This window comes from Streptomyces changchenzhani, from assembly GCF_039766235.1.
Taxonomy (GTDB): domain Bacteria; phylum Actinomycetota; class Actinomycetes; order Streptomycetales; family Streptomycetaceae; genus Streptomyces.
Map to the genome: position 1 here is coordinate 1 of NZ_JBDHNH010000017.1, position 56314 is coordinate 56314.

The following is a 56314-nucleotide window of genomic DNA, read 5'->3' on the forward strand; positions in this document are numbered from 1 at the left end:
CCCCCCCCTTCCTTCCCCTTTCCTTCCCTTCCTTTCCCTTCCCCTTGTGCAGCAACGAGTAACCGATTACGCGCTCGGAATGCATGCCTCGATCGCTGGCCCCAATCAGGGTAATTTCCTTTTTGGTCTCGGGGTCGATATATCGCCCGGCGGCATAGTTGCGCTTTGTTTCATAGTCATTGTTCGCATAGCGGGCCAACTGGGTCGCCTGCCCAAGCTCATCTTTATTTGGGTCTACCTTTTCTGACTTTACCCTACCCTTGTCTTCATCAGAAACCCGGTAGTCCGCACTCTCGCCACGTGTTGTTGGGCGCCAAGCTTTCCCGTTCGATTCAAGGAGTCCAAGGATGCCGGAGTTGTCGTTCTTCTCAACCGGCTTGAGGTTGCCCTCAGGAGTAAGCTCCTGAACGGTGCCGTCCTTGCTGAGAAGATACATAGGGACATCGTCGCCGTCCTTGACCTTGCACCGGTCCAGGTCCCGCTCGACGTCCTCGTCGATCTTCTTGTGGTCCTTCTTGCTCTGGTCGATCTTGCCGCCGTGTTTTTCGAGGATGTCGACCGTCTCGTCGGCCTTCTTGTCGACGGCGTCCTCGGCCTTGTCCATGACACTGGCGAGCTTGTGGAAGCGGCTGTCCTTCTTGACCGAGCTGCGGCGCTTGCCGCCGCCGCCCTTGTGGTCGCCCTTTTTCTTGTCGAAGTTGTCGCGGGTCTCTTTGTAGCCGCCCGTCGCCCGGTCGAACTCGTCGAACTCGATGACGAGGTCCTGTGCCATGCCCGCGCCGCCCGAGGCGTAGTCGGCGGGGTTGTCGTCGGCGCCGAGGTGATCGGTGAAGACCTCTTCGATCTTGCCGAGTATCTTGGCTTCGATCTTGTCCGTCACTATGGACGTGATCTCGTCGACCGCGTAGTCGATGGCTTCGTGCAGCGCGATCCGGCAGGCAACGATGGCTGCGGCAGTCAGGAGCCCGCTGACGCCGGCGGTGAAGAACATGCCGACGACGCCGGCGGTGGCCGCGCCAGCTGCCGTCCCGAGGTCGGCAATGCACGCGATCTTGCAGCCTTCGACCAGAACGGCACAGTCGTCGAGGGCGTCGCCCAGATCGTCCAGCGCCTTCGCGAAGGTGGCCAGGTCTTTGCTGGTGAGCTTGCCCCAGCGGCGGTCGATGGCGGTGACGGTCTCGCCTTTGCTGCGCCCGCCCACGAGGTGCGAGCAGGCGTTGTTGCCTTCCTTCACGACGTCGCGGAGGCCGTCGGCGAGGTGGCGGTAGTCCTTGGCGCAGTCCCGTACCTCGTCCTCGTCGATGTTGGGCCACTGGACGCCGACGAGATCAAGTACCTCCACGAGTTCATCGGGCAGGTTCTTCCCCATGCGACGCGTCCCCCTCGGTGATCAAGTCCTGTCACCCTTACGGTCATATGAGGGGCCGTCAACCCGACTTTCGTTCGGTACCGATCGATACCGGGCGAACATGAGCGACGGGGTGGCGTGTTATCGAGGACGCAGGCAGAACACCGCCTCGTCCGTGCCGATCACGAGGTGACCGTCAGGAGTTGCGGCCAGGCCGCTGACCGGCGGTCCGGGGCGGAAGGGCCGCATTTCACCGGCGTCCAGACGGTGGTACTCGACCAGACCATCCGCCCAGCCGACCGCCAGCACCAGGCCCACCGGCGTATGCGCGCAGCTCAACGCGACAACGGGGCAGGAGCGTTCGGCGACAGGAGCAGTCAGCGGTTCCTGTTCCGGTGCCCACATCCGGACCCGGCCGTCGGCGCCGCCGCTGTACAGGAGCGGCACGCTCGGTCCGCTCTCGCCCAGGGGCAGGTCGACTGCGGCCAGGGCCGTTACGGGCCCCTCGTGGAGGAGGGCCGTGCGCGGGGCTGCGTCGGGGGCCCCGATGGTTACGGTGTGTACGGTGCCGGTGGCATCGGCCACGGCCGCGAGGTTCTCGGTGGCCGCCATCGCTGTGCCCGATGTCTGTGCCAGGAGCGCGGTGAGCGCATCGGCGGCCTGTTCGACCGGCGTGGGCCCGTCGTCCAGGAGTGCCGTGAGGCCGGACACCGGGCGCGCGGCCGACAGCTTCTGTGTATGCAGGCTCCCTTGGCTGTCGAGGGCCCAGACCGTGCCGTCCGGCAGGGCGCTGAGCGCCGTGGTCTGGGGAATGCGCTGGGTAAGACGTCCGGTGGGGACAGCGTCGGGCAAGGCCACGGTCCGCAGCACACCCTGATGATCGGACAACAGGATCTGCCCCTCCAACGGCCCGTTCCCCACCGCCACTGCGAAGACCGGGCCGGGCCACGGAGGGCTGATGTCCCCGTACACCCGGCCCCAGACCAGCTCCCACGATGCGCCGGCCCCCGCCAGTTGAGCCAGTGTCGGCTTCAGCCGGGGGTCCGCACCGTCACCCAGCGCTGTGAGCAGGACAAGTGCCCGGTTGGCGGGAAGCTGGTCGCGAAGGAGCGACTGCCCTGCGCGCAGCCATGCCGCGCGCAGGCCGCCGTACGGCGAATCGTCCAGCTCGTAGCCAGTAGCGATCCGCACCGGGTCCGCCGCACACACCGCAGCCGGGTCCGCCAGATCCGGCAAAGGGATGGGAAGTTCCGCGGAAGGGGCACGGTCCTGCGTGGCGGGCGGAGGTTCGTACCGAGCGGTCTCCGTCCACTGCGCCTCGTCGAGATCCATCACCGCCGGAGCGGCTGCGCCCAGCGAGCGGAGTACGGGGTGTCCGCTGCGCACCTCGACGACCAGCCGGACATGCTCCACACCCGCGAGCGCGATCACCAACTCGGCAAGTCCCGGGGCGTCTTCCGCCGCGTGCAGGTCCGGGAGCACGATGAATGTGCGGCGACGGTCACGCTCAAGCGCGGTGACCAGGTGCGAAAGTTTCCGGACCGGCACACCAAGCTGGTCCGCCAGCGCCCACACGGCGCTGAGCACCCGATGCCCGGTCAGCGGTGCAACCGCGTGCACCGTTCGATGCGCCACGGTGCCCGGACGCGAGCCGTGGTGCACCAACCAGGCCAGCAGCGACGATTTGCCGCAACCCGCACCGCCCGATACCACGCACAGCCTCGGCGCAGCAGGATCCGCCAGCCACGCCAAGAGGGCCGCAGCAGCCGGCTCTCTGCCCCGCGCGGGCCGCGCCCAAGGGGTGTCGGTCACTGATGGCCCGCCTGCTGAGCCGTGTGGATGATCAGCTCCTTCATCCCCGACTCCCGAGAGTCCGCATCGAGGCCGTAGTCAAAGCTGTGCGTGAACTCTGCCGACGGAAAGGTGTGTTGCATCCAGGACGCGCAATAGTGCCCCGGCATCATGCACGGTTCCAGCTCGCAGTAGACCCTGCGCACCTGCTCCGGCGTTACCCCCTCGCCCGCCAGCCGCTGCCACACCAATTCCTCCGGATGCGCCCGCCCGGGCCCGGTCGCATCGGTGACCGTCTGCTTCCGGCCCGCATCGTCGACGTACTCGAACGCCGCGGAGAAAGGGAAGTTGAGAGTGTGGCGCACGTCGTCCAGGACCCGCGGCCACCAGCTTTCCCGCTCCGCGAACGCTCCGGCGTCGATCTGCCGCAGCTCCGCGTTCAACTCCCGGAAAGCTGCGGCAGCCACCGACAGTGCCGGTGAAGCTGCGATCACCAGCAGGCGTCTGTCCAGTGCTGTCAGCGCGGCATTGAAGGCCGTGATACTCGTGCTGACGAACATGTCGTCCTCATCGGACCCCAAGAACACGGCTTGCAGGGCTCCGTCGGGGCGCACACACAAGTGAGCCAACCCGTCTGTGCCGACCCGTAGCCAACGCTCCAGTTCGTTCGGCGGACGTGAGAGGTCCTGATGCGACGCGAACACACCCAGGGCGAGGGCGTCGCCCGGCCCTGCCGCCTGAAAGTAGGGCGTCACGTGCAGGGGCACGCCCACCGCCGCGAGAGTCTCTCTCGCGGCGGTGGGCACGAGCGGTCCGTGTCCTCCGGTGATGTCGAACCGGCGCATGCCATCCAGGCCGAAGTGGGCGACAGACGGCTCCGGAACAGGGACTGACACGGGGGCACCTCACACAGCTCACACAACAGATGGCGGATCGGTACGACCATAGACCGGTCCCCTACCAAGTTCCCACCGTGCGGGTGGGTCCGCTGCAGGTGGGAGACGTGCAAGCCGCCGGACCCAGGCGGGCCCCGTTGTCGGCAGGGTCGGTCCGCCGCTGCGGGGACGGGTGCGCCACCATGGGGGTATGCGGACCCGACCTGTACTCGTATATGACGGTGACTGTGCCTTCTGCACCACCTGTGTGCGGTTCATCGAGCGGCGGATCAAGCCCGGCTGCGAAACCACCCCGTGGCAGTTCGCCGACCTCGGCTCCCTGGGCGTTGCTCAAGAGCGCGCCGAGTACGAAGTGCTGTGGGTCACCCCGGCCGGAGTGACGTACGGCGGCGCGCAGGCCGTCGCCAAGCTGCTGCTCAACGCGGGCGGCGCGTGGGCCGTCGCGGGAGCGCTGCTCACGCTGGCGCCCTTGCGCTGGGTCGCCCCGGGCGCGTACCGGCTCATCGCCGCCAACCGCGAGCGCATGCCGGGCGGGACCCCCGCCTGCGCGCTGCCGCCGGCAGCGACGCGAGGGGGCGGCCGGCCCTGAAGGATCCCGCCCCCCTCACCCGCCCGTAGGCGACCGGCCCGTCAGTGACGCCAGGCTGCTGCGTACGTGGTCCATGTGCGCCTGCATTTCCTCGCGGGACTCGTCGTGCTCCCGCAGGATCCGCTCGGTCTCCCGCACGACCCGCTCCTCAAGCACCCGCGCCTGCGCGATCAGCTCCGCGCCCCGCGCCTCCGCGTCCTCCTGGCCGTGCCTGGACGCCTCCTCCGTATCGGCCAGCAGGCGTTTCGCGTCGGCCAAGGACGCCTCGGCGTGCGCGGTCAGCTCCGCGTGACGGGCCTCCAGGCGGGTTTCCCGGGCGGCGACCTCGTGCCCGGACGCCTCCCAGCGCTCCGCGTGGTCCTTCTCCTGGGCGGCGACCACCGCGGCTGCGCGCTCCCGCGTGTTCGCCAGCGTCGCGACGGCCTCTTCGCGCCACTGCGTCGCGTCCCGGCGCGCACCGGTCCGCGCCTCGTCGGCCGCTTCCTGCGCCGCGAGCAGCACCTGCTGGGCGCGGGCCTCCGCGTCCGCCCGTACCGCCTCCGCGTACTCACGCGCCGCCGCACGGGCCGCCTGCGCCGCGCTCTCCGCGGCCTCGTGCTCGGCCTGCGCCTCGTCGCGCACCGAGGCCCGCAGCTCCGTGTCCTCCTCCTGGACCACCGCCAGGAGGTACTGGGCCCGCTCGCTCAGCGTCTCGTACGTCTGCGGGGCCAGTCCCTGCGCCCGTTCGCTCAGCGCGGCTGCCCCGGCCTCCATCTCCTTGGCGAGGACGGTGAGGCGCGCGACGCGCTCCCACGCGTCGTCCCGGTCCTTGGACAGCTCGGCGGCACGGTGTTCCACCTGCTCCGGCAGGTAACCGCGCCCTCGCACAACGACGAAGCCGTGAGGTGACGGCGAAACCGGTGAACTCATCCTTGTAGCCCCTCTCCGACACACAGCGCGGTACGGCGCACGCTCATCCTGGTGGATCAGAGGGAGCAGAGGGAAATGCGCAAAAACCGGCGTCCACCCACCCGACCGGTCCAAGGGTGCGTCAGCCAGCGCCGGAGGCCGGAATCGGCCGGTCCGCGCGCAGCGCACCGAACAGCCTTTCGGCCGCCGCGTCGTCCCACAACACCACATCGCCCACCCCGGGCAGCTCCGGCTCACCCGCCACCGGCACCGTCATCGTCGCCCCGTCGTCGCCCCATCGCCGTCCGCGAGCAACGCGATCCGCTTGGGCCGGCTCATTCGACGACGCCTCATACGAGTCATACGAGTCATACGAGCATGATTGAGGCGCCCGACCCGTACCGCAGGTCGAGCGCCCCCATCACATCGTCACGCTGTCACGCCGTCGCGCCCGGTCAGAGCAGGCCGTCCCACATCTGCTCAAGCAGCACCGACCACCAGCTCTCCGGCGACGCGAGCGCCGCCGGGTCCAGAGCCACCAACTGCGCCTGGAAGTCCACCGTCCAGCGGCCCGCCTGCTCCGGGTTGAGACCGAAGCGCAGCCGCCACATCCGGCCGAGCAGCGCCAGCGAACGGGCGAACTCCGGCAGCCCCGTGTTCACGAACTGCGGCGGCACCGGCTGACCACCGGGACCCGCCTCCACCGGCACGGCCACAATGTGCGCCGTGCCGTACTGGACGCAGATCGCCCGGCCGAAGTCACTGCCCATGACCAGATACGAACCCGCGTCGGACGCCGGCTGCACACCGCGCTGCGTCGCGAGCTCCGCCAGCGTCGGCACCGGCTGACCCGGCGCCGCCTGCGCCCAGAAGAATGGCCCGAAATCGATGGGCAACCCTGCCCAGACGAGCGTGCGCGCCACGATCTCCGGCACACCCTGACGCGACACCGCGCCCTGGTCGAAACGGAACACGCCCTGCGGACCGAAAGCACCGGCCAGCTCGTGCGCGACCCCCTCGGGCGGGATCGGCGGCGCCTGCATCACCTGGCTCGGGTGCGGCAGCGGCGCCCGCAGCGGCGCCGGACGCGCCGGGCCGTCCGCGACCTGGTGCAACTCGCCCTGGTGCGTGAGCAGATGCTGTATGCCCTGCTGACGGCTCGAATGATCCTTGCCGTACGGCGCCACACTCGTGATCCGTACCTGCGGCCAGGTCTCCCGGATCATCCGGGCGCAGTAACCGCCGGGCAGCTCGCACGACTCCAGCTCGGTGTGCAGTTCGAGCACCTGCTGCGGCGGCACGTTCATCGCGCGCAGCTCATGCAGGATCTGCCACTCCGGGTGCGGTGTCCCGGGCGCGGAGCGGCGGATCAGCTGCTGCTCGGAGCCGTCCTGACCCCGGTAGCGCAACACGGCCTGGTAGCCGGGGCCGACCGTCGGCAGCCCGGTGGGCTGCTGCGGATAGCCGTACGCCGGAGGCCGCTGGGCGCCCTGATGCTGCGGCATGTGCCCCTGCGGCAGCGGCGGCTGCGGCGTGTGCGGCTGCGGCGCACCACCGCCGGGCCTGCCGGGCGGGCCGGGCGGCTGCGGGCCACCCGGAGGCGGACCCACCTGACCGGGCCCGGCGAACATGGTGGCCGCCTGATGCGTACCCGCCCCGGGAGCGCCAGGGGGGCCGGGGGGATGCGGACCTCCGGCACCCGGAGGACCCGGAGGACCGGGCGGGTGCGGGCCACCGGCACCCGCGGGGCCGGAGGGCTGCGGGAAGCCGGGCATGCCACCGCCCTGACTCGGGTCGGCGAACATCGTCGCGGCGTGATGCACACCGCCACCGGGCGGAGGCGACGGCGGACCGGGCGGCTGCGGGGCACTCGGCATCCCGCCACCCTGACTCGCGTCCGCGAACATCGTCGCCGCGTGATGCACACCGCCGCCGGCGGGAGGCGACGGCGGCCCTGGCGGGCCCGAGGTCTGCGGCCCGTCCGGGCCCAGCTGCGAAACGAGCTGAGTCGGTACGTACCCACCGGCCGGCGCACCCGGCGCACCGGGACCCGAAGGAGCCGGGGCCCCACCGGGCCGCGCACCCGGCGTACCGGGGGCGCCGGGCGGCGGCGGAGTCGTCGAACCGCCCCCCCGCCCACCACGCGGCGGCATGGAGGCCTTGCTGGTCGCGGCGTCGGAGATGTCCCCCGAGCCCTGACCGGGCCGAGCGGGCCCGGCGGGACCCGCCGGAGGCATCGGCGACACGGAAGGCTGCGGACCCGGCGCGGCGGCGTTGCCCGGCAGCGCGGCGCCGTTCCCGGGCAGCGCCGGGGTGACCGTCGTCGAGGGAAGCCGGCTGCCGCCCGACATCAGCGAAGTCTTGGCCTCGGGCGGCACACCCGGCGGCCGGACGTCGTCCTCGTCGGATCCCGAGAGCATGGGCGCGTACACCGTGGAAGGCAACGGCACCGAAGCGTCGTCGGAGCCGGCATCCGAGTTGGTGTCGATCCCGGCCCACGGGGTCGCCCCGACGGGCACACCCGGCATGGACGCGGGCACCCCTTCGGGGCTGGTGGGCTCATAATCGCCCCCGGAACCACCGGAACCACCGGCGCTCGGCCAGGACGTACCGCCGGAACTCCGCTCGGACTGCGAGGCGTTACCGCCCTGCGCGCCCCAACTCCCGGCGACCTGGGGGCCACTGGGAGCAGAGCTGGGGGCAGAGCTGGGAGCAGAAGCACCGCTTCCACCGGCTACGCCACCGGCACCGGGCCAGTCGTCGTCCGCCGGTCGCGAACCCACCCTGCCCTTCGGCCCGTTGAGACCAACGCCGCCGGCCGCACCGGCCCCGGACGCCGCGCCCGGCCAGTCGTCACCCGCGGAGGGCGACCCCACGGGCCCGGCCACACCGGGACCGACACCGACCGACGCACCCGCGCCCACCGAGTCCGACCAGTCCCCGCCGGACCGCTGCGAACCAGCGTCCACCTGAGGCCCGTTGCCACCCGCACCCACCGGGACATCCACCGGCACATCCACCGACAAACCCGCGGCGCCCGACGAACCCGCCGCGCCCGCCGCAGGCGCCCCGCTCCGACGATCCGGAATCCCCAGCTTGTCCGCCACGTCCTGCAGCCACTCCGGCGGAGTCAGCAGGAACGACGTCTGCTCCAGATCGATCCGCTGCGGCGCCGCAGCCTCATCCGCGTCCATGATCTCGGCAGGCGCTCCGTACTCTTCCTCGTACCGGCGGATCACCTCACCCACCGGCAACCCCGGCCACAGCGTGGCCTCACCACTGTCCCGCGCGATGACCAGCCGTTGCCTGCCACCGTCCGACGTCGGACCATCCGCACGGTCCTCCGCCCACACCACAAAGCCGAGCTCGAACTCCCGCACCCGCACCTCACGGTGCTGATACGCGGGCACGTCCCCGTTGACCCACTCGTCCGCACGCTCCTGCGCCTGCGCGAAGGTCACCATCGCGCTCACCCCTCCACCGGGACAGCACGCGCGAAGCCGCCGTCCACCATCAGGTTCGCCACGGTCTCCAACTCCGGCGGATTGCCCGCCAGTCGCTGCAGAAAGGCGTCGAAGTCATCACCGCAGGGCAGCAGAAGCCGCTCCACACGCTCGTGCACCGTCCAGCCGTCGCGGTCCCTCGCATCGTCGTACGCGACGAACCACACCGACCCGACCGCATCGCCCCTGACCTTCACCGCCAGCAGACCGCCCTGAACAAAACCGACGCCCAGATAGTCCTTGGTCATGTGGTCACGCAAACACTTGTTGATGTACACCAGGTCATTGACCGCGGCCTCGTCCCGCACCGTGAAGAACGGCTGGTCCACCAGCAGCCCGAGCTCGGCGTCGAGCGCCGCACCCACCGGCGCGCAGCCGCCCGCCGCCTTCAGGAACGACCGGTAGGCACCCGGCAGCCGGTAGCCGAGGTCCTCCTCCACACCCAGGATCTGCTGCTCGCTCACCGAAACGGAACCCTTCGGCAGCCCGAAATGAGCCGGCCTGGTCTCCTGCAACGGGCGCGTGCCGCGCTTCTCCTGATCAACGGCCGTCGTCGCCAGGCCACCGTGATGACGCAACAGCGCCTTCACCTCGACCGGCACCAACTCCATGCGCCGCGCACCCGGCACGTGGTGCCAGGTCCAGCCGTGCGGAGTCGCCACCGCCGGAATCGTGTCCCACAGCTCATGCCCCTCGGCCGCCAGCGCCGCATTGGCCGACACATAATCAGTGAGCCGCAGTTCGTCGACACCGAAGCCCTCCGGGGGCTCGGCGATCTCCGCGGCGGCACGCGCGTAATGCGAAAAATCCGGGTGGCCGTTCTCATCCATACGCACACCCCGGGGGTGGCGGGACGCCCGGACCGGGTCCGGGAAATGCACGACCTGCCCGGCGTACGGCGCATTCGGTGGCGCGGCTTGCTGCCCGAGCCGACCTGTCGTCATGGCGAATGCCCCCTGCTGCTTCTGGCTGATTCACCACAGCCTATGCGGTGCCGCAACAAGCGGCCCTGCCCCTCGCCTTCCGTATACACACCGTCACGCCCGAGTGATCGGACAGCGCCGAATCGGCCCATTTCGACCACACCAATTACATCCGATGCCGACACGGCACCGCCCCCGCTTCCACACCACGGGACACATTTGGCAGGCTGTCCCCGCAACTCGGGGGCGTGACACAGCGGCTACCGCCGCGGGCACGGGGAGGGAATGCACCACCATGCACACAGCTCAGACAGGCACACCGGTCGCACCGAACGCGTCCACACCACACGCATCGGGAGACCCACGGCTCAGCTGGAGCAGCATCGAAACAGCCCGCCCACCCCGGCTCCGCCACCGCCGCGACGGCATCCTGCCCACCGTCGCGGCCGCCCTTTCCGTGCGCGGCGCCGACACCCTCACCTGCACCGCGGGCAAGGGCGAAGAGCCGCCCGCACTGCACCCACTCGTCCAGGACTTCCTCGACACTCTCACCAGCGGCCAGCGCGAACGCTTCACCGGGCGCTGCCCCGAAGCGATCCTCGTCTCCCGGCACATCACCGCCGCCGAGGCCGCACGCTCCAAACGCGCCGCACGCAAACCCCTCACCCACGGTGAGGCCCGCCGCTCCCTCAAGCACGCCAAACTCACCGCCCGCCGCATCAGCGAGGACGGCGACCCCCAGCACGGCAGCTACGCACCGCCCTGCCGCTCCTGCACACCGATGCTCGCCCACTTCGGCGTACGCCCGGTGGACCCCACCACAGCCACCACAGCCACCACAGCCACCCCGTCCCCCACCGAGAAGGGCTGACCAGCCACCGATGCCGGGCCCCAACACCAACACCACCCGCTTCCCCGTCGCCGTCGACGCCGCCCTGCGCACCGCGGGCTGGCAGCCCGGACGCTGGGACATAAGGCAGGCGGAACACTGGGCCGACACCCTGCGCGCCCACACCTCCCCGGCCGGCCACCGGCACAGCGTGTTCCCCGCCGCGGTCGAGGCCTGGGCGGAATTCGGCGGCCTGCACCTCACCGCCCCGGGACCGGGCCGCCAGATAGCCCCGACCCCCTTCCACCTCGACCCGCTCGAAGGACTGCACCACGCCCGCACCCTCGCCGACCTCGGCCGCGCCCTCGACACCGAGGTCTGCCCACTCGGCACGGAGCTCGGCAGCGAGGGAAACAGCCAGGCCATCATCGCGATCGACGTGGAGGGCCGCGTCTACAGCCTCGACCACACCGGCGACTGGTACCTGGGCCCCGACGTCGACCAGGCCCTGGCCACCCTGGTCACGGGAACCCAGCCCCCACGACTGACCCCAACGGGCCCCTGAGCGGGTGGGCCGCCTGCGGCGCCGTTCCCCACCCCGCCCCAGCATTTCAGCCCGTCCGGCGTTTGAGGACCGGGGTCTGGGGCGGAGCCCCAGTTACGGGAAGGGGCGGGTAGGGGACAGCGCCGCAGGCAACCCGCACCAGCCCACGCACCCCCACCCACTCACCCCTCCCGCACCACACCCGCGGGCAACACCGCCGACACCCGGAAACCCCCCGCGTCCGTCGGCCCCGACACAAACACGCCCCCCAGCGCCGTCACCCGCTCCCGCATCCCCACCAGACCGTTGCCGCCGCTCGGCAGCCCCGCGTCCGCCGTGCCACCGTCCGACGCCCCGTTCTCCACCTGCATGGCCACCTCCACCCCCCGGTGCGCCAACCGCACCCAGGTCTTCGCCCCCGCCGCATGCTTGTGCACGTTCGTCAGCGCCTCCTGGACCACGCGGTACGCCGTCTGCTCCACCAGCGGCCCGTACGCGTCGCCCGGCTCACCCTCCACCGAGAGCTCCACCACCATCCCGGCCTGCCGCGACTGCCCCACCAGCGCCTCCAGCTCCGCCAGGGTCGGCCCGGCCTCCGCCGCCCCCGCAGCAGCGGCAGCCGCCGCGACGCCGACCGCAGCCAACGGCACCCCCATCGACACCGGCCGCACCGAATCACCCGACCGCAGCACCCCGAGCATCTCCCGCAGCTCCGTCAACGCCTGCCGGCCCATGTCGCCCACCAGCGCCGCGTTCTTCACCGCCTTCGCCGGATCCTTCAACGCCACCGCCTGCAACGCGGCCGAATGCACCACCATCAGCGACACCCGGTGCGCCACCACGTCATGCATCTCCCGCGCGATCCGGGTCCGCTCCTCCGTACGGGCCCACTCGGCCCGCTCCTCCGCCCGGTCGGCCAACAGCGACAGCTCCCGCTCCAGGCTGTCCGCCCGCTCCCGCAAGCTCTCCATCAGCCGCCGCCGGGCCCCTATATAAAGCCCGAACAGCACCGGCGGCGCCGTCAGCCCCAACGACAAGATCAACGACATCAGCGGCACGTACCAGGAAGCCGGACTGAAATCCCCGTCCGCCGCGTTCCCCACATCCTGCCGAGTCCGTACGAACGTCACGATCAGCGTCCCGGTCAAGGACATCCCGGCCAGCACCACCGTGATCCGACGCGGCACCTCCGACGCGGCCAGCGTGTACAGCGACACGATGCCCATCAGGAAGCCCATCTCGGCCGGCGTCACCGCGATCGCCACCAGCACCACAGCAATGGGCCACCGCCGCCGCACCAGCAGCACCGACCCCACCAGCAGCCCGAAAATCACCCCCAGCGGCACCGGCAACCCGGCAGTCCCGGCAAACCTCACACCCTCCAGCACACACTCGAACGCCGAAGCCAACGCCAGCGCCACATCCAGCACGACACTGCGTCGCCGCTCCCACCACCAGTAGCGCCGGGCGGTCATGCCCGTGGCGTCCTGATCTGCCCCCGTTACGGTCATGCCTGCCAGCCTACGGGCGTGCGCGACCCATTTTCCGGAGACTGCGCCATGCACGGATCACGGGAGAACACCACCGAAACGCATGTTGTCCGCACGAAATATTGAATCGACAGGACTTTCGACCCGACCGTCCGTATATCGAACAAGGCTGCCTGCATGACGGAAATCCTCAGCAAGTACGCCGCCTTCGAAGACCTCCGCGAGCAGGCCATCACGCTGCGCCGCGAGGCCCTCAGCTCCATCCACAGCGATCCGCCGCCTTCCAGGAGGCGACGCTCAAGAAGCGCAACCCGAAGACCACCCGGAAGAACGCCACCGACACCTATCCGGGCTGTCTCGTCATGTACGTCACCAAAAGCGCCGATCTTTACCGTCGCATGGAGGGCGCCTGGTGCGGCATAGTATTGGGTGCCGATCCGGGACCTGACGGAATGTCCGATTAGAGCCGGATCACCATCCCCTGTGGTGTAATCGGCAGCACTGAGGCTTTTGGTGCCTTAAGTCCGGGTTCAAGTCCTGGCAGGGGAGCGCCTGAGTTCGGGTCCTGACCGCACTGGTCAGGACCCGCGCGCGTTTCGGCCATGAGACCCCCCGGTATCCTGCGGGTGTCCACCACCCGAAGCCGAAGGGCATCACCGTGAGCGCCAATCGCCCGGCAGCCGTCGTCGTCCTCGCAGCGGGTGAGGGCACCCGTATGAAGTCGGCCACCCCGAAGGTCCTGCACGAGATCAGCGGGCGCTCGCTCGTCGGCCATGTCGTCGCCGCCTCCCGCGAACTGGACCCCGAGCACCTCGTCGTGGTCGTCGGCCACGCCCGTGAGCAGGTTTCCGCGCACCTCGCCGAGATCGACACCGAGGTACGTACCGCAGTACAGGAGCAGCAGAAGGGCACCGGTCATGCGGTGCGGATGGGGCTTGAGCAACTCGGCGGGGGCATCGACGGGACCGTGATCGTGGTCTGCGGCGACACTCCGCTGCTCACCGGCGACACCCTGACCGGGCTTTCGCGTACGCACGCCGCCGACGGCAACGCCGTGACGGTGCTGACCGCCGAGGTGCCGGATTCCACGGGGTACGGGCGCATCATCCGGGACGGCGCGAGTGGCGCGGTGACCGGGATCGTCGAGCACAAGGACGCGTCCGAGGCGCAGCGTGCCATCCGGGAGATCAACTCGGGTGTGTTCGCGTTCGACGGGCAGTTGCTCGTGGATGCGCTGGGCAAGGTGCGTACGGACAACAGTCAGGGCGAGGAGTACCTGACGGATGTCCTGGGGATTCTGCGTGAGGCGGGGCACCGGGTGGGCGCCGCTGTGGCCGGGGATCACCGGGAGATTCTGGGGATCAACAACCGGGTGCAGCTGGCCGAGGCGCGTCGGCTGCTGAACGGCCGGTTGCTGGAGCGCGCGATGCTCGGTGGTGTGACGGTGGTGGATCCGGCGTCGACGTTCGTCGATGTGACGGTGACGTTCGACCAGGACGCGATCGTGCATCCGGGTACGCAGTTGCTGGGTGCGACGCATCTCGGCGAAGGTTGCGAGGTGGGTCCCAACTCCCGGCTGACGGACACCGTGGTCGGCAAGGGCGCCCGGGTGAACAACACCGTGGCGGACCGTACCGAGGTGGGCGAGGGTGCGCTGGTGGGTCCGTATACGTATCTGCGGCCGGGGACGCGGCTGGGTGCGCGGTCCAAGGCCGGGGCGTATGTGGAGATGAAGAACGCCGCGATCGGTGAGGGTGCGAAGGTGCCGCACCTTTCGTACGTCGGGGACGCGACGATCGGTGAGTTCACGAACATCGGTGCCGCGAGTGTTTTTGTGAATTACGACGGTGAGGCGAAGCACCACACGACGATCGGGTCTCATTGCCGGACGGGCTCGGACAACATGTTTGTGGCGCCTGTCACGGTCGGGGACGGTGCGTACACCGCTGCGGGTTCGGTGATCACGAAGGATGTGCCGGCCGGTTCGCTGGCGGTGGCCCGTGGGCAGCAGCGGAATATCGAGGGTTGGGTGGCCCGGAAGCGTCCGGGAAGTGCTGCCGCGCAGGCGGCTCAGTCGGCGGCCGCGAAGACCGAGGGCGAAAGCTGACCGGAAACAGGCGCGTCGGCTACGGCGTACCGTGATAGGTGCACACATTTTCGGCTGGCTCGCCCCGCAACTTCCGGGTGTGCGGGCGCAGCAGCAATGATTCACGTCCGAGGAGACAGTGCTGTGACCGGGATCAAGACGACCGGCGAGAAGAAGCTGATGCTCTTCTCCGGCCGCGCCCACCCCGAGCTGGCCGAGGAGGTCGCGCACCAGTTGGGTGTCGGCCTCGTGCCGACGAAGGCTTTCGACTTCGCCAATGGTGAGATCTACGTCCGCTACCAGGAGTCGGCGCGTGGCGCCGACTGCTTCTTGATACAGAGCCACACCGCTCCGATCAACAAGTGGATCATGGAGCAGTTGATCATGCTCGATGCTCTGAAGCGGGCCTCGGCCCGGAGCATCACCGTGGTCGTCCCGTCCTACGGCTACGCCCGTCAGGACAAGAAGCACCGTGGTCGCGAGCCCATTTCGGCCCGTCTGATCGCCGACCTGATGAAGACCGCGGGCGCGGACCGCATCGTCACGGTGGACCTGCACACCGACCAGATTCAGGGCTTCTTCGACGGCCCGGTGGACCATCTCTTCGCGCTGCCGGTCCTCGCGGACTATGTGGGCGCGAAGGTGGACCGCAAGAAGCTGACGATCGTCTCCCCGGACGCGGGCCGCGTGCGGGTCGCCGACCGCTGGTGCGACCGCCTGGACGCGCCGCTGGCGATCGTGCACAAGCGCCGTGACAAGGACGTCGCGAACAAGGTGACGGTCCATGAGGTCGTGGGTGACGTCGCGGGCCGTGTCTGTGTCCTGGTCGACGACATGATCGACACGGGTGGCACGATCTGCGCCGCCGCGGACGCGCTGTTCGAGAACGGTGCGGAGGACGTCATCGTGACGGCCACGCACGGCATTCTGTCGGGCCCGGCCGCGGACCGTCTGAAGAACTCGAAGGTGAGCGAGTTCGTCTTCACAGACACGCTGCCGACCCCGGGTGAGCTGGAGCTCGACAAGATCACGGTGCTGTCGATCGCGCCGACGATCGCGCGTGCGCTGCGTGAGGTCTTCGAGGACGGCTCGGTGACGAGCCTCTTCGAGGAGCAGGGCGACTAGTACGCCTGCACACGCCCCGTCGTGAAATGGTGCCCCGGCCAACTCGGCCAGGGCACCTTTTCTCTCCCCGCAATGATCCACTTGGGAGCTGCTGGTCACTGCGGGTAGACTCACCGGGTTGCTCGGCGAGGGAAGCTGTGTCCCGTACACAGTTCATCCGTTATCGACGCGCTCTTCGTAGCAGGCCGCCGTTCGTGGGCCGGGTGACTGTCCCCCTTTGCGTCACCTTTTTCTTCTACGAGGAGTGCAGCCATGGCTGAGATCAAGATCGCCGCCGAAGTCCGTAACTCGTTCGGCAAGGGCGCCTCGCGTCAGACCCGTCGTGACAACCGCGTTCCCGGCGTCGTCTACGGCCACGGTGCCGACCCGCTGCACATCACGCTGCCGGCCCACGAGCTGATGATGGCGCTCAAGACGAGCAACGCGCTGCTGAGCCTCCAGGTCGACGGCAAGACCGAGCTGGTCATCCCCAAGGCGATCCAGCGCAACGCGATCCGTCGCAACATCACCCACGTCGACCTGCTGTCGGTCAAGCTGGGCGAGAAGGTCACGGTCGACGTCTCCGTGCACACCGCGGGCGAGCTGGCCCCGGGTGGCAACCTCCTGGAGAACGTGCTGAACACGCTGTCGGTCGAGACCGAGGCCACGCACATCCCGAGCTCCGTCACGGTTTCCATCGCGGGCCTTGAGGCCGGTGCGACGATCCACGCCAAGGACGTCCCGCTGCCCGAGGGCACCACCCTGGTCACCGACCCGGAAGCTGTTGTCATCCAGATCCTGGCCCCGAAGGAAGAGACCGTGGCCGAGACCGCCGCCGAGACTCCCGAGGCCTGATCCTCGCTGTTCACCTGCCAGCCGCCGTCCCGCGCCGCAGCGCGCGGGGCGGCGGCTGGCGTGTACCGGCCCCGCTGGGCCCCACCAGGAACCAGGAGAGACGGATCAGATGACGGACGCAGCGGAGCCCTGGCTGATCGTGGGGCTGGGCAATCCGGGGCCCGAGTACGCGGCCAACCGCCACAATGTGGGGTTCATGGTCGCGGACCTGCTCGCGGAGCGGATGCGGTCGAAGTTCAAGGCGCACAAGGCGCGTGCCCAGGTCGTCGAGGGCCGGGTGGGTGCGCCGGGTCCTGCGGGCCGTCGGGTGGTGCTGGCGAAGCCGTTGTCGTACATGAATCTCTCCGGTGGTCCGGTCGCGGCGCTGCGTGATTTCTACAAGGTGGAGACCGCGAACATCGTGGCGATCCATGACGAGCTGGACATCGACTACGGCGTGCTACGGCTGAAGTTGGGCGGCGGGGACAACGGGCACAACGGTCTGAAGTCGATGACCAAGTCGATGGGCCCGGACTATCACCGGCTGCGCTTCGGTATCGGTCGCCCGCCGGGTCGGATGCAGGTCGCCGACTTCGTGCTGAAGGACTTCTCGTCGACGGAGCGCAAGGAGCTGGACTTCTTCGTGGACCGGGCGGCGGATGCGGTGGAGTGTCTGGTTACCGAGGGTCTTGAGCGTGCTCGGTCTACGTACAACTCCTGAGCAGCTCCTGAGCAACTCCTGAGCAGTTCCTGGCCAGAGGTTGACCCAACGCGGTTGCATGGCCAAGGATCGCGCTTCATGGCCATGAAGCGGACGCAAGTGCTCCTGTACGCCCGCCGGGGGGCGATGGCCGTCATCGCCCTGCTGCTGCTTGTCGCCGGGGTGCGCTCCTCCTGGGGCACCGCCCAGCACGTGATGCTCGCCAAGGGCCGCGATCACGGCACGCTGCGGGTCGCTTCCTGCGCGGCGGAGACCTGTACCGGCCCGTACGCGCCGGGCGGCGGCACGACCGACCACGCGCGCGTGAGCATCGAGAAATCGGTCGCCACCAAGAAGGGCACGTATCTCGCGGTGGTGATCAAGCCCGGCACGACCGAGGCGGTACGGGCCGGCACGTCCGGTGTCCTGCTCGCCTGGGTGCCGCTGGGCGGCGCGCTGCTCCTTGCGGCCCTGGTGATCGCGGGCGGCCTGCGCCGGACCCGGATCGCGTGGTGGACGGCGCTGGCGGGCGCTCTGCTGCTGGGGGCGGCGTTCCTGTCCCTGTAAGCGGCCCCCGCAACAACAACGCTGCCCCGCACCCGAGAACAGCCGGGTGCGGGGCAGCGTCATCCGCGTCGTGAAGAGCGCCGGTACCGGGGTCAGCCCGTGTTGCGCAGCCCCGCCGCCACACCGTTGACGGTGAGCAGCAGTGCCCGTGCGAGCAGCGGGTCGGGCTCCTCGCCGCGTTCGGCTGCCGCGCGCTGGCGGCCGAGCAGGGAGACCTGGAGGTAGGAGATCGGGTCCAGGTAGGCGTCACGTACGGAGAAGGTCTGCTTGAGCACCGGGTTGGTGTCGAGCAGTTCCTGTCCGCCGGTGATCCGCAGGACCTCGGTCACCGTGAGCGCGTGCTCGGCGCGGATCATCTCGAAGACGTGCTTGAGCTCGTCGGGGACGAGGGTGTCGACGTAGTGCTGGGCGATACGCAGGTCCGTCTTGGCCAGCGTCATTTCGACGTTGGACAGGAAGTTGCGGAAGAAGTGCCACTGCTCGTGCATTTCGTCCAGGACGGTGTCGAGGCCGGCTTCGCGCAGTGCCTTGAGGCCGGAGCCGACGCCGTACCAGCCGGGCACGATCTGCCGTGACTGGGTCCAGCCGAAGACCCACGGGATGGCCCGCAGTCCGTCGAGTCCCGCGCCGCTGTCCGGGCGGCGCGAGGGGCGCGAGCCCAGGTGCAGGTCGGCGAGCTGGTCGACGGGGGTGGCCGCGAAGAAGTACGCGGGCAGGTCCGGGTCCTCGACGAGCCTGCGGTACTCCGTGTGGGCGGCCTCGGAGACCGTGTCCATGGCGGCGTCCCAGCGGGCCAGTGCCTCGTCGGACTGGCGCGGCGAGGTGTGCAGCGCGGAGGCCTGGAGGGTGGCGGCGAGTGTCAGTTCCAGGTTCTCCCTGGCCAGGGACGGCACGAGGTACTTGTCGGAGATGACCTCGCCCTGCTCGGTGACCTTGATCTCGCCTTCGAGCGTTCCCCAGGGCTGGGCGAGGATCGCGTCGTGCGAGGGGCCACCGCCGCGGCCGACGGTGCCGCCGCGGCCGTGGAAGAGGCGCAGGCGTACGCCGTAGCGGTGGGCGACGTCGCGCAGCCGGCGCTGGGCGCGGTGGATCTCCCACTGGCTGGTGGTGATGCCGCCGAACTTCGAGGAGTCCGAGTAGCCGAGCATGACTTCCTGCACGTCACCGCGCAGGGACACCAGGCGCCGGTACGAGGGGTCGGCGAGCATCTCGTCGAGGATGACGTCGGCGGCGCGCAGCTCGTCGGTGGTCTCCAGGAGCGGCACGATGCCGATCTTGGCCCAGCCGGCGTGCAGGTCGATGAGGCCGGCTTCCCTGGCGAGGACGGCTGCCGCGAAGACGTCGTCGGCGCCCTGGCACATCGAGATGATGTACGACTCGATGACCTCGGGGCCGAACTTGGCGAGGGCTTCCTTGATGGTGGAGAAGACCCCGAGGGTCTTGGCGCCGTCGGCGTCGAGCGGGGCCGGGATGGGGCCGAGCGGCCTGCGGGACCTGAGCTCCTTGGCGAGGAGCTTCTGCCGGTACTCGCGGGGCATGTCGGCGTACCGCCAGGATTCCTCGCCGAGCCGGTCGAAGAGCTGCCCGAGGGCGTGGTGGTGGGCGTCCGCGTGCTCGCGTACGTCCATGGTGGCGAGCTGGAGCCCGAACGCGGCGAGCGTGCGGATCGTACGGTCCATGCGGCCGTCGGCGAAGAGGCCGCCGCGGTGGGCGCGCAGCGAGGTCTGGATGAGGACCAGGTCGGCGAGGAGCTCGCCGGTGCCGAGGTAGTCGCAGCCGGGGCGGTGCGCGGTGCCCTTGGCGAGACGCTCGCGGGTGTTGACGAGCTTCTGCCGGATGCAGGTGGCCTTGAGCCGGTAGGGCTCTTCGACGTTGAGGCGCTTGTAGCGGGGGCTGATCTCCGGGAGGCGCTCCAGGTCGGCCTGGAGGGAGGTGAGGAGCTCCTCGCTGGCGCCGGTGTAGCGGATCGAGTTCGACAGGAGCCCGCGCAGGAAGTCGATGAGTTCCAGGGCGTCGGTGATGCCGTGCTCGTGCTGGAGGATCAGCACTTCCCAGGTGACGGCGGGTGTCACATTGGGGTTGCCGTCGCGGTCGCCGCCGATCCAGGTGCCGAACGTCAGCGGCCGGGTCCCGGCGGGCAGCTCGACGCCGACCCGGTCCAGCTCGGATGCGAGGTCTTCCAGTACGTCGCCGACGGCGCCGGCGTGCAGCTCGTCGAGGTAGTAGATGGCGTTGCGGGCCTCGTCGGCGGGCTCGGGGCGTACGACGCGCAGCTCATCGGTCTGCCAGATGAGGTCGATGTTCTCGGCGAGCCGCAGGTCGTGGCGGCGCCGGTCGGCCTCGATGACGGGGGTTTCGAGGAGGGCCGCGATGCGGCGCAGCTTGGTGAGCACGGACCGGCGGGCGGCCTCGGTCGGGTGCGCCGTGAAGACGGGCCTGACGTTGAGGTTCTTGACGGCGGTGGCCAGGTGCTCGGGGTCGGCGTCCTTGAGCCGGTCGGCGGTGCGGGCGAGGAGCCCGCCCTCGACGGCGCGCTTGGCGCGCATCTCGCGGCCGCGGTGGACCTGCTCGGTGACGTTGGCGAGGTGGAAGTAGGTGGAGAAGGCCCGCACGAGGCGGGCGGCGGTCTCCAGGTCCGTGTCGCCGAGCAGCTCGGCGGCGGCTTCGCCGTCGGTGCGGGTCAGGGCGCGGACCCGCTCCACCAGCTCAAGGAGCTCGGGGCCTTCCTGGCGGACGAGCGTCTCGCCCAGGAGATCGCCCAGACGGCGGATGTCGGCACGCAGCTCCGGGCTGGTGTGTGAGTTCTGGTCGGCACTGCTCACAGGTGCGGCTCCTTGCAGTGTTTGAGCACGACTGGAGGTTTGTGGACCACGCTGTCCGACGACACCAAGGATAGGTGTCGGGGGCAAACCGGTTGTCCGCGGCACTTGCCGCCCGGCGAAGCGCTGCCATACTTACGATGCCGTAGGTTACGCAACCGTAGCCTCCCGCTCATCCCACCCTCCCCATCCTCATCTTCATCCCTCACCCCCAGGGGATCCCATGCCGACAGGCCCTGACGTGCTCGATGACGCCTCGAAGTCGACAGCCGACGCATCCGCCCCCTCCGCCACCCGCGGCGGGGAGTCCAAGCGCAGCATCGAACAGCTGGCGCTGGTTCTTTTCATCGGCGTCCCCTTCCTCGCCCTGCTCGCGGCCGTGCCGCTGGTGTGGGGGTGGGGGGTGAGCTGGCTCGACCTCGGGCTGCTGGTCTTCATGTACTACCTGGGCTGCCACGGCATCACGATCGGCTTCCACCGCTACTTCACGCACGGCTCCTTCAAGGCGAAGCGTCCGCTGCGTATCGCGCTGGCGGTCATGGGGTCGATGGCCGTGGAGGGTCCGCTGGTCCGCTGGGTCGCCGATCACCGCAAGCACCACAAGTTCTCGGACGCCGAGGGTGACCCGCATTCGCCGTGGCGGTTCGGTGAGACGCTGCCGGCTCTGATGAAGGGCCTGTGGTGGGCGCACATCGGCTGGATGTTCGACGAGGAGCAGACACCGCAGCAGAAGTACGCGCCGGATCTGATCGGTGACCCGGCGATCCGCCGTATCTCGCGTGACTTCCTGTACTGGACGATGCTGTCGCTCGCCATTCCGCCGCTGGTCGGGGGTCTGGTCACGATGTCGTGGTGGGGCGCGTTCACGGCGTTCTTCTGGGGCTCGCTGGTGCGGGTGGCGCTGCTGCACCATGTGACCTGGTCGATCAACTCGATCTGTCACGCGGTGGGCAAGCAGCCGTTCAAGTCCCGGGACCGTTCGGGCAATGTGTGGTGGCTCGCGGTGCTGTCCTGCGGTGAGTCCTGGCACAACCTGCACCATGCGGAACCGACGTCGGCGCGGCACGGTGTAATGAGGGGTCAGGTCGATTCGAGCGCGCGCCTGATCCGGTGGTTCGAACAGGCCGGCTGGGCGTACGACGTCCGGTGGCCGAGCAGCGACCGGATCGAGTCCCGGCGCAAGTCCAGTTCCCCGGAACGTAAACCCAGTTCCTCAGAAGCGGCATGATTGGCGACGTGGCGATCGACGGCAGCAATACGGACAGCGAGAAGATCAAGCCCCCGAGCCGGCGGGCCCGCCGCGTGCGCATGACAGGTAAGGAACGCCGCGAGCAGCTGCTCGACATCGGCCGCTCACTCTTCGCCGAGAAGGGCTTCGAGGGCACGTCGGTGGAGGAGATCGCCGCGAAGGCGGGGGTCTCCAAGCCGGTGGTGTACGAGCACTTCGGCGGCAAGGAGGGCCTGTACGCCGTGGTGGTCGACCGTGAGATGCGGCGGCTGCTCGACATCGTGACGGGCGCGCTGACGGCCGGTCACCCGCGTGAGCTGCTTGAGCAGGCGGCGTTCGCGCTGCTCGACTACATCGAGGAGTACACGGACGGTTTCCGCATCCTGGTGCGGGATTCGCCGGTGGCGCAGTCGACGGGCACCTTCGCCTCGCTGATCAGTGACATCGCCACGCAGGTGGAGGACATCCTGGGCCTGGAGTTCAAGGCCCGCGGCTTCGACCCGAAGCTCGCTCCGTTGTACGCGCAGGCGCTAGTCGGCAGTGTGGCGCTGACCGGCCAGTGGTGGGTGAACACCCGCAAGCCGAAGAAGGCGGAGGTGGCGGCCCATCTGGTGAACCTGGCGTGGCACGGCCTGGGCAACCTGGAGTCGAAGCCGCGCCTGATAGGCCACCGCAAGAGCTGACGGGCGGGCGCCCCGCCGGCCGGGCCCGGTGGGCCGAGGCTGAGCCCCAGACGTGAAGCGGGCCGCACCCGTCGAGGGTCGGCCCGCTTTGTGCTGTTCCTTCGTGCTGTTCGAAGGCGATCGGATCAGGCGGTGTGGTTCACGCCGTCGCCCTTCACACCATCGACGAACGCGGCGAATGCCGTCGTCGGCACGATCAGGCTGGGCCCGGACAGGTCCTTTGAGTCGCGGACTCCGACCCATTGTGGAGTGCGCGCCATCTCAACGCACTCGTTTTCGGCCGCGCTGTAACTGCTCTTGAACCAGCCCGCAGCCGCGAGCTGGGCAACGATTGACGCGGTGTTCATCAGGTGAGCTCCTGTCGTTGTCTGTACGGGCGTTATCGACGGCGAACGCAACCTCCGCGCAGTGCCGTCACTCGGACTGTACGAACTCGAACCAGTGACGACCCACGAGGGCTTCCGCGACAGCATCAGACCGCACGGTCAAGCCCGTGAATCTTGACGCTGTCGACGAACACACCGAACGCGACAGTGGCGAAGGTGAGGACTGGCCCTTGAGGGACCTTCGAGTCACGGACAGCCGTCGCGCCAACGACGACAGCCACCTCGACGCAGTTGTCTCCTCCGGAACTGAAACTGCTCTTTATCCAGTTGGCATCGCTTAGTTCAGCAGCCTTGCCGGTCAAGCTTCCTCCTTGATGAGACCTTTGATGAAGTCGCGCGACGCCGGGATGTCCAGCGCCCTCGCACGTAGGTGATTAAAGGCGACGTCATAGCGGCCCACGTGAACATCCTCCTCCAGATAGAGAGAGGTTGTCAGTGGCTCCACCACCGCCAGGGGATCTCCGGAATCGAACCGGAAGACAGTGAAGGCCCCATCGATCCCTGCGTGTACACCTGCGCTGAAGGGCAGCACCTGGATCTCCACCCCTGGCAACTCCTCGGTGATGCCGAGTAGATGAAGAAGTTGCCCGGCCATGGTCTGAGATCCGCCGATCTCCCTGCACAACACCGCCTCATCCAACACACACCAGATGGACAGAGGGCTCTCTCGGCGCAGGACCTCTTGGCGTTTCATGCGCAGTTCAACGAAGTTGCGAACCTCCCGCGCGGTCCGCCACTTGCCACTTCCGTCGACAACCGCGTGCGCGTACTCGGGCGTCTGGAGAAGTCCGGGAATCAGCTGGGCTGCGTACCAGTCCGCGTGTGCAGCCAGCTCTTCGAGTTCGAGGTAGTCGGCGAAAGGGTCGCGGACTGCGTCGCGATATTGGTTGAACAGATTGGTCCTGCGTGGCGATGAGGCGAGCGACGCCAGCTTCCGGATCTCCTCGATGCGCTGGGCGTCCTCGACCCCATAGGCACCAAAGTACTTGTCCAGGGCAGCCGAGGGGACGCGCTGCTTGCCGTTTTCGATCTTACTGAGTGCGGACGGACCAGAGAGGGCCAACCTCTCCACAGCGTCTGGGAGGTTGAGGCCCGCGCGCTGGCGCAGCGTACGCAGCGCCAGACCAAGTCGTCGACGCATCAGGTTCGGACGAGCTTCGGACATGCGTCAATCACCGCCTCTCTGGCGCGGACTTTACACACACGAACCGGCCCGACATATGCCATGTTCACTCACACGCGTGAATCCTTTCTGAGACTCTTGCCGAGAAACCTTTCTCAGTTCCACACTCGTGAACATGCGCAAGAGGCTTGCGCAGTAGCGCTCAGCGACTACTTGCCTCGCACCACAAAGGAGCGGCGCCATGGCACCGCGTACCCCCACCGGCCTCCGCGCCATCGACGTCGGCCCGCACCGTATCCACGGAATCGAGGTCGCCCGGTGAACCGACTCCTCCCCTGGACCGGCGAGGACGGGCGATTCTGCTACCTCTCCACCGACGGCACCGGCCCTCTCACCCGCCTCGCCGACGAAGTCGAAACCCTCCAGCTCGCCCTCGCCGCACGACTCCTCACTCACGCGCGTGCCGCGTTCGACGAGGACAGCAAACTCGGGCCTTTGGCCGCCCAGTTGGTCGATGCCCTCCACGACGCGCTCCTCATCGCCGCGAGCCGAGGCGCACGCCTCGCCCCACCAGAACCGTACGAGCCCGAAGAGTCATCCTGTACGGAGCACTGCTTGCCGTCCCTCATCGAGGTCGCCCACGACACCCTCGCCCGCTGCCCCGCCGCACCCCAGGCACTCGGGCTCCTCGCCCTCCCCGGCGACACCCTCACCTCCGCGAGAGCCGCCAGACTCTATGTACGCGCCACCGCCCAGGTGTGGGGCCTGCCCCCAGACACCATCGACGCCCTCGAAACGATCATCGCCGAGCTCACCGCCAACGCGCTGGAGCACACCGCCAGCCACACCATCACGGTTGCCCTCTCCCGTACCGCGCGCACGATCGTTGTCAGTGTCACCGACGAAGGCAACGCCAGCCGGGGAGCCGTACCCGACGAGCCCGACCCCGAGCAGGAATGCGGACGCGGTCTGCTGATCACCGCCGCCCTCGCCACCCGCTGGGGGCAACGCCAGACCCGCACCGGCCTCACTGTCTGGGCCGACCTCACCATCGCGGAGTGAGCCCAGTGGCCTGCACCGTACGAACACGGCCGTACCGCCAGTACCGGTACCGTACGGAGACCGAACCACCCCCGCCGGAGGTCACTGTGAGCGCCCAGCCCGACGGCCCGTACGGACCGCTGATCCCCATGCCCGAGCTCACACCCGATGCGCTCCGCGCCGCGGTCGCCCGTATCGCGCCCAGCCGGATTCCCGCGCTCACCCAGCACCTCTTCGAGGCCACCACCAACGCGCAGCAGACGCAGAGCCTCGCCCCGCTGCGAGCCTTCGTCCACTCCTGGGCCGTGTTCATCGCCATCGAGCGACACCCGCAGCGCGCCACTCAGCTGCGCGAACTGGAGCGGATCGTCAACGAGGGCGAGCAGGACCCGACCGACGCCATCGCCGAGATCCGCCAGATCCGGGAAGCTGCAGAGGCAGAGGCAGGGCTATGACGGACTGGACCTGGGATTACAACCCGAGCGCCGAGTACCTCACCTCTGGCCTGCCACCCGGTGTCGTGGCAGAGGTCGAGCGGCTCGCCACCGAGCTCGCCTCACTCGGACACGACTCGGTGAAAGTCGGCCGGCCCGTCGACCGCGAGGGCGGGCTGCGCGAGTTCGATCTCTTGGGCGGGCGCGGGTTCATCAGCTTCCTCGCCGTGCCCCGCCACGAGTGCGCATACGTCTGCAACGTCACCTGGTACGGCTGAAGAGGCTCCAGGAATTCGAAGCGGTTGCCGACTGGGACCCAGAAGCACAGGCGGCGGTGGCCGGGGAAGGTCGCCGTCCCACTCCACCCGTGCACCAACCCTCCGAGCCTGGCGGAGCTGCTAGGGCCGCTTGCTGCGTCGGAACAGCAGCCAGCTTGCGAGGGCCATGACCAGGGTGGCGAGGAAGGCGACAAAGACACCGTTACGCAGTCCGGGACCTGGCCCGGGCCACGCACCGGCCCGGCGGAACGGCAATGGCTCAGGGAAGCTGGCGCCCCATGCTCGCCGACCGCCGATTGTACTGCTTGGTGTCCCACCACTCCTCCAACAGGGCGCGCACCAGGTGCACGAGCTGGCGGAGCCGCTCTGGGTCGGGGGCCTGCGCGGTGAGCACATCGACAAAGGACTTGTCGTCCCACGGCAGCGTGAACATCCAGCGCTCGTCCGGGTGGCCTGGACGCACCGCGGTGAGCGAGTACGTCAAGGTCGCGCTGCGATCCGGGTGATGGGCGACGGACAGATCAGAGATGTCGAACGCCATTTGCCCGTCACCCGTGGTGTATGAACGCCCCAGCGCACGCTCGGCCGGAGTGGGTTCCGGTGTCGGCATGCACACCACCTGTCCTTTCCCGTTGGCTCGGCTCAGCACATGGCAGCAGCGCGAGTGTTGACCTTGTATGCGGTGAGGAGATCATTTTGCCCAGCAGGCGTACCGATGATGGTGCGGAACTTCTCGACACTCGGGCACTGGGCGGTGTAGGTAGAGAAGCCGCCCCGGCCATTGGGGGACCCGGACCAGAAGGCGGCGCTGATCTTCCTGTCCATCGTACTGCTCCAGCCGTGACGCGCCTTGATGTGCTTCCAGCCCCACGTGCTGGTGCCGCAGCGCAGCGTGTACTTGGCGGGCCCTCGGTGGTAGTTCCGTACGACGTAATTGCGGCCGTGGCTCCGGCATTTCGCGTCGATACTGGCAGCGGCGACCTCGGCGGACGTGGTGCCCGCCTTGCTCGACGTCATCGCGGCGGTTGCGGAACCGGCCGTCGGGATGGTCAGAGCTGATATGACGGTGAAGGTGGTCAGCGCCGCCTTGACGGCGCGTGACGGGTAGAGACGCAAGACTTCCCCCTGCTGATGAGTCCCCCGTGGTCAGTGCGGGGGACTCGGCGTGTCACAGCCTCTTCCCCTGAGGTTGCGACGCACTGCATCACACCTACCGACGCGCGGTCAACGAAGATTCGCTTCATTGAAGCCACCCTGAAAGCAGGCAAGTTGAGGGAGCCGGAGGGGATTCGGATGTGGTCGACCGCCGTCCGCATCAGGCCGCCCTCCTCGCCACGGCGAAGATCCGGCGGAACGGGAACACCGTGCCGTGCGGACCCGGCGGGTAGGCGGCGCGTAGGGCTTCGGCGTACTGGGTGATGAAGGCGTCGCGCTCGTCGGGGGCGTCGGCCAGGGCCGTGAGGACCGGGCGCAGGGCCGTGCCCTTGACCCAGTCGAGTACCGGGTCCTGGCCCGTGAGGACCTGGAGGTACGTCGTCTCCCATACGTCGACGGCCTCGCAGCCCAGAGCGGTGAGCCGGCTCAGGTACTCGGCGGGTTCCAGGACGGCGGCCGTGCGGTCGCCGACGCCGTGCAGGAGGGGGCGCCAGCGCGGGGATTCGCAGAGCTCGGCGAGGATCGTGTGGCTGGGGGCGGTGAAGTTGCCCGGGACCTGGAAGGCGAGGGTGCCGCCGGGGGTGAGGGCGTCGAGCCAGACGCCGAAGCGGTCCGCGTGGCCGGGCACCCACTGGAGGAGCGCGTTGGACACGATCACGTCGTACGTTTCCCCGGGCACCCAGGTGGCCGCGTCCGCCGGTGCGAAGTCGAGTCGCGGGCCCGCGTACTGCCGGGCCTGTTCCAGCATCTGCGGGGAGCTGTCGTAGCCGGTGATGCGGGCCTCGGGCCAGCGCCCGGCCATCAGCGCGGTGACGTTGCCCGCGCCGCAGCCCAGGTCGGCGATGCGGGCGGTGGCCGGGGCGTCGATGCGGGCGAGGAGATCGCGGAAGGGGCGGGTGCGGTGGTCGGCGTGGCGCAGGTACTGCTGAGGGTCCCAGGTGGGTGCTGTCATACGGGTCAGCCTCCCCGTAAAAGTAACTTGATGTCAAGATACTTGAACTCAAGAGACTTGAGGTCGACAGACCCTCTACACTGATCGCCATGGAGGACGAGGTCGATCGACTGGTCGCAGCGTGGCGCCGTGAGCGCCCCGATCTCGACGTGGAACCACTTGAGGTGCTCAGCCGTGTCAGCAGGCTGGCCAGGCACTTGGACCGGGCGCGTCGGCTCGCGTTCTCCGAGCACAGTCTGGAGCCCTGGGAGTTCGACGTGCTCACCTCGCTGCGGCGCGCGGGTGACCCGTATCAGCTGTCGCCCGGTCAGTTGCTGACCCAGACCCTGGTCACCTCGGGCACCATGACCAACCGCATCGACCGGCTCGCCACCAAGGGCCTCGTCGAGCGGCTGCCCGACCCGAGCGACCGGCGCGGTGTGCTGGTGCGGCTCACCGCCGAGGGCCGTGACCGCGCCGACCAGGCGCTGGCCGGGCTGCTCGCGCAGGAGCGGGCGATCCTGGGCGAGCTCTCGCGGGCGCAGCGCGGCGAACTGGCCGGGCTGCTACGCCAGTTGACCGCCCCGTTCGACAACGTCCCCGGCTAGGTCGGCGGGCCCGACCCCGGCGCGGCGCGCGAGCGCGACCGCTGCCAGCGTGGAGTGCACACTCAGCTTCCCCAGCACGTTCTGCATGTGCGTGCGGACGGTGTGCGGGGAGAGGAAGAGCCGCTCGGCGACCGCCTTGCGGCCGAGCCCGGCCACCATGCAGCGCAGCACCTCGCGCTCGCGCGGGGTCAGGGACTCCACAAGACGCTCGCTCTCGGTGCGGTGCTTACGGGCCGCGGTCAGCTCGCGCAGTACGCCGGTGAGCAGCGCGGGCGGCAGATGCGTCTCGTCGCGCAGGACGCCGCGGATGACGGCCAGCAGGCGCTGCAGTGAGCAGTCCTTGGCGACCCAGCCCGACGCACCGGCCTGGAGCGCGAGCGCCGCGCGGCGCTGGTCGTCCTTCTCCGCGAGCACGACCGTACGGACGGCGGGCTGTCCCGAACGGACCCCCGCCACCAGGGAGATGCCGTCCACCAGGCCGTCCTCGCCGGGCGGTGGCAGATGCACGGGCCGGTTGACGGGCGCGGCCGACGCACCGAGATCGGCGTCGACGAGCATGACATCGAATCTGCGGCCTTCCGTCGCCGCCCGCTCCAGGCAGCGCAACGCTGCTGGGCCGCTGCCTGCCGGCGTGACATCCACGTCGGGCTCGGCCGCGAGGGCCGCGGCGAGCGACTCGGCGAAGATGCGGTGATCGTCCACCACCAGTACCCGGATCCGAACCACGGACACCCCCATGCTGCGTCGTCCGGAGCGACGCTCCGGACCCCCGGTGGGGAACGGCCGTCGCGGGTACGGCGCCCGGAGAAATGGGCGTCGCAGTCGTGCGGCCGCCGCCGCTCACTGACTACTAGTGCCCCACCCCGGGCGTCGTACCCGTCCGTCTCGCCCCCTGATCAGCACCGGCCCCCACCGGTGCTGTGCATCAGCCTACGACTGGGCGCCGGGAGGGGAAGGCAATTGGCAGAACTGATTGCCCGAGCTGTTCAGGGTGTGGCTCATGTTGCGTAGGGAGACAGAAGTAGACAACGAGATCGACGCCTCTGGGTGGGGTGACCGGCTGGAGGCCGCTCAGCTGACCCGGTGCGCCCCCCGCGAGGGAATCGCCGGGAAGACCCGCGGCGCCGTGTGCCCGGCCGCGGCGAAGGCCGCGAGCACCGACTTGGTGACCGTGTCCGCCATGGCCGACTCGGTCAGCACGACGGCCGAGCCGCCGAAGCCGCCGCCCGTCATCCGCGCACCCAGCGCGCCCGCCGCGTTCGCGGACTCGACGACCAGGTCGAGTTCGGCGCAGGAGACGCGCAGGTCGTCGCGGAGCGAGGTGTGCCCCTCGGTGAGCAACGGGCCCACCGCGCGCGGGTCTGACGCGTCAAGCAGGGCGATGACCTGCTCCACCCGCTGGTTGTCGGTGACCACATGGCGTACGTAGCGCACGACGGCCTCGTCGGCCGAGGCGGCCAGCGTCTCCAGTGCGTCCGGCAGCGCGTCGTACGCGACATCGCGCAGCGCGGTGACGCCCAGGGCGCGCGCGCCCGCCTCGCAGCCGGTGCGGCGCTCCGCGTACGCGCCGTCGCCCAGGGCGTGCTTGACGCGGGTGTCGACGACGAGCAGCTGCAGGCCGTGTGCGGCCAGGTCGAAGGGCACCTGACGCTGGGTGAGGTCGCGGGTGTCCAGGTGCAGGGCGTGGCCCTCGGTGCAGCACGCGGCGGCCGTCTGGTCCATGATCCCGCAGGGCACGCCGACGAAGGCGTTCTCGGCGCGCTGGGCGAGTACGGCCAACTGGGGTGCGGTCAGGCCGAGTTCGTACAGGTCGTTGAGGGCGAGGGCGGTGACGACCTCCAGCGCCGCCGACGAGGAAAGGCCCGCGCCGGTGGGGACGGTGGATGTGAGGTGGATGTCGGCGCCGGTGACCGGGTGGCCCGCCTCGCGCAACGCCCAGACGACGCCCGCCGGGTACGCGGCCCAGCTGGTGTTGGTCAGCGGCGCGAGATCGTCGACGGCCAACTGGACGACGCCGCCGTCGATGTCGGCGGAGTGCAGGCGCAGTACGCCGTCGTCGCGCCGCGAGACTGCGGCGAGCGCGGTGTGGGGCAGGGCCAGCGGCAGTACGAAGCCGCCGTTGAAGTCGGTGTACTCGCCGATGAGGTTGACCCGCCCCGGCGCGGCCCACACGCCGTCGGGCCGGGCGCCGTACAGCGCGACGAAGGCCTCGGTGACGTGCGCGGTGTCGGTACTGGGGGTGCGGTCACTCATGTCCACCGGTCTCCTCCCGCTGGTCCCGCTGGTCCCGCTGGTCCCGCTGGTCCCGCTGGGCGAACGCCCAGGCGTCCGCGACGATGCCCGCGAGGTCGGCGCGCGACGGGCTCCAGCCGAGCCTTTTGTGCGCGGCGTCGGCGGAGGCGACCAGGATCGCCGGGTCGCCGGCCCGGCGCGGCGACGGTGTCTCGGGGATCGGGTGCCCGGTGACCTTGCGTACGGTCTCCACGACCTCGCGGACCGAGAAGCCGTTGCCGTTGCCGAGGTTGCAGATGAGGTGCTCGCCCGGCCCGGTGGCGCCCAGCGCCAGCAGGTGCGCCTCGGCGAGGTCCGCGACATGGATGTAGTCGCGTACGCAGGTGCCGTCGGGCGTCGGGTAGTCGTCGCCGTACACCGCGATCGACTCCCGGCGGCCCTGCGCGACCTGGAGTACCAGGGGGATGAGGTGCGACTCGGGGGCGTGCCGCTCGCCGCAGGTCCCGTAGGCGCCCGCGACGTTGAAGTAGCGCAGCGAGACCGCGGCCAGGCCGTGGGCGTGGCATTCGCCGCTGATCATGTGGTCGACGGCGAGCTTGGTCGCGCCGTACGGGTTGGTCGGCGCGGTCGGCGCGCTCTCCGTGATGGGCGTGGACACCGGTTCGCCGTAGGTCGCGGCGGTGGAGGAGAAGACCAGCCTGCGCACTCCGGCCGCGCGCATCGCGGCGAGCAGTGCCATGGTGCCGCCGACGTTGTTCGTCCAGTACTTCTCGGGGTCCACGACGGACTCGCCGACCTGGGAGAACGCCGCGAAGTGCAGGACTCCGTCGAAACTGGCGTCCAGCCAGCGCGCGGCGTCCTGGATGCGCCCCTCGATGAAGGTGGCGCCCGCCGGGACTCCTTCGCGGAAGCCGGTGGAGAGGTCGTCGAGGACGGTCACCTCGTGGCCCGCCTCCAGGAGATGCGCCGCGACCACACTTCCGACGTACCCCGCACCGCCGGTGACCAAGAACTTCTGACTCACTTGCTCGCTACCTCTCGCAGTCGCTCAGCCGCGGTCTCCGGCGGCACATCGTTGATGAACACATTCATGCCTGATTCGGAACCTGCGAGAAACTTCAGCTTGCCCGCAGTGCGTCGAATGGTGAAAAGCTCAAGGTGGAGCGCGAATCCGCCGCGCCCCGCCTCGCCCGGTTCACCCGCCTCGCCCGGTTCGCCGAAGGGCGCCTGGTGCCAGGCGGAGATGTACGGCGTCGGGGGCTCGTCGGGGCCGAAGATCCGGTCGAACCTGCGCAACAGTTCCAGATAGACCTGTGGGAACTCTGTGCGCGCCTCGTCGCCGAGCGCCCGCAGGTCGGGCACGCGCCGCTTGGGGTAGAGGTGCACCTCGTAGGGCCAGTGCGCGGCGTACGGCACGAACGCCACCCAGTGTTCGCCGTCGAGGACCACCCGGGTGCCTTCGGCGCGCTCGTGGGCGAGTACGTCGTCGAAGAGGTTGCGGCCGGTCTTCGCCCGGTGGGCGCGGGCCGAGCGCAGCATCAGCTCGGTGCGCGGGGTGACGAAGGGGTAGCCGTAGATCTGGCCGTGCGGGTGGCCGAGGGTGACGCCGATCTCGGCGCCCCGGTTCTCGAAACAGAACACCTGCTTGACCTGCGGGAGCTCGGCCAGTTCCGCGGTGCGGTCGGTCCAGGCCTCCAGGACCAGGGCGGCCTGCTCCTCGGTGAGGTCGGCGAAGGACGCGTCGTGGTCGGAGGTGAAGCAGACGACTTCGCAGCGGCCCGCGTCGCCCGCCAGCGAGGGGAAGCGGTTCTCGAAGACGGCCACGTCGTAGTCGGCGGCCGGGATCTCGCTGAGGCGGCCGTCCTGGGACGGGCAGAGCGGGCATGCGTCGGCCGGCGGGAGGTAGGTGCGGGCCTGCCGGTGCGAGGCGACGGCGACCGCGTCGCCGAGCAGCGGGTCGTGGCGGATCTGCGCGGTGGTGGCGACGGGGTCGAGGGGCCTCAGGTCCGGCGCGTCGCGCACGGTGTCGTCGCGGGAGTCGTAATAGAGCAGCTCACGACCGTCGGCGAGCCGGGTCGACGTCTTCTTCACGCGCTGGGGCCCCTCATCGCACTTATTCAACAGAACCGAACACAACAAACCATGAGTCAACAGTTCAGTCAACAGTTCAGTCATGGGGAAGCGCCGGACGGCGGTGCGCGAGACGCCCCGGGTCGCGGGAAGTCGGCGGGCGGACCTTTCGATCACAATCCAACAAAGAACACCACCAAAAGTATTCAGTTCCGGTAGCGGGAGGCGTAGGTTCCGTCTGGATCATTTCGCTCGACGAATCAGGTGCCCCCCATGCACTACCTGGCCGAAGGGCTTCGGCTCCCCACCAACGGGCTCGACTACACCATCCTGGCGATCTACTTCGCCGTGGTCCTCGGCATCGGATTCGCCGCACGGGCCAGTGTGAAGACAAGCCTCGACTTCTTCCTGTCGGGCCGTTCACTGCCGGCCTGGGTCACCGGCCTCGCCTTCGTCGCCGCCAACCTCGGCGCCACCGAGATCCTGGGCATGGCTGCGACCGGCGCGCAGTACGGCGTGGCCGTAGTGCACTGGTACTGGATCGGCGCCATCCCCGCCATGGTCTTCCTCGGCCTGGTGATGATGCCCTTCTACTACGGGTCGAAGGTCCGCTCCGTACCCGAGTTCCTGCTGCAGCGCTTCGACAAGTCCGCGCACCTGCTCAGCTCGGTCCTCTTCGCCTTCGCCGCCATCCTCATCGCGGGCGTGAACCTCTACGCCCTGTCGATCGTCGTCGAGGCGCTGCTCGGCTGGCCGCAGTGGGTCGCGATCGTGGTCGCCGGGCTCTTCGTCCTCGCGTACATCACCATCGGCGGTCTCTCCTCGGCGATCTACAACGAGGTGCTCCAGTTCTTCGTGATCCTCGCCGCGCTCATCCCACTGGCGATACTCGGCCTGAAGCGGGTCGGCGGCTGGGACGGTCTGAGCGGCTCGCTGCAGAAGAGCCACGGCGACAACTTCATGACCGCCTGGGGCGGTACGGGCATCGGTGACGCCAACCCGCTCGGCGCGAACTGGCTGACCATCGTGCTCGGCCTCGGGTTTGTGCTGTCCTTCGGCTACTGGACCACCAACTTCGCCGAGGTGCAGCGCGCCCTGTCCGCGAAGAACCTGTCCGCCGCGAAGCGCACCCCGCTGATCGCCGCCTTCCCGAAGATGTTCATCGTCTTCCTGGTGATGATCCCGGGCCTGGTCGCCGCGGTGATCGTGCCGAAGATCGGCACCCCGGGCTCGGACCTGACGTACAACGACGCGATACCCCTGCTCATGCAGGAGCTGCTGCCGAACGGCGTGCTGGGCATCGCGGTGACCGGTCTGCTGGCCGCCTTCATGGCGGGCATGGCGGCCAACATCTCGTCGTTCAACACCGTGTTCACGTACGACATCTGGTCGAAGTACGTGAAGCAGGGCCGCGAGGACGCCTATTACCTGCGCGTCGGCCGGCTGATCACGGCGGTCGGCGTGCTGGCCTCCATCGGGACGGCCTTCATCGCCTCCAGCTTCACCAACATCATGAGTTACCTCCAGACGCTGTTCTCCTTCTTCAACGTCCCGATGTTCGTGGTCTTCATCATCGGTATGTTCTGGAAGCGGGCCTCGATGAAGTCCGGTGTCTGGGGCCTGTTCGCGGGCACCACGGCCGCGATGGTCAACTACTTTTGGATCTACAAGCAGGGGATCATCGACATCCCCACCGACCAGGGCGCCAACTTCGTCTCCGCGATCGTCGGCTTCGTCGCCGGCGCGGTGGTCATGGTCGTGGTCACACTCTTCACCGCGCCCAAGCCAGAGGCCGAACTGGCGGGCCTGGTGTACGGAACGGTGTCCCCGGACATGGAAGAGGCCCCGGCCGAGGGCGACGACGCCTGGTACCGCAAGCCCGCCCTGCTGGGCTGGGGCGCGATCGTGCTCGCCGCCCTGTGCTACATCCCCTACTCCTTCTGATCGGAGGCCCACCATGTCCGACCTGCAGCGCGAAGTCTCCGCACTGGAGAGCAAGTCCGCCACCGCGGCACGCCTCTTCGACATCCGGCGCATCATCGGCGGTCTTTTCACGCTCTACGGCGTCATCGTGACGATCGCCGGGATCAACCCATCCGCGGCCGACCTCAAGAAGGCCCAGGACATCAACATCAACCTGTGGACGGGCCTGGCCATGCTCGCCCTCGGGCTGTTCTTCCTGATCTGGCTGAAGCTGCGCCCCACGGCGCCGCCGCCGCCCCCCGAGTAGGAGCCTGTGGGGCCGGACCGTCACATGTGGTCCTGCCCCGCCGCCATGTCCCGCGTCATGTCCTGCGTCAGATCGTGCGCCGCGTCCCGCGCCTCCTCACGCGGTGGATCCGCCGCCGCGGCGGGCCCGGCGCTCACCACGGCCCGGTCGAGCAGCCCGGTGCGCGCCGCGAGCGCCGCCGCCTCCAGGCGCGAGCCCACTCCCAGCTTCATCAGCACCCGCTGGACGTGCGTACGGGCGGTGCTCGGCGCGATGCCCATGCCGGCGGCGATCAGCCGGGTGTCCTCGCCGTCCGCGACCCGCAGCAGCACCTCGACCTCGCGCGGGGTGAGCATCTGGAGGAGCCGCTGGCCCTCGTCGTCCGGCTGCGCGGCCGGGTTGAGCAGCTCGGCGAACGCCCCCTGCAACAGCTGCGGCGCCACCGCCGCCTCACCCGCCCTGGCCTTCGCCATGGCGCGCTCCACACCCTCGATCCGCTCGTCGTGGCGTACGTAACCGGCTGCTCCGGCGGCGAAGGCCGCGGCGATCCCCCGCGGGTTCGGCACCGGGCCGAGCACCACGACCGCCACCTGCGGGCGCTCACGTCTGATCCGCACGATCGGGTCGAAAACCCCTGGCACGGCTGGTGACGCCGTACCGAACAGGCACACCTCGGGCGCCCTGCTGACGACCAGTTCCGCCGCCCCCGCGGTCGGCGCGGCCGCCGCGAGCACGCGGTGCCCGCGCAGCTTCAACGCCGAGGCGAGCGCCTCGGCGAGTAAGCGGTGGTCATCGACCACCATGAGCCGCACGCCCATCGAGCAAGCCCCCATCCCCCTGGAGTTGGCCCCCCGGCCCTCCTGACCCGGCAAGCTACACGCTTGTTCGACGATACGCGCCCCTTACTCGGGAGAAGCCCCTCGGATTGTCGAATTCCACGCCATTCAGGACTACTTGTGGGTCAAACATGGCATAAAGCAGCCCCGACAGTGAATTCGTACCACTGCCGGGGCCGTTGTGCGACTGCGATGCCGCTACGTCACTTGGTGCCGAAGCCGATCGCCAGGAACCGCTTGTCACCGGGGCGCGGTTCGCTCATCAGGACCGTCGCCAGGAACAGCCTGCCGCCCTCGTAGCGGTACTCGGCGGAGTCCGGCGAGAAGGTGGACTCGACCCTGATGACCGCGTCATTGGCCGGGTTCTCCATCAGCAGGGTCTGCTTCATGGAGCCACCGTTGACGCTCACGACCTGACCGCCCTTGCTGAACGGCGCCGACTTGTACGCGATCAGGTTGCCGCCGTCCATGCGGATCGGGTCGATCGTGTAGCGCTCGCCCGCGTCGATGCGGTCAGCGGTGATCTTGCCCGTGGCGAGGTCGAACGAGACGATCTCGTTCGTACGGTAGCTGTCGTCGCCGGCGCCCGGGTGCTCCTCGCTCGGCACATAGATCCGGCCGTTGCCGACGGCGACCTTGGAGCAGCCCTCGGTGTCCTTGCAGTCCGGCGCGTACTTCTCCGCGTCGACGGCGATCTTGGCGCGCAGCTTGCCGGTCTTCTCGTCGATCGAGAAGAAGTCGGTGACGCCACTGCCGTCGCCCGCGGTGTCGCCGACGTCGGCCGCCGCGACCAGCGGCTTCGTGGAGACGATGCTCGCGTCCTCGACGCCGCTCGGCAGCTTGTACTTGGCGAGCGGATTGCCGTCCTTCGGGTTGAGGTACTCGATGGAGAGCACCGCCGAGTCGTACGGACCGCACTGGCGCACCGCGGCGAGCGCCTCGCCGCCCGCGTAACCCACGTCGCGGCACTGCTCGACGTTCTCGACGGGCTTCCAGAGGAGCTTGCCGCCGGCCACGTCCCAGGCCGCGCCGCCACCGGTACCGCCGGCCGCGACCGTGCCGCCGCCGATGGTGACCTCGCTGAAGGTGACCTTCTGGTCACCGTCCTTGACCGACTTCTGCCACAGCAGCTTGCCTTCGGTCAGGTCGATCAGTCCGATCTCGGTGCAGGGCGTGTACTTCTTGCCCGCCACCGCCGGACCCGCGAAGGCGATGGCCGTCTTGTTGGCGGTGACGTGCTTGGTCGCGGCGCAGACCTCGCCCGGGAGCGGGATCGTCCACAGCTCCGCGCCCGTGTCCAGGTCGTACGCGACGACCTCCTTGAGGCCGCTCTTGACGTACGCCTTGTCGGTGATCCAGGAGCCGGCCATGCTCGCGACCGATTCCGTCACCTTGGGCGCGGGCAGCTTGAAGAGCACCTTGGACTTGGTGCTCGCCGCGGGCTTTTCCTTGCCCTCGCCGTCGGGCGCGGGCTTGTCGTCGGCGCCCTCGTCGCCGCCGCCGGTCGTGCCCGCTGAGGAGTTGGCTTCCTTCTTCGTGTCGCCGTCGTCGCTCTTGGAGTTGTAGATGACGATTCCGCCGACGACCAGCGCCAGGGCGACGACCGACGCGCCGATGATCATCGCGATGGTGTTGGCCTTCTTGCCGCCGTCACCGGGACCGCCCTGCGGGGGCGGGCCCTGCGGGTGGCCGTACGGCTGCTGCTGGCCGTACGGGCCCGGCTGAGTCGGGTACTGGCCGGGCTGACCGGGCTGGGTCGGGTACTGGCCCGGCTGGCCGGGCTGGCCCGGGTAGCCGTACCCCGGCTGCTGCGCGGGCTGGCCCGGCGGCATCTGCGGCGGCTGTCCGGGCTGACCCGGGTAGCCGTAGCCCGGCTGGGCGGGCGGCGTCTGCGGGTAGCCGTAGCCGGGCTGCTCGGCGGGCGGCGGCGTGGGTGCGCCGAAGCCGCCGCCGGGTGGCGGCTCGTTGGGCGGCGGAGGTGGCTGGGGCGGCTGCGTCATGGCGGATCTACCTTCGGGGACGAAAGGGGTGCGGGGGGAGACTCAGAACCGGCTCGGCGCGCTCACTTGCCGAAGACCATCATCGTCTTCTCGCCCTCCTCGTCGTCCCTGCCGGTCAGGCTCGGCGGGGTGATGAAGAGGCGGCCGTCCGTGTAGGAGACACCGCGGTTGCTGAAGCTGTTCTCGACCTCCGCGGTCGACTCCGGGGTCTTCAGTACGAACTTGGGCGCGCCGCCACCGGCGCCGATGCTGGCGATGCCGCCGCCGTGGTCGTAGGACGGCTCGACGTACGCCAGCACGTTGGCGCCGTCCATGCGCACCGGAAGCATCGTGCGGTCCTTGCCCGCCGGCGAACGCCACTTCTCCTTACCGGTGTTCAGGTTGAAGGCGACGATGTCGTTCGTCCGGTCGAAGCCGTCCTCGCCGCCCGCCTTGTCCGCGGTGGGGAGGTAGAGCGTGTTGGCGTCCGCGACCGTGCCGAGGCAGCCCTGCAGGGCTGCCTCCATGATCGCCCAGCCGCACTGCGGCTCGATCTTCGCCTTGGTGTCCAGCTGCGAGCGGATGGTGCCATCAGCCTTGAGGGTGCTGATGTTCCACGCCTTCTTGTCCTCGTTGGTCAGGTAGAGCACCACCGGGTCGACCGAGTAGACGCGCTTGACCTGCCAGCCCTTGGGGACCGTGAAGGTCCAGTTGCCCTTGCCCGTCGCCGGGTCGACCTCGCGCACCTGCTGGGACTTGCCGTCGGTGCCGCAGTCGTCGACCGCGATGAGCTTGCTGCCGCCCGCGAACGAGTTCGCGCCGCAGCCGTTGACCTTTTCGTCGCCGAAGATCTTCGAGCCGTCACTGATCTTGTAGCCGCTGGAGACGCCCAAACGGCTGGCCGTGACGGTGTTGCCGCCGATCGCCAGCTCTACGCTGGAGGAGACGTCGAAGAGGTTTTCCTTCTTGACCTCGGTCGTCCAGCCCGCCTTGCCTGCGGTCAGGTCGACGAGCCGCAGCTGGTTGCACTTGGCCTTGTCGGTCTTGCCGTCCATCACGCCTACGACGATCTTCCCGTCTGCCGTGGCGTTCCTGGGGGCTGCGCACACTTCGTTCTCGAACGGCACTTCCCACTTCTTTTTACCGGTGTTCACGTCGAACGCGGTGACCGACTTGAAGAGGGCCTGCACCACCACGTCCCCGGTGAACCACGGGCCGTACGCCTTGTGGCTGCCGCGCGGCATGTCGACCTCGTTGGTCTTCAGCCACAGCACCTTGGCCTCGCCGGCCTCACGGCCGGCGTTGAGGTCGTCGGTCGTCTGCCGACCGGTGCCGTCGCCGTCGCCCTCGTCGGCGGAGGGCTCAGCGGTCGGCTTGTCGTCCTTCTTCTGGCTCTCCTGGGCGACGGGCTTCTTGTCGCCGTCGCCGTCACCGCTGACGGCGAAGTAGACGCCGGTGCCGATGACGAGTACCGCAGCGAGGGCCGCGCCGATGATGGCCGCGGGCTTGCCCTTGAAAGGGCTGCCGCCACCCGGTGCCGGGGCGCCGGGGTACTGCTGCTGAGTGGGGTAGCCGCCGTAGGGGCCGCTCTGTTGCTGGCCGTACGGGACGGTCTGCGGCTGGCCGTACGGGCCCGGCTGCTGGGGCTGGCCGTACGGGCCGGCCTGGGGCTGACCGCCGGGCTGCTGGGCGGGGTAGCCGTAACCAGGCTGCGGTGCCTGGGGCTGCGGTGCCTGGGGGTACCCGTAGCCCGGCTGCTGCTGGGGCGGCTGCCCCTGCGGCGGCGTCGGCGGGGCCGGCGGCATCTGCGGCGGCTGGGCCGGCTGCTGCGGGGCTCCCTTCTGCGGGTCCTGCGGCGCTCCGAAGCCGCCCTGCGGCGGCTGGTTGGGCGGCTGAGACATCAGCACATACCTCTTCACACGGGTGGTCCACAGCCCGGTCGGTCTCCCCCGCGTTTCCAGTGGTGAAATACCCCCGGAAAGGAGCGAATCGGGCTTGGATCCCGCAAATTTACGTCAGTCGAGCGGGGTTTCTTTCTATCACTTGAGCCCCTCCATACGACCGGCCGGTCCTCCCCTGTTCCCAAGGGAGGACCGGCCCGTGATGCGCTCGTTATTTCTTTTGCACGTGTCCGTTACGCGTCTTCCGCAAGTTCCATCCAACGCGTCTCCAGCTCATCACGAGTGGTAGCAAGATCACGAAGTTCGGCGTCGAGCAGAGCGACCTTCTCGAAGTCGGTTGCGTTGTCGGCGATTTGGCCGTGAAGTTTGGTCTCCTTGTCGGAGAGCTTCTCCATCTGGCGCTCCAGCTTCTGCATTTCCTTGCTCGCGGCGCGGGCTTCGGAAGCCGCCTTTTTCCGGGCGGGGGCAGTCACCGACGCCAAGGACGCGGAGGACGAATTCACGGAAGCCGCAGAAGGCGCATAAACCGCAGACTCGATCATCTGCCGCCTGCGCTCCAGGTATTCGTCGAGCCCGCGCGGCAGGTTGCGCAGCGTGGCGTCGCCCATCAGGGCGTACACCTTGTCCGTCGTCCGCTCGATGAAGAACCGGTCGTGGGAGATCACGATGAGCGAGCCCGGCCAGGTGTCGAGGACGTCTTCGAGCTGCGTCAGCGTCTCGATGTCGAGGTCGTTCGTCGGCTCGTCGAGGAACAGTACGTTCGGCTCGTCCATCAGCAGCCGCAGAATCTGCAGCCTGCGGCGCTCACCGCCCGACAGGTCGCGGACGGGCGTCCACTGCTTCTCCTTGGTGAAGCCGAACTGCTCGCACAGCTGGCCCGCCGTCATCTCACGGCCCTTGCCCAGGTCCACCCGGTCACGCACCTGCTGGACGGCTTCCAGCACCCGCAGCGTGGGGTTGAGCTCGCTGACCTCCTGGGAGAGGTACGCGAGCTTCACGGTCTTGCCCACGACGACCTTCCCGGCGACGGGCTGGATGTCGCCCAGCGTGCGGGCCGCCTCGGTGAGCGCCCGCAGCAGCGAGGTCTTGCCCGAGCCGTTCACGCCGACCAGGCCGACGCGGTCGCCGGGGCCGAGCTGCCAGGTGAGGTGCTTGAGCAGCGTCTTCGGGCCCGCCTGGACGGTGACGTCCTCCAGGTCGAAAACGGTCTTCCCAAGCCGCGAGTTGGCGAACTTCATCAGCGCGGAGGTGTCGCGGGGCGGCGGCACGTCGGCGATCAGCTCATTGGCCGCCTCGACGCGGAAGCGCGGCTTCGACGTACGGGCGGGGGCGCCGCGGCGCAGCCAGGCCAGCTCCTTGCGGACCAGGTTCTGGCGCTTGGTCTCCTCGGTCGAGGCGATGCGCTCACGCTCGGCGCGCGCGAAGACGTAGTCGGAGTAGCCGCCCTCGTACTCGTGGACGGAACCGCCCTGCACGTCCCACATGCGGGTGCAGACCTGGTCCAGGAACCACCGGTCGTGAGTGACGCAGACGAGCGCGGAGCGGCGGGTGCGCAGGTGCTGCGCCAGCCAGGCGATGCCTTCGACGTCGAGATGGTTCGTCGGCTCGTCGAGGATGAGCACGTCGGGCTCGCCGACGAGCAGCTTGGCCAGCGCGATACGGCGGCGCTCGCCACCGGAGAGCGGGCCGATCACGGTGTCCAGGCCCTGCCCGAAGCCGGGCAGGTCGAGGCCGCCGAAGAGTCCGGTCAGTACGTCACGGATCTTGGCGTTGCCCGCCCACTCGTGGTCGGCGAGATCGCCGATGATCTCGTGGCGGACGGTCGCGGTGGGATCGAGCGAGTCGTGCTGGGTCAGCACACCGAGGACGAGTCCGCCGATGTGGGTGATGCGGCCGGAGTCGGCCTCTTCCAGCTTGGCGAGCATGCGGATGAGGGTGGTCTTGCCGTCGCCGTTGCGGCCCACGACGCCGATCCGGTCCCCTTCGGACACGCCGAGGGACACGCCGTCGAGCAAGGCACGGGTGCCGTACACCTTGCTGACTACCTCGACATTGACCAGGTTGACAGCCATTGATGCGCGCTCCAGGAAAGGGAATGGGATCGACGGTCCAGCGTAGTCGCCGGAGGCCGGTCCCTGAGCCGCGGCCTCTGTGGGGCCTTGCTGCGGCCTCTGCGGGACCTTCTCCGAGCCTTTTCAGAGCCTTTCGGTACGGGTACGGGTACGGGCTCGGCCGGCGGCCTCGACGAGGAGCCGGCCGGCGAGGGCCATGAGGACTGCGGAGGGTGCGCTGACGGGGATGGCCACGAGGGTCGCCGTACGCCTTCGAGCAGGTCGCCGAAGCCGACCATCGACAGGCCGAGCACCCCGAGCAGGCAGAGCGTGATGAGACCCCCCGTCAGACCCCCCGCGCCAGAACCGTCGCCCCCGCCGCCGGCGCCCCCGCCACCCTCGCCGTGCGGCACGTGCCCGACTCGCGCAGTGCCGTCGCCACCGTCTCCGCCGAATCCGCGCCCTTCGTCAGGAACGCCGTCGTCGGCCCGGACCCCGACACCAGACCCGCCAGCGCCCCCGCCGCCGTGCCCGCGGCCAGGGTTTCGGCCAGCGAGGGGCGCAGGGAGAGCGCCGCGGGCTGGAGGTCGTTCGTCACGGCGCCGGCCAGCGCCGTCGCGTCGCCCGTGCGCAGGGCGTCGAGGAGGGCGGTCGAAGCCACCGGGTCGGGGACGGCGGTGCCCTCGGTCAGGCGGTCGAACTCGGCGTACACCGCCGGGGTCGAAAGACCGCCGTCCGCGACCGCGAACACCCAGTGGAAGTCACCGCCGACATCGAGCGCGGTGAGGTACTCACCCCGGCCGGTGCCCAACGCCGCCCCGCCGACCAGGCTGAACGGCACGTCACTGCCCAACTCCGCGCAGAGCGCGAGGAGTTCGGTGCGGGACGCGCCCGTACCCCAGAGCGCGTCGCAGGCCAGCAGCGCCGCCGCCCCGTCCGCGCTGCCGCCCGCCATGCCGCCCGCGACGGGGATGTCCTTGGCGATGTGGATGTGGACGTCGGGGGCGATGCCGTAGCGCGCGCCCAGCGCGATCGCGGCCCGCGCCGCCAGGTTCGTGGCGTCCAGGGGGACCTGCGCCGCGTCCGGGCCCGAGCAGGTGATCCGCAGCGAGTCGGAGGGCGTGACGGTGACCTCGTCGTAGAGGCCGACCGCGAGGAAGACGTTGGCGAGGTCGTGGAAGCCGTCGGGCCGCGCGCCGCCCACCGCCAGCTGGACGTTGACCTTCGCGGGAACGCGCACGGTGACCGGCCCGCCCACGCCCACGCTCGCACCTGCACCTGCACCGCTCACGCCTTCACCCGCCACGCCTTCGCGCATCACGCCTTCGCCTCCGCGATACGGGCGAACTCCTCCACCGTCAGCGCCTCGCCGCGCGCCTGCGGCGAGATCCCGGCCGCGACCAGGGCCGCCTCGGCGGCGGGCGCGGACCCGGCCCATCCCGAGAGCGCCGCCCGCAGCGTCTTGCGGCGCTGCGCGAACGCCGCGTCGACGACCGCGAAGACCTCCGCCTTGGTGGCGGTGGTCCGGATCGGCTCCGTACGGCGGACCAGGGAGACGAGGCCCGAGTCGACGTTCGGCGCGGGCCAGAAGACGTTGCGGCCGATCGACCCCGCCCGCTTGACCTCCGCGTACCAGTTGGCCTTCACCGAGGGCACGCCGTAGACCTTGTTGCCCGGCTTGGCCGCGAGCCGGTCCGCGACCTCCGCCTGGACCATGACCAGGGTCCGCTCGATGGTCGGGAAGCGCTCCAGCATGGTGAGCAGGACGGGCACCGCGATGTTGTACGGAAGGTTCGCCACGAGCGCGGTGGGCGGCGGCCCCGGCAGCTCGTGGACCTGCATCGCGTCGGAGTGGACCAGGGTGAAGCGGTCGGCCCGCCCCGGCATCCGCGCCGCGATCGTGGCGGGCAGGGCGCCCGCGAGCGCGTCGTCGATCTCGACGGCTACGACCCGGTCGGCCGCTTCGAGAAGGGCCAGCGTCAGCGAGCCGAGGCCGGGGCCGACCTCGACGACCACGTCGTCCGGGCGCACCCCGGCCGTCCGTACGATCCGGCGGACCGTATTGGCGTCGATGACGAAGTTCTGGCCGCGCTGCTTGGTGGGGCGCACACCGAGCACCGCCGCCAGTTCCCGGATGTCGGCGGGACCCAGCAGGTTGTCGGAGACCGGGGCGGGACCGGGGGCGGGCGCGGAGTCAGGCAGGGGCGCAGAAGGCTCAGTGGTGCTCACCGCTCAAGCGTAAAGGGCCCCGGCACCGGGCTCTGCCTGCGGACGGCCCCGCCCCGCCACGCACGCGGCAGCCGACCGCCGTCGCCACCGCCGGCCACCGCGCCCCCTACAGGCGGCTGCCGCAGTGCGGCCAAGGGCTGGACCCGCGCTGTACGTACAGCTTCTTCGCCCGGAACGTCTGCTCGCTAGCGCTCGCCTCCTGCGCGCGCCCGCTGCCGCCGAGGGACTGCCAGGTCTGGGTGTCGAACTGGTAGAGGCCGCCGTAGTTGCCGGTCGGGTCGACCGCGCTCGGCCTGCCGCCCGATTCGCAGTGGGCGAGCCCGCTCCAGTTGAGCCCGTCCGCCCCGGCGACGGCGGTCGGCATCGCCTTGGTGCCGACCTTCACGCGCTGGGTGACCGGCTCGCGGGCGATCTCCTCGGCGATCTTCCTGGGCTTCTGCTTGACGCCGTTGACGGTGCGCAGGGCGTACGTGACCCGGCGCGCGCCCTGCTTGCCCGCCTGCGCGACGACTTCGGTGCCCTTGAAGAGCGTGGGGTCCTGGGTCCGCTCGACGGTGAAGGGGATGGGCTCCTCGCGCACCTCCTTGGTGCCCTTGATCCGCATCACGGTGATCGTCTGGCCGTCGCGCGGGAAGGTGCCGGGCGGCACGGAGGTGGTGTCCTGGCCGTGCAGGCTGATGCCCACCTCCGCCAGGGCCTCGCCCACGGTCGCGGCGTTCGTGCGGATGGTGCGCTCCCGTCCGTCCGCCATGAACGTCACGGAGCGCTCGGTGCGGACGTCCAGCGCGAGGCCGTTGCGCCCGATCGCGGAGGAGCGCGAGGTGGAGAGGAACGCGCCCTCCGCGCGCACCCCGAGCTGGCGCAGCGCACCCTCGACGGTGCGGGCGGTGGTCCACAGCTGTCGGCGTTGGCCGTCCAGGGTGAGGGTCACCGGGCGGCCGTAGTGGACGACGATCTCGTCGCCGCTGGCCAGGGCCTCGCCGGGGGCGGGCGCGACGATGTCGTGCTCCCCGACGGTGACGCCCTGGTCGGCCAGCAGTTCGTCCACGTCGTCGGCGAAGGTGTGCATCGTCCGGGGTACGCCGTCGATGCTCAGCTTGATCGCCTTGTCGTTGGCGATGAACGCGGAGGTGCCGCCGGCCAGGAAGGCGACGACCAGGGCCTGCGGGACGAGCCGCCGGAACGTGTCGGGCCGCTCGCCGCCCTTGCGCCGCCGCGCCGCCCGCCGGGCCCCTCCGCGTCCGTCGCCCGCCGAACCGGCTCCGGGCCCGGGCCCCGGCCCCGGCCGTGCGCCCGGAGCGGCGTCGGGGGCGGGGGCGGCGACGAGGGCGCCCATCGCGCCCTGGCGCGGCAGCTGCGGCTCGGGCGCCGCGTGGGCGCCGTACAGCGGCGCGCCGTAGGGCAGCATCTCCAGGGACGCGTACTCCTCGGGCCCGCACGCCTCGGGCCCGCCCGACTCCGGTCCCGACGCTCTGCCCGTCGTACGTCGGCCGCTGCCGCCACGCACCGCGCGGTGACTGCCCTGTGAATTGCTCACGACGCTCCAGAGGTCCGGCCCGTCCACATGACGCTGCGGGCCGGGACACTAGCGGAGCGATGGTCACTCTCCAAAGCGACGCAGCTACGCAGTGTCGCCGGATTGACCGCCGTACGGTTCAGTAATCGAACGCACGTGCCGTATTGGCGGCGATTGCCGTGGCCAGGACGTCCTCTTTCACTCCCTTGACCGCCGCCATCGCCCGCACCGTGACCGGAATGAGATACGGGGCGTTAGGCCGTCCGCGGTACGGGGCGGGGGTCAGGAACGGCGCGTCGGTTTCGACGAGAACCAGTTCGAGCGGTGCGACGGCGAGCGCGTCACGCAGCGGCTGGGCGTTCTTGAACGTCACGTTTCCGGCGAAGGACATGAAGTAGCCCTTGCGTGCGCAGATCTCGGCCATGGCCGCGTCACCGGAGTAGCAGTGAAAGACGGTGCGCTCGGGGGCGCCCTCCTCGTCGAGGACCCGCAGCACATCGGCGTGCGCGTCACGATCGTGGATGACGAGTGCCTTGCCGTGCCGTTTGGCCATCTCGATGTGGGCCCGGAAGGACAGCAGCTGGGCGGCGATTCCGTCGGGTCCGGTACGGAAGTGGTCGAGCCCGGTCTCGCCGACGGCCTTGACGTACGGCAGGCCCGCCAGCCGGTCGATGTCGTCGAGCGCCTCGTCGAGCGCCCCTACACCACCCGCGGTGCGCGCGCCCTGCCGCGACCAGCCGTCGGGGTCGCCGTGGACGATGCGGGGGGCTTCATTGGGGTGCAGGGCAACGGCAGCGTGCACGTTCTCGTACGCCTCGGCGGTCACCACGGCCCATCGTGAGCCCTTTACGTCGCAGCCCACCTGGACGACAGTCGTGACGCCGACCGACACGGCCTTCGCCAGCGCCTCCTCGACCGTGCCGTCCTGCATGTCCAGATGGGTGTGCGAATCGGCGACCGCCACCCGAAGGGGCTCGGGCAGCGGCGGTGGGGCGTCTTGAGGGGTCATGGTCACGATCGTACGAAAACCACGCCCCGCGCCTCACTCCGAACCTCACCGCAAGCCGTCACTTGCGGTGCTGGAAGGGATGCAACAGATCCGACAGGTGCCAGTGATGCGGCTCGGGCTCCTCGCCCGCCGGTACCACCAGGGGTCCCGCCGGCGCCGTCGCGGGCTGCGCCCACTGGGCCGCCTGCACCGAGGAGACCTGCCCCGAGCGCATGATCCGCACGACATGGCCGCCGCAGTTCACGCACAGGGGACGGGACAGGGGTGACGGCACGCGCAGCCCGTCGGCCGTATAGACCACGGACTCGCGCCCCGAACCGTCGGTGTGGTGCTTGATCTCGTACGCCTGCTCCCAGCCGTGCCCGCACCTCATACAGGCGAAGGCGTAGGCCTCGTGAACGGTGGTTCCTGCGCCGGCGGTGTCTGCGATCTCGCTCATGCCAGCTCCTTTCCACTGATCCAGTGGATGCCCATTCGGGCGGGAGCGCATCAGGTCCTGTCGATATATGGAGCGGTCTTGGCCCTTCCATGGAAAAGAGCCCGATACGCGGCCTGTTCCTTTGCTTTTTACGATAGTCCTTTGCCGTCCGCAGAGCCCGCCCGTGCCGCATTCTTTGCCGCGACAACGGCATCGAATACCTCGCGCTTGGGCAGACCCACTTCCGCGGCGACCGACACGATGGCCTCCTTGCGCCGCTCCCCCGCCTCTTCGCGCACCTGCACCCTGCGCACCAGCTCGGCCGGGTCCAGGTCCAGCACCGCGTCGGGGGCACCCTCGACGACGACGGTGATCTCGCCGCGCACGCCGTCGGCGGCCCACTCGGCGAGCGCCTTCAGCGGCCCGCGCTTCACTTCCTCGTACGTCTTGGTCAGCTCGCGGCAGACCGCGGCCCGCCGCTCGTCGCCGAACACCTCGGCCATCGCGGCGAGCGTGTCGTCGAGGCGGTGCGGGGCCTCGAAGTACACCAGGGTCCTGCGCTCACCGGCGGCCTCGCGCAGCTTGCTCAGGCGCTCGCCCGCCTTGCGCGGCAGGAAGCCCTCGAAGCAGAAGCGGTCGACGGGCAGCCCGGACAGCGCCAGTGCGGTCAGTACGGCGGACGGCCCTGGCACCGCGGTGACCTTGATGTCCTTCTCGACGGCCGCGGCGACCAGCCGGTAGCCGGGGTCGGAGACGGACGGCATGCCCGCGTCGGTCACCAGGAGCACCCGCGAGCCGCCCTCCAGCGCCTCGACGAGCTCGGGCGTACGCGCGGTCTCGTTGCCCTCGAAGTACGACACGACACGCCCCGTGGTGCGCACACCGAGCGCCTGGGTGAGGCGGCGCAGCCGCCGGGTGTCCTCGGCGGCGATGACATCGGCCCTCTCCAGTTCGGCGGCGAGCCGGGGCGGGGCGTCCGAGACGTCACCGATGGGGGTCCCTGCGAGGACGAGGGTTCCGCTGCTGGTCATTGCTGCCTTCTCACCGAGGTCGACCGACGTTCTGCCCGTCCAGTCTGACGGACGCCGCCGGGCACCCGCTCCCCACCACGACGGCGGCCTCCCGGCCACGCAGGGACCACGGGCACAGATGTGTTCCCTACGATGGCGCGGTGACCAGTACCGCGTCAGAAGCCCAGCAGGGCCACGCCGCCGAAGAGCAGCCGCCCTCGTGGCAGCGCCGACTGCGCCGATTCGGCTATGTGCCCAGGCAGGTTGTCGGCCTGAGCGACCGACTTGTGCCGCCGTACAGCAAGCCGGGCACCGAGCTGTGGAGAGGTCTCGGGGTGCCGCCGGCCGCCATGGGAGTCGTGGCGCGGCTGGTGCGGTGGTCGGCGTGGGGCGGGCCCTTGCTGGTCGCTTTCGTCGCCGGGCTGCTGCGGCTCTGGCACCTCGGCAGCCCCAAGGCGGTGATATTCGACGAGACGTACTACGCGAAGGACGCCTGGGCGCTCGTCAACCAGGGGTACGAGGGCCAGTGGCCCAAGGACATCGACAAGTCGATCCTCGCCGACCCTTCGAGCGTCCCCATCCCCGACGACCCCGGCTATGTGGTGCATCCGCCGGTCGGCAAGTGGGTCATCGGGATCGGTGAACAGCTTTTCGGATTCACGCCGTTCGGCTGGCGCTTCATGGTCTGTGTGCTCGGCACGATCTCGGTCCTGATGCTGTGCCGGATCGGGCGGCGGCTGTTCCGCTCGACGTTCCTGGGGTGTCTGGCGGGCGCCCTGCTCGCCGTCGACGGCCTGCACTTCGTGATGAGCCGCACGGCGCTGCTCGACCTGGTGCTGATGTTCTTCGTGCTCGGCGCGTTCGGCTGCCTGCTCGTCGACCGGGACTGGGCACGGCGCCGACTGGCCGCCGCGCTGCCACGCGACGACGAGGGAGTGCTGCGGCCGGACGCCCGGGTCGCGGAAAACCTGCGCCTGGGCCTGCGGCCGTGGCGGATCGCCGCCGGGGTGTGCCTGGGCCTGGCGTTCGGCACCAAGTGGAACGGCCTGTACATCCTGGCCGCGTTCGGGCTGCTGACGGTGGTGTGGGACGTGGGCGGCCGGCGGACGGCGGGTGCGGTGCGGCCGTATCTCGCGGTACTCAGGCGCGACATCCTGCCGGCGTTCGGCTCGACGGTTGTTGTCACCTTCGCGGTGTACGTCGCCTCCTGGACGGGCTGGATCGTCTCCAAGGAGGGCTACTACCGCGACTGGGCCACGGGCGCGGGGCGCGGCGGGAACTGGACCTGGCTGCCCGACTGGCTGCGCAGCCTGTGGCACTACGAGACCGAGGTCTACAGCTTCCACGTCAATCTGACGTCCGGTCACACCTACCAGTCGAACCCGTGGAGCTGGCTCGTCCTGGGCCGCCCGGTCTCGTACTTCTACGAGTCGCCCAAGCCCGGCAAGGACGGCTGCTCGGCGGCCGAGAAGCACGAGTGCGCCCGCGAGGTGCTGGCGCTCGGCACCCCGCTGCTGTGGTGGGCGGCGTGCTTCGCGGTGCTGTACGTGCTGTGGCGCTGGGCGTTCCGCCGCGACTGGCGGGCCGGGGCGATCGCCTGCGGCATCGCGGCCGGCTGGGTGCCCTGGTTCTTCTACCAGGAGCGGACGATCTTCCTCTTCTACGCCGTCGTGTTCGTCCCGTTCCTGTGTCTGGCGGTAGCGATGATGATCGGCGCGATGCTCGGGCCACCGGGCTCGGACGAACGGCGGCGCACGATCGGGGCGATCGGGGCGGGGGTACTCGTCCTGCTCATCATCTGGAACTTCATCTACTTCTGGCCCATTTACACCGGCCAGACCCTGCCGATGAGCGACTGGCGCAGCCGCATGTGGCTCGACACCTGGGTGTGAGGGTGCGCGCATCCCGGTCCGATAACAGTCACCCCATGTGTCACGGCCGTCCCGTAGAGTACGCTCCGACACTTCTTTGAACACGTTCAGTTCAAGGGGACTCCTGGGGAGGGGACTGCATCGCATGCGCAGTGGAGCGAAGGCCGCCATAGTCGGCGGGGTGTTTCTTGTCGCGACCGGGGGCGTGGCCTACGGCGGCTACACCCTGCTGAGCGGCGAGAGCAACGACACCGGTCCGGGCCTCAACACCCGCTCGGCGCCCAAGAAGACCGGCCCGCCGAGCGCGTCGGAGGTCGACAAAACCACGAAGGCGTTCCTCGCGGCCTGGTCGAAGGGCGACGCGCGCACCGCCGCCGACCTCACCAACAACGCCACGCAGGCGCAGCCCGCCCTGGAGGCCTACCGCGAGGTGGCGCGCGTGTCCGAGGTGTCGTTGACACCGGACGCCCCGGTCGGGGCGAAGGTGCCGTTCACGGTGAAGGCGAAGGTGACGTACGCGGAGGCCAGGAGCAAGCCCTGGTCGTACGCGTCCCAACTGACCGTCGTCCGCGGCCTGACCACCGGCGCCCCTCTGGTCGACTGGGCCCCCGCCGTCATCCACCCGAAGCTGAAGGCCGACGACACCCTGACGATGGGCGAGGCGTCGGCCCCGCCGATCAAGGCGGTGGACCGTAACGGCGCCGAGCTGACGAAGGAGAAGTACCCGTCGCTCGGCCCGATCCTGGACGCCCTGGGGGAGAAGTACGGCACGAAGGCGGGCGGGAAGCCCGGCATCGAGCTGGCGGTGGAGAGCGCGGACATCAACCAGCCCGTACGCTCGCTGCTCACCCTCACCAAGGGCAAGCCCGGCAAGCTGCTCACCACGCTGGACGCGGGCACGCAGGCGGCCGCCGAGAAGGCCGTACAGCGGTACAAGAACTCCTCGGTGGTGGCGGTCAAGCCGAGCACCGGCGAGATCAGGGCCGTCGCCAACCACCGCGACGACGAATTCAACGCGGCGATGCTCGGCAAGCAGGCCCCCGGCTCCACGATGAAGATCGTGACGGCGGCAATGCTGCTGGAGAAGGGCCTGGTCGGCGCCGACCGTCCGATCGAGTGCCCCGCGAACGTCATGTATCAGGGCCGGACCTTCCACAACCTCGACAACTTCGACATCAAGAACGGCACCTTCACCCAGAGCTTCGCCAGGTCCTGCAACACCGCCTTCATCAAGCAGATCGACGACACGAAGGACGACGCGGCGCTGTCCAAGGAGGCCCAGGAGGTCTTCGGCATCGGGCTCGACTGGCAGACCGGCGTCACCTCGGCGGACGGCTCCGTGCCGATGGCGTCCGGCGGCGAGGCGGCGGCGCAGTACATCGGGCAGGGCACGGTCCAGATGAACGTCCTCAATATGGCGTCCGTCACCGCCACCGCCAAGACCGGCACCTTCCGGCAGCCGGTCATCGTCCCGCGCTCGCTCGACGGCCGGGAGATCGCCCAGGCGCCCCGCTCGCTGCCCGGCGGCGTCTCCGAGCAGCTGCGCACCATGATGCGGGTCACCGCGAGCAGCGGCACGGGCGCGCAGGCGATGGCCTCGGTCGGCGGGGACAAGGGGGCCAAGACGGGGTCGGCGGAGGTCGACGGGCAGGGTACGTCCAACAGTTGGTTCACCGGGTTCAGCGACGACGTGGCGGCCGCCGCGGTCGTGGAGTCCGGCGGACACGGCGGGGACGCGGCGGGCCCACTGGTCGCGCAGGTGCTGCGCGCGGGCTGACCGCGCGTCGACCGGCACCGCACACCCGGTAACCGGGTCGCATGGCCCGTACAGCTACCGCTAGCGTGCGGGCCATGAGCACACCCGGAACCACCGCCCACCCCCGCTTCACCGAGGCCCTGCGCGAACTGGGCATCAAGGACATCGAGGTACGCGGCTTCCCCGACGCGACCCGTACGGCCGTCGAGGCGGCTGCCGCCGTCGGCTGCGAGCTGAGCCAGATCGTCAAGTCCCTGATCTTCGAGGCGGACGGTGTGCCCGTCCTGGTCCTGATGGACGGCGCCTCGCGGGTCGATGTGGAGCTGGTGCGCCGGGAGTTGTGCGCGGCGAAGGTCGGGCGGGCCAATGCCGATCGCGTACGGGAGACGACCGGCTACGCGATCGGCGGCGTACCGCCCTTCGGACACCGTACGAAGACCCGGGTGATCGCCGACCGGGGCCTGCTCGCACACGGGGAGGTCTGGGCCGCGGCCGGCACCCCGCACACGGTCTTCGCGATGGATCCCAGGACGCTGGTCGGCCACGCCGGTGCGACCGTCGCGGACGTGCGCGAGCAGAGCGCGTGACGCCGCTCGTCGTAGCGGCGGTGCTCATCGCCGCGTTCACGCACGCCAGTTGGAACGCGATAGCCCACCACATCAAGGACCAGTTGGTCTCCTTCACGCTGATCTCCGGCGGCGGCGCGCTGATCGGCCTGCTCGCGGCGGGGTTCGTGCCCTTCCCGGCCGCGGAGGCCTGGCCGTATCTGACCCTGTCCGCAGCGCTGCACGTCGGCTACATGGTGCTGCTGATGCGGTCGTTCAGCCTCGGCGACTTCGGCCAGATGTACCCGATCGCCCGCGGCACGGCGCCGCTCGCGGTCACCGTGCTTGCGGCGATATTCGTCGACGAGTGGCCGGGCGGCTGGCAGTTGGCGGGCGTCGCGGTCGCCTGCGCCGGGCTGGTGGGCGTGGCGCTCTGGGGCATCAAGGGCGCGGGCGGGCGCCCGCACTGGCCGGCGCTGGTCGCGGCGCTGGCGACGGGCCTGTCGATCGCCGCATACACGGTGGTGGACGGCATGGGCGTACGAGCGTCGGGCTCGTCCCTCGGCTACATCGCCTGGCTGATGATCCTGGAGGGCCTGGCCATCCCGGCGTACGCCTTCTACCGGCGCCGGGCCGTACTCCTGCCGCAACTACGCCCGTTGGCGGTGCGCGGCCTGATCGGCGCGGCCCTGTCGGTGACGGCGTACGGCCTGGTGCTGTGGGCCCAGACGAGGGCACCACTCGCCCCGATCGCGGCGCTGCGGGAGTCGTCGATCATCGTGGGAGCGGCGATCGGAGCCCTGTTCTTCAAGGAGCGCTTCGGGGCGCCGAGGATCGCGGCGGCGGGCTTGATGGTGGTCGGGATCGGCCTGATGCTCCACACGAGCTGAGTACGAGGCGAAATCCACCCCGTCCGGCACATCCAGCCCGTCCGGCACATCCAGCCCGTCCGGCACATCCAGCCCGTCCGGCGTTTGAGGACAAGGGGGGGCCTGGGGGCTCGCCCCCAGTTTCGGGAAGGGGCGGGTAGGGGACAGCCCCGCGCAGCGGCCCCGCACCCGCCCCCGCCGCAGCACCCGCACCCGCCCACCCGCACCGCACCGCACCGGCGCTCAGCCCTGGAACGCGCCCCGCAGCCCCAAGTTGCTGCCCAGCAGCCCGCCGTCGACCGGCAGCGTCACGCCGGTGATCCACGCCGCGTCGCGCGACGCGAGAAAAGCGACCGCCGCGGCCACGTCGTCGGGGCGTCCCACCCGGCCCAACGGGTAGTGCGCCGCCGCCCGTTCGAGGTCCGCGCCCTTCCCCGCCCACGCCTCCGTCGCGACCGTGCCCGGCGCCACCAGGTTGACCCGTACGCCCCGCGCCGCCGCGTGGCCCGCCAAGGTGCGGGTCAGGCTCGCAAGGCCCGCCTTGGCGGCGCTGTAGGCGTGGTTGCCGAAGTCCTGCTCGCCGTTGACCGAGCCGACACTGACGATCGCCCCGCGCCCCGACGCCGCCAGGTGCGGCAGCGCGGCCCGCGCGCAGCGGAATGCGCCCGTCAGCGTGATGTCGAGATCCCGCTCCCACTCCGCGTCGTCCTCGTCCTCGAAGAGCGCCGCATCGGGCGCGCACGAGCACGCGTTGTTGACCAGCACATCGAGCGTCCCGAACTCCCGTACCGCGCACTCCACCGCCGCCAGGACCGAGCCCCGGTCCCCCACGTCGCAGCGCAGCGCCACCGCTCCCGGGATCGACTTCGCGGCCTTCGCCGCCCGTTCCTCGTCCAGGTCCGTGACCAGCACGCGCGCGCCCTCGGCCGCGAGCCTGCGGGCCACCGCCTCGCCGATGCCGCGCCCGGCGCCGGTGACCAGCACGCCGTACCCCTCGAACCGCAGGGGCACGGACAGCGGCAGCTGCGAAGATCCTTGTGCGGGCGATCCACTTCTAGGTGTCATACACCGATCATGCAGCGGACCGTACGGCCCTGACCAGGGCCTGTGCGCGGGGGTCCGCGGTGACGCCCTTCTGCAGCCCGTTGGTCACATACCCGAAGGCGATGCCCGCCTCCGGGTCGGCGAAGCCCAGCGAGCCGCCCCGCCCCGGATGCCCGAACGAGCCCGGCCCGAGCAGCGGCGCCCCGGAACCGTGCAGCATAAAACCGAGCCCGAAGCGGGTGTTGACGACCAGCACCCGGTCGGGCCCCGCCGATTCCTCGGTCCGCGCCAGCGTGAGCGTGGCCGGGGCGAACAGCCGGTGCCCGTCCACCGCCCCGATCATCGCCGCGTAACACCGCGCCAGCGCCCGCGCGGTGGAGATCCCGCCCGAGCCGGCCAGACCGACGGCGCGGTACGCGGGGTCGTTGTCGTCCACGACCGGATCGATCGCTCCGAACGCACGCCGGGTGAGCGAATCGGGGTCCCCGTACGCCTCGGTCACACTGCGCCGTGGCCGTACCCGCAGCGCCCCGGGCGCCTCGGCGGGTGCCTCCACCCGCCCTGTTCTGCCCACCCGGTGGGCCTCGTCGGGGGGCAGGCCGATCCAGAAGTCGAGCCCGAGCGGCCGGCCGATCTCCTCGGCGATCCACCGTCCGATGGTCCGCCCGGTGACCCGCTTCACCAGCTCACCGATCAGCCAGCTGTATGTGTGCGCGTGGTAGCCGTGGTCGGTGCCCGGCGCCCACAGCGGCTGCTGGGCGGCGACCGCGCGCGGCCCGGAGACCCCGTCGATCGCCTCGGCCAGGGTCAGCGGCCGGTCGAGCAGCGGCACGCCCGCGCGGTGCGAGAGCAACTGCCGTACGAGTACCAGCTCCTTGCCGCCCGCCTTGAACTCCGGCCAGTACGTGGCGACGAGGGCGTCCAGGTCGATCTGCCCGCGCTGGTGCAGCAGGAGCGGCACCGCGGCGGCGATGCCCTTGGTCGCGGAGTGCACGACCTGCGCGGTGTCGACGGCCCACGGCTCGGGCCCGTCCACGTCCCGCGTACCCGCCCACAGGTCGACGACCTTGAGGCCGCGCCGGTAGACGGCGACCGCCGCGCCGCGCTCGCCGCGCTGCTCGAAGTTGCGTACGAAAGCGTCCTTGACCGGCTCGAAGCCGGCCGCAACCGTGCCTTGGACGTCCACGCCCGCACTCCCGCTCTTCACTCTTCGTCCCGCATGCTGCGTCCCGCGTGCGCGCGCCCGGTGGCGCCGCACCCCCATGGTGCAACGTGGTCCGGCCCCGCAGGCCGGTGGGGTCCGTCCGGTGACCCGCCCTCAGCGGCCCCGGAGGTCTCAGGGCCTGGTCGTCGTCACCGAGCGCGGGTCGAAGCCGAACGGCAGCTCCAGCCGGTGCGAGCGCATCAGTTCCTCGTTGGTGAGCAGGTCCCGGGTCGGCCCGTCCGCCGCGATGACCCCGTCGCTGAGCACCACCGCGCGCGGGCACAGCTCCAGCGCGTACGGCAGATCGTGCGTGACCATCAGCACCGTGACGTCCAACGACCGCAGAATGTCGGCCAGTTCACGGCGGGAAGCCGGGTCGAGGTTGGACGAGGGCTCGTCGAGGACCAGGATCTCGGGTTCCATCGCCAGTACGGTCGCGACCGCCACCCGGCGTCGCTGCCCGAAGGACAGATGGTGCGGCGGGCGGTCCGCGAACCCGGCCATCCCGACCTGGCCCAGGGCCTTCGCGACGCACGCCTCAAGCTCGGGGCCGCGCATCCCGCCGGCCGCGGGACCGAAGGCGACGTCCTCGCGGACCGTGGGCATGAACAGCTGGTCGTCGGGGTCCTGGAAGACGATGCCGACGCGGCGGCGGATCTCGGCGAGGTGCCGCTTGCCGACGGGCAGCCCGGCCACCGTCACGGTGCCCGCCCCGGCCGTGAGGATGCCGTTGAGGTGCAGCACGAGGGTGGTCTTGCCCGCGCCGTTGGGGCCCAGGATCGCGACC

52 protein-coding genes, 1 tRNA gene and 1 pseudogene (1 of these 54 cut by a window edge) are annotated in these 56314 nt (G+C 69.9%); 22 read left to right on the forward strand and 32 right to left on the reverse strand.

The features are described from left to right. The 3 genes from ABCR94_RS35310 to ABCR94_RS35320 all read right to left on the reverse strand — a co-directional run. Positions 1-1369, reverse strand: a 1369-nt coding sequence (locus ABCR94_RS35310; RefSeq protein ID WP_347125183.1) for a WXG100-like domain-containing protein, incomplete at its 3' end; no start/stop codon positions are given. 120 nt (positions 1370-1489) lie between these two features. After that, complete coding sequence (locus ABCR94_RS35315) at positions 1490-2968, reverse strand: hypothetical protein (protein ID WP_347125185.1); 1479 nt, start codon at positions 2966-2968, stop codon at positions 1490-1492. A 188-nt stretch (positions 2969-3156) separates the two neighbouring features. Beyond that, positions 3157-4035 carry a nucleic acid/nucleotide deaminase domain-containing protein gene (locus ABCR94_RS35320; RefSeq protein ID WP_347125187.1) on the reverse strand — a complete coding sequence of 293 codons (879 nt, stop codon included), beginning with the start codon at positions 4033-4035 and terminating at the stop codon, positions 3157-3159. 190 nt (positions 4036-4225) lie between these two features. Between ABCR94_RS35320 and ABCR94_RS35325 the strand changes: the two genes are divergently transcribed. Continuing rightward, positions 4226-4624 (forward strand): thiol-disulfide oxidoreductase DCC family protein, encoded by a 399-nt coding sequence (locus tag ABCR94_RS35325; protein ID WP_347125189.1) that lies wholly within the window; start codon positions 4226-4228, stop codon positions 4622-4624. A gap of 15 nt (positions 4625-4639) precedes the next feature. Here the strand turns inward: ABCR94_RS35325 and ABCR94_RS35330 are convergent, their stop codons facing one another. The 4 genes from ABCR94_RS35330 to ABCR94_RS35345 form a co-directional block, all read right to left on the reverse strand. Then, positions 4640-5533 carry a coiled-coil domain-containing protein gene (locus ABCR94_RS35330; protein WP_347125190.1) on the reverse strand — a complete coding sequence of 298 codons (894 nt, stop codon included), beginning with the start codon at positions 5531-5533 and terminating at the stop codon, positions 4640-4642. A 121-nt stretch (positions 5534-5654) separates the two neighbouring features. Further along, positions 5655-5789, reverse strand: coding sequence for a hypothetical protein (locus ABCR94_RS35335; protein WP_347125191.1), 135 nt, complete (start codon positions 5787-5789; stop codon positions 5655-5657). A gap of 178 nt (positions 5790-5967) precedes the next feature. Next, positions 5968-8976, reverse strand: a complete 3009-nt coding sequence (locus tag ABCR94_RS35340; RefSeq protein WP_347125335.1) for an SUKH-4 family immunity protein — start codon at positions 8974-8976, stop codon at positions 5968-5970. A gap of 5 nt (positions 8977-8981) precedes the next feature. After that, the gene (locus ABCR94_RS35345; RefSeq protein ID WP_347125193.1) at positions 8982-9959 is read right to left on the reverse strand and encodes an SMI1/KNR4 family protein; all 978 of its coding nucleotides are present in this window, start codon (positions 9957-9959) and stop codon (positions 8982-8984) included. A 274-nt stretch (positions 9960-10233) separates the two neighbouring features. Between ABCR94_RS35345 and ABCR94_RS35350 the strand changes: the two genes are divergently transcribed. Next, complete coding sequence (locus tag ABCR94_RS35350; protein WP_347125195.1) at positions 10234-10809, forward strand: YwqJ-related putative deaminase; 576 nt, start codon at positions 10234-10236, stop codon at positions 10807-10809. A gap of 10 nt (positions 10810-10819) precedes the next feature. Then, a complete protein-coding gene (locus ABCR94_RS35355) occupies positions 10820-11332 on the forward strand; it encodes an SUKH-3 domain-containing protein (RefSeq protein WP_347125196.1) in 513 nt (170 codons plus the stop codon). A gap of 161 nt (positions 11333-11493) precedes the next feature. On the opposite strand, the gene ABCR94_RS35360 is transcribed toward ABCR94_RS35355, so the two are convergent. Continuing rightward, the gene (locus ABCR94_RS35360) at positions 11494-12822 is read right to left on the reverse strand and encodes a sensor histidine kinase (protein ID WP_347125197.1); all 1329 of its coding nucleotides are present in this window, start codon (positions 12820-12822) and stop codon (positions 11494-11496) included. 254 nt (positions 12823-13076) lie between these two features. Between ABCR94_RS35360 and ABCR94_RS35365 the strand changes: the two are divergent. The 7 genes and pseudogenes from ABCR94_RS35365 to ABCR94_RS35395 form a co-directional block, all read left to right on the forward strand. Further along, positions 13077-13265: pseudogene (locus tag ABCR94_RS35365) on the forward strand (hypothetical protein); the annotation flags it as partial. Between the two features lie 13 nt (positions 13266-13278). After that, positions 13279-13350, forward strand: a tRNA-Gln gene (locus tag ABCR94_RS35370). Positions 13351-13459: 109 nt separating this feature from the next. Continuing rightward, positions 13460-14908, forward strand: coding sequence for a bifunctional UDP-N-acetylglucosamine diphosphorylase/glucosamine-1-phosphate N-acetyltransferase GlmU (gene glmU / locus ABCR94_RS35375; protein WP_347125199.1), 1449 nt, complete (start codon positions 13460-13462; stop codon positions 14906-14908). Positions 14909-15031: 123 nt separating this feature from the next. Further along, complete coding sequence (locus ABCR94_RS35380; protein ID WP_283515366.1) at positions 15032-16012, forward strand: ribose-phosphate diphosphokinase; 981 nt, start codon at positions 15032-15034, stop codon at positions 16010-16012. A 252-nt stretch (positions 16013-16264) separates the two neighbouring features. Next, entirely contained in the window at positions 16265-16846 is a 582-nt protein-coding gene (locus tag ABCR94_RS35385; protein WP_347125200.1) for a 50S ribosomal protein L25/general stress protein Ctc, read from the forward strand. A gap of 109 nt (positions 16847-16955) precedes the next feature. Next, positions 16956-17546, forward strand: a complete 591-nt coding sequence (pth, locus tag ABCR94_RS35390; RefSeq protein ID WP_347125202.1) for an aminoacyl-tRNA hydrolase — start codon at positions 16956-16958, stop codon at positions 17544-17546. Positions 17547-17630: 84 nt separating this feature from the next. Then, positions 17631-18092, forward strand: a complete 462-nt coding sequence (locus ABCR94_RS35395; protein ID WP_347125337.1) for a hypothetical protein — start codon at positions 17631-17633, stop codon at positions 18090-18092. Positions 18093-18184: 92 nt separating this feature from the next. Here the strand turns inward: ABCR94_RS35395 and ppc are convergent, their stop codons facing one another. Continuing rightward, the gene (gene ppc / locus ABCR94_RS35400) at positions 18185-20914 is read right to left on the reverse strand and encodes a phosphoenolpyruvate carboxylase (protein ID WP_347125204.1); all 2730 of its coding nucleotides are present in this window, start codon (positions 20912-20914) and stop codon (positions 18185-18187) included. A 220-nt stretch (positions 20915-21134) separates the two neighbouring features. Between ppc and ABCR94_RS35405 the strand changes: the two genes are divergently transcribed. After that, positions 21135-22139, forward strand: a complete 1005-nt coding sequence (locus ABCR94_RS35405) for an acyl-CoA desaturase (protein ID WP_347125206.1) — start codon at positions 21135-21137, stop codon at positions 22137-22139. Next, positions 22136-22822 carry a TetR/AcrR family transcriptional regulator gene (locus ABCR94_RS35410; protein WP_347125207.1) on the forward strand — a complete coding sequence of 229 codons (687 nt, stop codon included), beginning with the start codon at positions 22136-22138 and terminating at the stop codon, positions 22820-22822. The genes ABCR94_RS35405 and ABCR94_RS35410 overlap by 4 nt, the downstream gene beginning before the upstream one ends. Before the next feature lie 125 nt (positions 22823-22947). Here the strand turns inward: ABCR94_RS35410 and ABCR94_RS35415 are convergent, their stop codons facing one another. The 3 genes from ABCR94_RS35415 to ABCR94_RS35425 form a co-directional block, all read right to left on the reverse strand. Further along, positions 22948-23169 carry a DUF397 domain-containing protein gene (locus tag ABCR94_RS35415; RefSeq protein WP_347125208.1) on the reverse strand — a complete coding sequence of 74 codons (222 nt, stop codon included), beginning with the start codon at positions 23167-23169 and terminating at the stop codon, positions 22948-22950. A 125-nt stretch (positions 23170-23294) separates the two neighbouring features. After that, a complete protein-coding gene (locus tag ABCR94_RS35420) occupies positions 23295-23510 on the reverse strand; it encodes a DUF397 domain-containing protein (protein WP_347125209.1) in 216 nt (71 codons plus the stop codon). Continuing rightward, positions 23507-24373 (reverse strand): helix-turn-helix domain-containing protein, encoded by an 867-nt coding sequence (locus ABCR94_RS35425; RefSeq protein WP_347125210.1) that lies wholly within the window; start codon positions 24371-24373, stop codon positions 23507-23509. The genes ABCR94_RS35420 and ABCR94_RS35425 overlap by 4 nt, the downstream gene beginning before the upstream one ends. A 276-nt stretch (positions 24374-24649) precedes the next feature. Between ABCR94_RS35425 and ABCR94_RS35430 the strand changes: the two genes are divergently transcribed. The 3 genes from ABCR94_RS35430 (at position 24650) to ABCR94_RS35440 (ending at position 26084) form a co-directional block, all read left to right on the forward strand. Then, positions 24650-25393 (forward strand): ATP-binding protein, encoded by a 744-nt coding sequence (locus ABCR94_RS35430; RefSeq protein WP_347125212.1) that lies wholly within the window; start codon positions 24650-24652, stop codon positions 25391-25393. A gap of 86 nt (positions 25394-25479) precedes the next feature. Continuing rightward, positions 25480-25827: a DUF6247 family protein gene (locus tag ABCR94_RS35435; RefSeq protein WP_347125214.1), complete on the forward strand. Its 348-nt coding sequence runs from the start codon at positions 25480-25482 to the stop codon at positions 25825-25827. Next, complete coding sequence (locus ABCR94_RS35440) at positions 25824-26084, forward strand: hypothetical protein (RefSeq protein WP_347125215.1); 261 nt, start codon at positions 25824-25826, stop codon at positions 26082-26084. Before ABCR94_RS35435 ends, ABCR94_RS35440 begins: the two co-directional genes overlap by 4 nt. A 259-nt stretch (positions 26085-26343) precedes the next feature. Here the strand turns inward: ABCR94_RS35440 and ABCR94_RS35445 are convergent, their stop codons facing one another. The 3 genes from ABCR94_RS35445 to ABCR94_RS35455 all read right to left on the reverse strand — a co-directional run bounded on the left by ABCR94_RS35445 (position 26344) and on the right by ABCR94_RS35455 (position 28191). After that, positions 26344-26694 (reverse strand): hypothetical protein, encoded by a 351-nt coding sequence (locus ABCR94_RS35445; RefSeq protein ID WP_347125217.1) that lies wholly within the window; start codon positions 26692-26694, stop codon positions 26344-26346. 32 nt (positions 26695-26726) lie between these two features. Further along, positions 26727-27200: a hypothetical protein gene (locus tag ABCR94_RS35450; protein ID WP_347125219.1), complete on the reverse strand. Its 474-nt coding sequence runs from the start codon at positions 27198-27200 to the stop codon at positions 26727-26729. A 199-nt stretch (positions 27201-27399) separates the two neighbouring features. Continuing rightward, complete coding sequence (locus ABCR94_RS35455) at positions 27400-28191, reverse strand: trans-aconitate 2-methyltransferase (RefSeq protein WP_347125220.1); 792 nt, start codon at positions 28189-28191, stop codon at positions 27400-27402. Positions 28192-28280: 89 nt separating this feature from the next. On the opposite strand from ABCR94_RS35455, the gene tamR reads away from it, so the two are divergent. Beyond that, on the forward strand, positions 28281-28778 hold the full coding sequence (gene tamR, locus ABCR94_RS35460; RefSeq protein ID WP_347125221.1) for a MarR family transcriptional regulator TamR: 498 nt from the start codon (positions 28281-28283) through the stop codon (positions 28776-28778). Here tamR and ABCR94_RS35465 read toward each other — a convergent pair. From ABCR94_RS35465 to galT, 4 genes are all read right to left on the reverse strand, one after another. Next, positions 28737-29504 (reverse strand): LuxR C-terminal-related transcriptional regulator, encoded by a 768-nt coding sequence (locus tag ABCR94_RS35465; RefSeq protein WP_347125223.1) that lies wholly within the window; start codon positions 29502-29504, stop codon positions 28737-28739. The genes tamR and ABCR94_RS35465 overlap by 42 nt on opposite strands. Positions 29505-29849: 345 nt before the next feature. Then, on the reverse strand, positions 29850-31031 hold the full coding sequence (gene galK, locus ABCR94_RS35470) for a galactokinase (protein WP_347125225.1): 1182 nt from the start codon (positions 31029-31031) through the stop codon (positions 29850-29852). Beyond that, positions 31024-32034 (reverse strand): UDP-glucose 4-epimerase GalE, encoded by a 1011-nt coding sequence (gene galE, locus ABCR94_RS35475; RefSeq protein ID WP_347125226.1) that lies wholly within the window; start codon positions 32032-32034, stop codon positions 31024-31026. Before galE ends, galK begins: the two co-directional genes overlap by 8 nt. Next, positions 32031-33101: a galactose-1-phosphate uridylyltransferase gene (gene galT / locus ABCR94_RS35480; protein WP_347125228.1), complete on the reverse strand. Its 1071-nt coding sequence runs from the start codon at positions 33099-33101 to the stop codon at positions 32031-32033. The genes galE and galT overlap by 4 nt, the downstream gene beginning before the upstream one ends. A 252-nt stretch (positions 33102-33353) precedes the next feature. Here galT and ABCR94_RS35485 point away from each other — a divergent pair, with 252 nt between their 5' ends. Further along, positions 33354-35024 (forward strand): sodium:solute symporter family protein, encoded by a 1671-nt coding sequence (locus ABCR94_RS35485; protein ID WP_347125230.1) that lies wholly within the window; start codon positions 33354-33356, stop codon positions 35022-35024. 13 nt (positions 35025-35037) lie between these two features. Further along, positions 35038-35310: a hypothetical protein gene (locus ABCR94_RS35490; protein WP_347125231.1), complete on the forward strand. Its 273-nt coding sequence runs from the start codon at positions 35038-35040 to the stop codon at positions 35308-35310. Between the two features lie 20 nt (positions 35311-35330). Here the strand turns inward: ABCR94_RS35490 and ABCR94_RS35495 are convergent, their stop codons facing one another. From ABCR94_RS35495 to rsmI, 10 genes are all read right to left on the reverse strand, one after another. Further along, entirely contained in the window at positions 35331-36107 is a 777-nt protein-coding gene (locus ABCR94_RS35495) for a helix-turn-helix transcriptional regulator (RefSeq protein ID WP_347125232.1), read from the reverse strand. A 221-nt stretch (positions 36108-36328) separates the two neighbouring features. Then, a complete protein-coding gene (locus tag ABCR94_RS35500; protein WP_347125233.1) occupies positions 36329-38125 on the reverse strand; it encodes a BamB-related PQQ repeat family beta-propellar protein in 1797 nt (598 codons plus the stop codon). 62 nt (positions 38126-38187) lie between these two features. Beyond that, positions 38188-40005 carry a BamB-related PQQ repeat family beta-propellar protein gene (locus ABCR94_RS35505; protein ID WP_347125234.1) on the reverse strand — a complete coding sequence of 606 codons (1818 nt, stop codon included), beginning with the start codon at positions 40003-40005 and terminating at the stop codon, positions 38188-38190. 233 nt (positions 40006-40238) lie between these two features. Further along, on the reverse strand, positions 40239-42077 hold the full coding sequence (locus ABCR94_RS35510; RefSeq protein WP_347125236.1) for an ABC-F family ATP-binding cassette domain-containing protein: 1839 nt from the start codon (positions 42075-42077) through the stop codon (positions 40239-40241). Between the two features lie 325 nt (positions 42078-42402). After that, complete coding sequence (locus tag ABCR94_RS35520; protein ID WP_521978559.1) at positions 42403-43374, reverse strand: 4-(cytidine 5'-diphospho)-2-C-methyl-D-erythritol kinase; 972 nt, start codon at positions 43372-43374, stop codon at positions 42403-42405. Further along, a complete protein-coding gene (gene rsmA, locus ABCR94_RS35525) occupies positions 43374-44258 on the reverse strand; it encodes a 16S rRNA (adenine(1518)-N(6)/adenine(1519)-N(6))-dimethyltransferase RsmA (protein WP_521978581.1) in 885 nt (294 codons plus the stop codon). The genes ABCR94_RS35520 and rsmA overlap by 1 nt, the downstream gene beginning before the upstream one ends. A gap of 133 nt (positions 44259-44391) precedes the next feature. Continuing rightward, positions 44392-45621 (reverse strand): resuscitation-promoting factor, encoded by a 1230-nt coding sequence (locus tag ABCR94_RS35530; protein WP_521978583.1) that lies wholly within the window; start codon positions 45619-45621, stop codon positions 44392-44394. A 319-nt stretch (positions 45622-45940) separates the two neighbouring features. Beyond that, positions 45941-46810: a TatD family hydrolase gene (locus tag ABCR94_RS35535; protein ID WP_347125237.1), complete on the reverse strand. Its 870-nt coding sequence runs from the start codon at positions 46808-46810 to the stop codon at positions 45941-45943. A 58-nt stretch (positions 46811-46868) separates the two neighbouring features. Continuing rightward, a complete protein-coding gene (locus tag ABCR94_RS35540; protein WP_347125240.1) occupies positions 46869-47249 on the reverse strand; it encodes a hypothetical protein in 381 nt (126 codons plus the stop codon). Between the two features lie 128 nt (positions 47250-47377). Continuing rightward, complete coding sequence (gene rsmI, locus ABCR94_RS35545) at positions 47378-48259, reverse strand: 16S rRNA (cytidine(1402)-2'-O)-methyltransferase (protein WP_347125242.1); 882 nt, start codon at positions 48257-48259, stop codon at positions 47378-47380. Positions 48260-48399: 140 nt separating this feature from the next. Between rsmI and ABCR94_RS35550 the strand changes: the two genes are divergently transcribed. The 4 genes from ABCR94_RS35550 (at position 48400) to ABCR94_RS35565 (ending at position 53300) form a co-directional block, all read left to right on the forward strand. Beyond that, the gene (locus tag ABCR94_RS35550; protein WP_347125243.1) at positions 48400-50130 is read left to right on the forward strand and encodes a dolichyl-phosphate-mannose--protein mannosyltransferase; all 1731 of its coding nucleotides are present in this window, start codon (positions 48400-48402) and stop codon (positions 50128-50130) included. A gap of 124 nt (positions 50131-50254) precedes the next feature. Next, positions 50255-51886, forward strand: coding sequence for a penicillin-binding transpeptidase domain-containing protein (locus ABCR94_RS35555; RefSeq protein WP_347125245.1), 1632 nt, complete (start codon positions 50255-50257; stop codon positions 51884-51886). Between the two features lie 74 nt (positions 51887-51960). Beyond that, positions 51961-52452 (forward strand): YbaK/EbsC family protein, encoded by a 492-nt coding sequence (locus ABCR94_RS35560; protein WP_347125247.1) that lies wholly within the window; start codon positions 51961-51963, stop codon positions 52450-52452. Next, positions 52449-53300: an EamA family transporter gene (locus ABCR94_RS35565; RefSeq protein WP_347125248.1), complete on the forward strand. Its 852-nt coding sequence runs from the start codon at positions 52449-52451 to the stop codon at positions 53298-53300. The genes ABCR94_RS35560 and ABCR94_RS35565 overlap by 4 nt, the downstream gene beginning before the upstream one ends. Before the next feature lie 222 nt (positions 53301-53522). On the opposite strand, the gene ABCR94_RS35570 is transcribed toward ABCR94_RS35565, so the two are convergent. The 3 genes from ABCR94_RS35570 to ABCR94_RS35580 form a co-directional block, all read right to left on the reverse strand. Further along, positions 53523-54344: an SDR family NAD(P)-dependent oxidoreductase gene (locus ABCR94_RS35570; RefSeq protein WP_347125250.1), complete on the reverse strand. Its 822-nt coding sequence runs from the start codon at positions 54342-54344 to the stop codon at positions 53523-53525. A 7-nt stretch (positions 54345-54351) separates the two neighbouring features. Then, positions 54352-55509 (reverse strand): serine hydrolase domain-containing protein, encoded by a 1158-nt coding sequence (locus tag ABCR94_RS35575; protein WP_347125252.1) that lies wholly within the window; start codon positions 55507-55509, stop codon positions 54352-54354. A gap of 150 nt (positions 55510-55659) precedes the next feature. Beyond that, a protein-coding gene (locus ABCR94_RS35580) for an energy-coupling factor ABC transporter ATP-binding protein (RefSeq protein WP_347125254.1) crosses the window boundary here: on the reverse strand, positions 55660-56314 show its 3' portion. It continues 140 nt past the right edge of the window; 655 of the gene's 795 nt are visible here — the last part of the coding sequence; its start codon lies beyond the right edge, outside the window — the gene reads right to left on this strand; it ends in the stop codon at positions 55660-55662.

Bases quoted from the DNA above. Each gene is read 5' to 3' on its own strand.
- ABCR94_RS35530 (WP_521978583.1), bottom strand. From the start codon at position 45,621: ATGGGCGCCCTCGTCGCCGCCCCCGCCCCCGACGCCGCTCCGGGCGCA.
- ABCR94_RS35385 (WP_347125200.1), top strand. From the start codon at position 16,265: ATGGCTGAGATCAAGATCGCCGCCGAAGTCCGTAACTCGTTCGGCAAG.
- ABCR94_RS35395 (WP_347125337.1), top strand. From the start codon at position 17,631: ATGAAGCGGACGCAAGTGCTCCTGTACGCCCGCCGGGGGGCGATGGCC.
- galK (WP_347125225.1), bottom strand. From the start codon at position 31,031: ATGAGTGACCGCACCCCCAGTACCGACACCGCGCACGTCACCGAGGCC.
- ABCR94_RS35490 (WP_347125231.1), top strand. From the start codon at position 35,038: ATGTCCGACCTGCAGCGCGAAGTCTCCGCACTGGAGAGCAAGTCCGCC.
- ABCR94_RS35360 (WP_347125197.1), bottom strand. From the start codon at position 12,822: ATGACCGTAACGGGGGCAGATCAGGACGCCACGGGCATGACCGCCCGG.
- ABCR94_RS35555 (WP_347125245.1), top strand. From the start codon at position 50,255: ATGCGCAGTGGAGCGAAGGCCGCCATAGTCGGCGGGGTGTTTCTTGTC.
- ABCR94_RS35425 (WP_347125210.1), bottom strand. From the start codon at position 24,373: ATGTCCGAAGCTCGTCCGAACCTGATGCGTCGACGACTTGGTCTGGCG.
- ABCR94_RS35335 (WP_347125191.1), bottom strand. From the start codon at position 5,789: ATGACGGTGCCGGTGGCGGGTGAGCCGGAGCTGCCCGGGGTGGGCGAT.
- ABCR94_RS35445 (WP_347125217.1), bottom strand. From the start codon at position 26,694: ATGCCGACACCGGAACCCACTCCGGCCGAGCGTGCGCTGGGGCGTTCA.
- ABCR94_RS35325 (WP_347125189.1), top strand. From the start codon at position 4,226: ATGCGGACCCGACCTGTACTCGTATATGACGGTGACTGTGCCTTCTGC.
- ABCR94_RS35455 (WP_347125220.1), bottom strand. From the start codon at position 28,191: ATGACAGCACCCACCTGGGACCCTCAGCAGTACCTGCGCCACGCCGAC.
- ABCR94_RS35520 (WP_521978559.1), bottom strand. From the start codon at position 43,374: ATGCGCGAAGGCGTGGCGGGTGAAGGCGTGAGCGGTGCAGGTGCAGGT.
- ABCR94_RS35440 (WP_347125215.1), top strand. From the start codon at position 25,824: ATGACGGACTGGACCTGGGATTACAACCCGAGCGCCGAGTACCTCACC.
- ABCR94_RS35405 (WP_347125206.1), top strand. From the start codon at position 21,135: ATGCCGACAGGCCCTGACGTGCTCGATGACGCCTCGAAGTCGACAGCC.
- ABCR94_RS35540 (WP_347125240.1), bottom strand. From the start codon at position 47,249: ATGAGCGAGATCGCAGACACCGCCGGCGCAGGAACCACCGTTCACGAG.
- ABCR94_RS35505 (WP_347125234.1), bottom strand. From the start codon at position 40,005: ATGTCTCAGCCGCCCAACCAGCCGCCGCAGGGCGGCTTCGGAGCGCCG.
- ABCR94_RS35570 (WP_347125250.1), bottom strand. From the start codon at position 54,344: ATGACACCTAGAAGTGGATCGCCCGCACAAGGATCTTCGCAGCTGCCG.
- rsmI (WP_347125242.1), bottom strand. From the start codon at position 48,259: ATGACCAGCAGCGGAACCCTCGTCCTCGCAGGGACCCCCATCGGTGAC.
- tamR (WP_347125221.1), top strand. From the start codon at position 28,281: ATGGAGGACGAGGTCGATCGACTGGTCGCAGCGTGGCGCCGTGAGCGC.
- ABCR94_RS35340 (WP_347125335.1), bottom strand. From the start codon at position 8,976: ATGGTGACCTTCGCGCAGGCGCAGGAGCGTGCGGACGAGTGGGTCAAC.
- ABCR94_RS35350 (WP_347125195.1), top strand. From the start codon at position 10,234: ATGCACACAGCTCAGACAGGCACACCGGTCGCACCGAACGCGTCCACA.
- ABCR94_RS35330 (WP_347125190.1), bottom strand. From the start codon at position 5,533: ATGAGTTCACCGGTTTCGCCGTCACCTCACGGCTTCGTCGTTGTGCGA.
- pth (WP_347125202.1), top strand. From the start codon at position 16,956: ATGACGGACGCAGCGGAGCCCTGGCTGATCGTGGGGCTGGGCAATCCG.
- ABCR94_RS35560 (WP_347125247.1), top strand. From the start codon at position 51,961: ATGAGCACACCCGGAACCACCGCCCACCCCCGCTTCACCGAGGCCCTG.
- ABCR94_RS35415 (WP_347125208.1), bottom strand. From the start codon at position 23,169: ATGAACACCGCGTCAATCGTTGCCCAGCTCGCGGCTGCGGGCTGGTTC.
- ABCR94_RS35535 (WP_347125237.1), bottom strand. From the start codon at position 46,810: ATGACCCCTCAAGACGCCCCACCGCCGCTGCCCGAGCCCCTTCGGGTG.
- ABCR94_RS35355 (WP_347125196.1), top strand. From the start codon at position 10,820: ATGCCGGGCCCCAACACCAACACCACCCGCTTCCCCGTCGCCGTCGAC.
- ABCR94_RS35500 (WP_347125233.1), bottom strand. From the start codon at position 38,125: ATGACGCAGCCGCCCCAGCCACCTCCGCCGCCCAACGAGCCGCCACCC.
- ABCR94_RS35485 (WP_347125230.1), top strand. From the start codon at position 33,354: ATGCACTACCTGGCCGAAGGGCTTCGGCTCCCCACCAACGGGCTCGAC.
- ABCR94_RS35345 (WP_347125193.1), bottom strand. From the start codon at position 9,959: ATGACGACAGGTCGGCTCGGGCAGCAAGCCGCGCCACCGAATGCGCCG.
- ABCR94_RS35510 (WP_347125236.1), bottom strand. From the start codon at position 42,077: ATGGCTGTCAACCTGGTCAATGTCGAGGTAGTCAGCAAGGTGTACGGC.
- ABCR94_RS35495 (WP_347125232.1), bottom strand. From the start codon at position 36,107: ATGGGCGTGCGGCTCATGGTGGTCGATGACCACCGCTTACTCGCCGAG.
- ABCR94_RS35410 (WP_347125207.1), top strand. From the start codon at position 22,136: ATGATTGGCGACGTGGCGATCGACGGCAGCAATACGGACAGCGAGAAG.